Origin of the sequence: Paraburkholderia sp. MM5482-R2 (assembly GCF_050436125.1) — a bacterium.
In the GTDB taxonomy this organism is placed as follows: domain Bacteria; phylum Pseudomonadota; class Gammaproteobacteria; order Burkholderiales; family Burkholderiaceae; genus Paraburkholderia; species Paraburkholderia tuberum.
Map to the genome: position 1 here is coordinate 1033688 of NZ_JBNDLP010000003.1, position 57671 is coordinate 1091358.

The following is a 57671-nucleotide window of genomic DNA, read 5'->3' on the forward strand; positions in this document are numbered from 1 at the left end:
AAGCCAGGTGGCGTTCGCCGACACGTTCTTCGTCGCGACGACGCGTCTTCTCACGCGCAAGGACTCGGGCATCAAGGACTTTCCGGATCTCGCGGGCAAGACGGTCGTGACGAATCAGGGCACGACGTCCGAGCGCATCCTGCGCAAGATGAACGAGGACAAGAAGATGAACATGCAGATCATCAGCGCGAAAGATTACGGCGAAGGGCGTCTCACGCTCGAAAGCGGCCGCGCCGTCGCGTACATGATGGATGACGTGTTGCTTGCCGGCACGCGCACGCTGACCGCGAAGCCGTCGGACTGGATCATCACCGGTACGCCGCAATCGTCGGAAGCGTATGGCTTCATGTTGCGACGCGACGATCCGGAGTTCAGAAAGCTCGTCGACGACACGCTCGAACAGGTGATGAAAGGACCGGAAATCCACACGATGTACGACCGATGGTTCATCAAGCCGGTGCCGCCGAAGAACATCAGCTTCGACTTTCCGATGAGCGATTCGCTGAAACAGCTTTACGCGACGCCGAACGACAAGGCGCTCGAATAACGGCTTTGGCCGCTATTGCGCGTAGGAATGGTTTCTAGTGGCAGTCTTTTGCTCTTTCCTCTATACCTGGCTATAGGCGGCGCGTTTCGGTTGAACGTCGCCTATAGCGGGAACGGAGGGGCAAAGTGAAGAGGCCGATGGAATCTTCGCGGCGCGGACGGATTTTCCCCAGTGGAATTCTTCGTGCCGCGCTGGCGTTGGCAAGCGGCGTATTCATGGTGTCCGCAAACGCCGACGCACAAACGCGCGCGATTACGATCGTATCGGGCACCTATGGCGAGAATTGCGGCGCGCCGCGCGGCAACCTGACTCGTGAGCTCGAGCGTCATTGCAACGGACGGGAAACTTGCGATTACGCGCTGCCCGGCCTGCACAAAGGCGGCACGACGATGGCATGCCCACGCGACTTCCACGCCGAATGGCATTGCGACCACGCGGACTTCCACACGGCGGCGCTGGGTCCCGGCGCGAAATCGGGCGACACGCTCGTGCTGGGTTGCGTCGAGTCGCGTGGTGCGGGCAAATAGCTCCATGCGCGAATAAAAAGGCCGAGGCCCTAACGGGGCTCGGCCTTTGATTTTTGCTGCGGTCTTTTTAGCGGGCTTTCCGAACCGGCGCGAAGCGCCGCTTGCTGAACGACGGCCCGATACGACGGAAACGTTCCCGTTTGTGCTCTTCTTCGAAGTGCGCGAGCGACGGCTTGACCAGATCGCTGCGCGACACGATGCCTACCAGACGCATGCTGTTGCGATCGGCGACCACCGGCAGGCGTTCGAGCCCGAGCACGGCGAGCCGCGTCGCCACCAGCCGGCAGGTTTCGGATGACAAGGCAAACTCGGTGTTGTGTTGCGCGAACACGTCGGCGAGCGTCATCGCGCGCTTGCGTTCCGTGTCCTCGGCGCAGAAGCGTTCGAGCGACATGCGGTCGGCCACGCCGATCACCGCGCCGTCGCGCACCACCGGATACGCGCGGCGCAGCTGGTTCGCGCCGAACAGCGTCTGCAGCGTTGCGCCGACCGTCGTGGCGGCATCGACCGATTCGACCGAGGCGGTCATCACTTCGTCGACATAGTGGCGCTCGAGCGGATCGACGCCGTACTCGCGATAGATGTGATAGCCGCGTCGCGCGATTTTCTCGGTCATGATCGAGCGCCGCATCACGACCGTGGAGAAGCCGTGCGCGATCAGCGTTGCCGTCAGCAGCGGCAACAGCGCGTTGGCGTCGTGCGTGAGGCCGAACGCGAACACGATGGCCGTCAGCGGCGCGCCGAGCGTGGCACCAAGCGTCGCGGCCATGCAGACGAGCGGCCACAGCGCCGGTTCGCTGCCCGGGAGCCAATGCGCGAGCACCGTGCCGAGTCCGGCACCGAGCATCAGGAGCGGTGCGAGCACACCGCCCGACGTGCCCGAGCCGAGCGCGATGACCCACATCACCGCCTTCACGGCGAGCAGCAAAAGGGCGACCTGCACTGCAATGTGCTGATGCAGCAGATCGCCGATCACGTCGTAACCGACGCCGAGCGCGCGCGGTTCGAGCCAGCCGCCGATGCCGACGACGATGCCGCCGAGCGCTGGCCACCACATCCAGTGGATCGGCAGCTTGCCGAACAGGTCTTCCACCTTGTAGAGCGAGGCGGACAGGCCGGACGCCAGCGCGCCCGACAACCCGCCCGCGACCGCGCACGACAGCAGCGACCAGCCATCGGGCGCGGCAGTCTGTAGCGGAAACAGCGGACCTGTACCGAAGAAAATCACGCGGGCGAAGCCAGCGACCGCGCACGCCACCGCGACTGGCAGGAAGCTGCGCGGCCGCCATTCGAACAGCAGCAGTTCGACCGCGAGCAGCACGGCCGCGAGCGGCGTGCCGAACACCGCGGTCATGCCGGCCGCCGCGCCCGCCACGAGCAGCGTCTTACGTTCCGCCGCCGTGACCTTCACGCACTGCGCGATCAGCGAGCCGAGCGCGCCGCCGGTCATGATGATCGGGCCTTCCGCGCCGAACGGCCCGCCGCTGCCGATCACGATGCCTGACGACAACGGCTTGAGCACCGCCACTTTCGGCGACATCTTGCTCTTGCCGAACAGGATCGCCTCGATCGCCTCGGGAATGCCGTGGCCGCGAATCTTTTCGGAGCCGAAGCGCGCCATCAGCCCGACGATCAAACCACCGATCACCGGCACGCCGATCACCCAAATGCCAAGCGTATTGGCGGCGGGCGAGCGGTCGACGAACGACAGCGTGCCGAAGAAAAACAGATTGGTGAACAGGCGAATCAGGTTCAGCAGAACAAAGGCGGCAATCGTGCTGACGAAGCCGATGCCCGCGGCGAGCGCGAAGATACCGGGCAGCCGTGCATTCGCCGCGAAGTCGCGTTTGTGGGAGTCCATGCGCATAGTTAGTCGAGGTCGATCCGTGGAACCTGGAAGGAGCCTTCGAGCGATCTCAATTCGGCGCGATGCAGTTCCGCAAGCCGTTCGAGTACCCGTTCTCCCGCTCTTTCGATGTGTACTTCAACCTGGCGGCGATCGGTCTCGCTGACCTGGCGGCGCACGAGATTCAGTGCCTCGCAGCGCGATACCAGCGCGACGACGCCGTGATGTTGCGCCTGCAGACGCTCCGCGAGTTCGCCGACGGTCGCCCAGTCGCGCTCCGGATAGCCCTTGATGTGCAGCAACAACAGGTATTGCAACGGCGTGATGCCCTCGCTTTGCGCGGCCTGCTCCGAGAAGCGCTCGAAGCGCCGCATCTGATAGCGAAACTGCGACAACTGCTCGAAATCGCTCTTAACGAGCTTGCGAGTCCGTACTTTCATGGCAAATCCGCCAATGTGAAGAAAACCGAAAATATATCACGTCATGATGTACTTGAGCGAATTGCGGCCGTCGCAACGGCATCGCGCGGCAGGTCTCCTCGGTCTTTTAGTTGAAAATCAGGCCGCCTCGCGGGCTCGGGTGGCGGTTTGCCGATACAGGCCGGAGATCAGGTCCACCTGCGTGATCATGCCGACCACGCGGCCCGCGCGATCGAGCACCGGGATGTGGTGATGGCCGAAGTTCGCGAACATCGGCACCAGTTCCGTGATCGGATCGGTGGCGGCGACGGTGCAGACGTCGGTGGTCATCACGCTGCCGACGTTCGACGTGCGAAGCGCATCGCCGCGCAGCCAGCCGTCGAAGTAGTTCAGGATCGGACCGAGCGCACCGAAGCTTCTTCTGTCGACGAAATCGGCGCGCGTAACGATGCCTAGCAGTTTCTGCGCCGCGTCGACGACCGGCAGCGCCTTCACGTTGTGGCGCTTGAACAACTGCCATGCGGCGGCGGCGCGCGTGCCCGGCGATACCGACACGACGTGGCGCGACATCACGTCTTCGCAGCGCAGTTCGTTGAAGCTGCGCGAGAACGCCTGAAGCTGCGTTTCGCGCAGCAGCGAATAGAGATCGTCGGTGTCGATGTCGAGCAGTTCGTCACGGCGTCCGAGCACGGCTTTGACGTCTTCGCGCGTGAAGCCGACGCGCGCGGCTTCGTCGGCGGCCTGGCTCGGCGTCGCGCGGTCCTGGCGTCCCGCATGCGGATAACGGTGGCCGGTTGCCGCGTGATAGACGAGCGCCGCGAACAGCAGCGCGGCCGACTGGATCGCGATCGGTTCGAGCACGAAGCGGTAGCCGAGCGCATGAATGACCGGGCCGCCCAGCACCGCGGTCAACGCGACCGCGCCCGACGGCGGGTGCACGCAGCGCAGCGCGAACATGCCGGAGATCGACAGCGCCACCGCGAGGGCGGCCGCCAGCGTCGGATCGCCGATCAGCGTCGCGCAGGTTACGCCGACCGTCGCGGACACGAGGTTGCCGCCGATGATCGACCACGGCTGCGCCAGCGGGCTCGCGGGCACCGCGAACAGCAACACGGCGGAAGCGCCCATCGGCGCGACAAGCAGCGGAATATTTGCGACAGGGCCGAGCAGCAGATACATCAGACCGCCGGTGAACGCGATGCCGAGAAGCGCGCCGAGGCACGAACGCGCACGCTCGTGCCATTTCACGGTGACCGGTGCAGGGAGAAAGCTGGCAAGCCAGCCGAGAGCAGGAGAGCGGGACAAGATAGGAGCAGAAAGTAGTCGATGATGCCGGGCCCGACATTACCGGGGAAACCCTGGCAACGCGAATACAGTCTGGTCATGATTATATGTCAATATGATATAAAAGTTCTCCGCCCCCCGCGCGGCGCGCGGAATCTGTCGCATCTCGCAGACAGTCGAGACCACAGCCGACGTGCTTCAGCATGGCCCTTAAATCAACCCTCGGCGCGTTCTTTTTTGTCACATCGTGATATAAAATGAGAGCAGGCGGATTGGGAGGACTCGTTGGCCCGTTGCCTGATAGACCGATAAAGGAGCCATCATGATGATCACATTTCAATCGACGGCGTCACCGGATGTCGTCATGCTCAGGGATCTCGCACAATATCTGCTTGGTCTGATCGGCAAGCGGCTCGGCGCGCGGGGTGTTATCAGCCACGACGAGCTGCCCCGCGCGATCGATCGGCTCGAAACCGCCATCACCGAAGACGCGGCCGCGGAAACGACCCTCGAAGCATTGCACTGCTCAACCAGTAATCAACGCGAGTCGCGCAACCGGCTGTCGCAGCGCGCGTGGCCGTTTCTGGACATGATGCGTGCGGCGCGCGACTCGGACGCAGACATCATCTGGGGGCTGTAGTTCGTCGAGGGAATCGCGATGAAACGACTTGCGTCGTGTCGACGTTTCGCAATCGTCCTCATTTCGGTTTGCGCCGTTCCGCTTGCCTATGCGTTCTCACCCGCGCAGCAGACCGGCCGATACCCGCAGCCGGTGTGCGGCTCTTGCACCGCATCGTGCGGCACGGGGGTGCGAAGCAGTGTGATCGGCGTGTATGGCGGCACCGTTGTCGACCAGTTGTCCAGCGGAGCGGTGGTGCTCGTGAAATGGCCGAACGGTTCGCCGCACGAGGCATGGACCGCTCGGTCGCATGGCTATGGTTTGCCCGTCGATCCCGCGGCAAACGCTGCTCATGTTTTCTTTCTGTGGCCTGAGTCGTAGCGCGGTGTTCCTGATCGCCGCGCCGAGCAACCGCTATTTCAGGGCAGGGATTCGGTGGCCGCCGAAACTCGTGAATAGTGCCTGTTTGACCGCGTTTCTGTAGGTATTTGCATGCATCGGTGTCGCGCGGTATATATCACGAACTGACATATAATTAATTGATCACGTGCCGCACGGCGCAAGGAGATTCTCATGTCGAGCTTCAAGCGCATTCTTCTCTGCTACGACGGAACTCGCGAAGGACAACACGCGTTGAAGGACGGTGCCGCTCTCGCGCAAGACCTGAACGCAGAAGTGCACCTGCTTTCCGTGCTCAACAATACGGCGTGGATGCAGGGCGCGGACATCACGTCCGCGGTGCCGGTCGATTTCATCAACGAATCCGCCAAAACGCTGCTCGACGAGGGCTTACGGAAGCTCGCCGCACGCGGAATTCGCGCGACCGGTCATCTCGCGATCGGCGAACCACTCGATGAGATTCCGTTTTTCGCTAACGATCTGAAGGCCGATCTGGTCGTCGTCGGTCATCGTCGCAGTCACGGACTCGCGCGATGGTGGGGTGGCCGGCACGACGGGCTGCTGCTCGATCGCGTGACGTGCAGCGTGCTGGTGACGATGGGCGCGGCAACCGATGCGCCGGCCGCAGCCGCAGGCACGGGCGAGACCGCGCGGTCCGCCGAACATTCATGAGCGTTGTGTTGTGTGTTGACTTGTGTTGCGTTGGCACGGAGGCACACCATGAAAGACGTCGACGAACAGTTCAATCATCCTCAGCCCGTCAGGCACAGCGATAACGAAAAGAGCAAGCTGCCGCAGCGCGCCGCCGATGCGCAGCGGCCGAAGAAAAAACCCGAAGGCGAGCCGCCGGTCGAGTGACGAGGGGCGGCGCCACGCCGTTCAGTTCGCGCGGAAACACTAAAACGCTGCCAGCCCGAAAGCCTGGCAGCGTTTTAGTCATACATGCAAGCCGCTGGCACAGGCGACCGACATCACGTCAGACAATCAGAAGTCGGTGCTGACCGACAACAGGAACGTACGCGGTGCGCCCTGGGTCAGGTACGTCGTCGCGCCGTAGGCCGACACGGCTGACCAGTACGCCTTGTTCGTCACGTTCTGCACGGTGGCGCGCAACGTCGTCCTCTTGCCGTAGATGGACGTCTCGTAACGCGCCCCCAGGTCGAAGCGGTTCCACGACGGGATCGACAGCGTGTTGGCCGCGTTCGCTTCCTGCGCGCCGGTATGGATCCAGCGCGCGTTGACCGCGAGCCCCGGCACCATCGGAATGTCGTAATCGGCGCCCAGGTTGAACAGGAAAGTCGGCACGCCCACCGGACGGTTGCCGTCGTAGGTTCCGCCTTGTGTGTTCTCGAGCGTCGCGTCCATCAGCGAAGCGCCGGCCAGCAGACGCAGGCCCTTGAGCGGCTCGCCGTGCACTTCGGCTTCGAGACCGCGATGGCGTTCGTTGCCGTTCAGGCCATAAATATGCGTGGCCGCGTCGGTGAACGCCGACGGCTGTTCGATCTGGAAAGCGGCAAACGACGCACCGAACCTTTCGGTGTCGTACTTGACACCCACTTCCCACTGCTTCGTGCGGACCGGCGCCAGTTGTTGACCGTAGTTCAGCGTGCCCGCCGGCGCGATGCTGCCCGCTGCCAGCGCTTCGCTGCGGTTCGCGAAGATCGACACGTTCTGCGTCGGCCGCAGAACGAGGCCGAACAGCGGCGTCGTGATGCCGTCGCTGTAGTTGCCGCTGCCGATGCCCGTGTTGTCGTAGTTGGCCGTCGCGATCTGCTGGCGACGCGCGCCGACCGTGAACAGCACCCGGTCATGCAGGAAGCCGAGCGTATCGGACGCGGACACGCTGCGGATCACCGTGGTGGCCGTCATGCCCGGATCGGCCAGGTTGCCGCCTGACATCGTCGTGGCCGGGTAAGGCGTCTGCACCGTGTTGTAGAGCGAGACCGGGCCCATGAAGGCGTAGGTCCACGCGGAGTTGGTGTTCTCGCTCGTGATGGCGCCGCCCACCGCAACCCTATGCGACACCGGGCCAGTGTCGAAGCGGCCGCGCACGCCGACTTCGGCGGAGCTCGAATTCTGGTTGTACGGCACGCCGAGACGGGCACCGGTGACGCCGGTCGACGAATAGGTCGGCGAGTAGTACTCACCTTGCTCGACCGTGCGGCGCACACCACCGGTCGCATAAGCGGTCCAGCCCGGCAGGAAGTCGTATTCGGCCTTCAGGATGCCGACGGTGTCTTCGAGGTTCGTGTACGACCAGTTCTGCGCGTAGTTGTACGTTGCCGGCGGCACGGCGGGAATCGCGTCGGTGAAGTAGACGACCGGGCGGCCGTCGCTGACGTGCTCGCGCTGATACAGGAAGTCGCCGGACAGACGCAGCTTGTCGCCGCGCCAGTCGAGCGCGACGGCCGTAGTGTTGTCGCGGCGGTGTTCGCCGTCGATGCTCGTCTCGCCGTCACGATTCGCCTGGTTCACGCGGATCCCGAACTGGCCTTCGCTGCCGAAGCGTCGGCCGACGTCCACCTGCGCGCCGAACTCGCCGGAGCCGCTGGTTGCGAGTGTCACGTTGGTGGTCGGCGTGTCCTCCGCTCTCTTCAGCTGCACGTTCACGCCGCCGCCGATCGCCGAGCCCGTCGGCGAAGCACCGTTCAGGAACGCGTTGGCGCCCTTGAACACGTCGACCCGCTCGACCGCCGCGGTCGAGACCAGTTGGCGCGGCGTAACGCCGTACAGACCGTTGATCGAGATGTCGTCGGCATTGAGCTGGAAGCCGCGAATCACGAACACTTCCGAGAAGTTGCCGTAGCCGTACGCGGTTCGCACCGACGGGTCGTTTTCGACCACGTCGGCGAGCGTGCGCGCCTGCTGATCCTTGATCAGCTTGGCCGTGTAGGTCGTCATGCTGAACGGCATGTCGATGTTGCGCTGCTTGCCGAGCACGCCGTAGTCGGCGCCGCGCGCGACCTGGCCGCCCGCGTATGTCGGCGACAGGTCGCCGGGCAACTCTTCGACGGCGGCCGCCTGAACCTTGATGGCGGGCAGCGTGCCGTCGGCGGCGGGGGCGGAGTCGGTGGATTGAGCGAACGCGCTGGCCGGGACACTGAAAGCGACGGCGATGGCGGCAAGGATGGTGGCGCGATGCAGAGTGGCTTGAGCAGGCGTGGCCTGCGGGCGATTCCAGCGTGAAACGGACATGAATTGGAAAGTAGGCGTGGTCGTCGATCTTCCGTCCCGGGGCGCTAGTTGGAATCCGGGCGGCATTTTTCCTGGTTGCACGCGCGGATGATGCCGTTTATGTAAGCAGTCCGAGCGCAGAACGAAAGGTTCGGCGGAATTATAGTGCAAATAGGAATCATTCCTATTGTAGAGACGCAACGATTTACGGAACTGATGGCAAAAGTGGATGTTTTCGATGACGTCGAGCGGCCGCGACGCGCGGGTTTGACGCCGCCGCAGCCGCGGTACAGCGCTTGCTTCCCACCCAAAGGTTTACTCGCAGGCCGCCATACATGCCACGAAATCCGACTACTTGCCAGAGGTAGAGCGCCCGAGAGGTCCAGCTATTGCACGGCGTGCCGCGCGTGCTCGTCATCGACGACAACGAGAACGCCGCCGAAGCGCTTGCCACCTGGCTTTCCTACGAGGGTGTCGAGGCGCGCGCCGCGACAGGCTGCACCGCGGCGCTGCACTGCGTGCGCAACTGGGTGCCCGACGTCGTCGTGCTCGACATCATGATGCCGGAGCGCGACGGCTACGAAACGGCGAGCGCGCTGCGCCGCTATCTGCCGACGCACAGTCTCGGCATCGTCGCGTTTACGTCGCTGGACGAGGACCACGTGAGGCAAACCGGCCGCGAGCGCCACAACTTCGACGGTTATTGCCAGAAGGGCACGGCGCCGGCCACGCTGCTCGCCCTGCTGCGAGGGTTGTGGCGCGGCTAGCGACGGGGGCGCGCGTCGATAAAAAAACGCGGCGGCGTGGACATCGCTCCACACCGCCGCGCTTTTCAACCGCGCTCTTTAGTCGGACCCGCAACCCGCCGCGCTCAACCGCTCAGCTCTTTCGCGCGGTCTGCATCCAGCCGGCTTGCACGCCGAACTGCGCGATCTGTTTCGCGACTGCATCGGCGAGGCGCTTTGCATCGTCCGACACGCCCGCGCGCTTCGTTTCGGTCACGCCGTGCAGGCCCGCGCCGGCCGCTGCCGCGGTCGCGACGGTGCCGGCCGCCGCGCCGACCCCGGCGGTTTCGACCATGCCGGGCATCTTGCCGCTGTCCGCGTTGGCCGTGAAGCTCTGCACGACACGCGGCGTGCCGCCTGCGGGCTGGTAGACGATCCGCACCGCGCTGCTCACCTCGCTCTTGCCCGCGCCCAAGCCGATCAGCGTGCGGCGGCGGCGATTGCCGGCGTCGATCGTCTCGAAGCTGCCTTGCACGAGCAGCACGTTCTGGCCGGCGGGCACCGGCGCGTCGGTGCGCACCGCGTGCAGTCCCATCGCCTGCAGCTGATGGACGATCTCGTCGGCGACCTGCTCGCGCACCTGGGCGGCATCGGCAACCTGCTTCTGCGCGTCCGACGAGCCCGACATCTGCGTCTTCAGTTTTTGCAGCATGCCGCCGTTGTCGAGCTTGACCTGCTGCGGATCGGCATCGAACGTGTAGACGTAGATCGTGTCCGGATGCATCGTCGATTGCGTGCCTACGTCGGCCGTCGCGGACGTGCTCGTCGCGCTCAGATTCGTGACGCTGGCGCCGGCGCAGCCGCTCAGCAGCGCGCCGCCGCACACGAGTGCCATGCAGGTGAAACGGGCGGCGTTCTTTTTGATGAAGTTCACTGAAGTCAACATGATGATCCTGTGGTCGGCACGCGGTGCCAGTCTGTTCGAGTCCATCGCCGATGATCGGGCAACCGTGGGATCGTCGATCATCGGCGAAGGGATTCGCACGTGAAGCCTTTCGATCTCATGCGTCTGTGATTCGTCACGCACCGGCAGCGAACGAAGTATGAGTGAGCGGCTCGCCGAACTCCATTCAACAATTATTTCGAGCGATGTCACGGCGAGACGAAGAAGAGCGCGCGGACGTCGAGCCGCCGATCAGCTCAAAGCGAGCTTGACGATGCAGCACAGGACGAAAACTAGCAGGGCGGCGGCAATGGCCATGTCCATTGGATAGCGCATTCCTTCACCCTGCCCTGACGTTGCGGAGCTCCTATCGTAATCACCTGACGGAAGATGAAAAGCATCAGTGAAGCGCCAATGTGGGACAGGCAACGTAGTCCCGGAAAGCCGCGCGGGGCGGGGCTGCGGGAGCGCACGGACGAGATGCGGCGATGCAGCGGTCGCTCGATCGCGCTCGCATGCTCCGGCGCAAAGAAAAAGCGCCACGTGGCGCGGCGCTTTATTCGCAATTCGCGATGAGAATTTATTGCGGTTGTGCCGCTGGCTGACCCGGCGGCGTGCCATGCGGGGCCTTGTTCGCCGCCACGAGATCTTCGGCGAGACTCGTGCGTAGCGTCGCGATCGCCTGCTCGGGATTGGCGGGCTTCAGCTGCTCGCGCGCGAGCGAGTCGTACACGTAGTGACGCAGCATCGGATCCTGGGTCTTGTTCAGCACGTCGTGGTAGACGGCGACGATCTCGCCTTCATGACCGTTTAGCGCGTATAGACGGCGCAGTTGTTCGAGATCATTGATCACCGCGAAAGCTGGGCTCGGGTGACCCGTCATCGGACCATGCCCCGGCGGCCCGTCGCCGCGCGGGCCGCCGTCGCGCATAGCGGCGGGCGGGGGCGGCGGCGGCATGCCGTCGTCGGCGAGCGCGGCCGTCGCGATGATGCCAAGAACCGCGGCCACGGCCGCGCCGAAGAATGCGTTTCTCATGATGTCGCTCCCATCGAAAACAGCGCCGGCGCCACGATGGACCGGCTCCTCGCAACGATAGTCGACCCGCTGATTCGTCGGGTTACGAAAGCCATTCAGTAACTTTCCGAGCCTTTCGCGGCGCGCGGCCTAGCGGCGCGCGACGTAGCGGCGCGCGGTTCTGCGGCGCAGACCCCGAAGCGACGCACGTTGCCGTGAACCGGTTTTCGCCAGGGTGAGTCCGCTGGCGCAACCCAGCCGGATAGCGCATGATTGCTCCGATGTGCCGTGCGACCCCAAAAGCACCTTGCTGTGGCGGCACGCGCGGCACACGCAGCCGCCGGCATCGGCGTCGCGCCTGGTGCGGGCGACGCAGAGGCGATGAGTCTTCAACCGCAAGGAGGATTTCGCATGGACCGACCCGATGCAGCCAATCCGTTTGGCGATCTAACCAAAATGCTGGAGCAGTTCAAGCTCCCCGGCTTCGACGTGCCCGCCATCATGGAAGCGCGCCGAAAGGACATGGAAGCGCTGGTTCAGGCGAATCAGACAGCATTCCAGGGGATGCAGTCGCTCGCGCAGAAACAGGCCGACATGCTGCGCACCACGCTGGGCGAGCTACAGGCGCTGACTGCGCAGCTCACGGCGGCCGGCACCGCGCCGTCGAGCAAAACCGCGGAGCTGATCCAGCAGAGCCTGCACAAATCGCTCGCCGACATGCAACAGCTCGCACAAGCCGCGTATCAGACCCAGGCGGAGTCGTATGGGGTGATCGCGAAACGCGTCGAGGAGAACGTGCAGGAGTTGAAGTCGCTTCTTCAGCAACAGAAGAAGTAGCGCACGCCGCGAGTTCCGGACGATCTATGACGCGGAGGGCCGCCAGGCCCTCCGCTTTTTTTGCCCGTCGGGATTTGCGTTGCAAGCCTCATGTAGCCAGAGGAATGCGGACTCCGCCCGCTCGTTATTCGGCAGACGCTTACATCGATGAGCAAGCGCTGTTCACGTTCGCAACTTTTACGCGTGGCGGCCGCAATTTCCGCAGTCGGTCAGTTCTAAATGTCAGACGGAAACCGAATAAGCGTCAAAGCATTGTCGCCAAAAGGCTTTTGCCCACGCTGATCAAACCCGGTCGATCGATTCAACAACTCCGAACAGTTTCAATCGCGCCGCAAACGCTTGCCGCGCGCCATTCCCCTGACTAAAGTTTCGCCTCGTCTTTCCGTAGACGCATTCACGCAGCCAAACCGGCGTCAAGGCAACCGGCTTTGCCGGTCAGGTGTGCGCCCCTAGTCTCGCGTTTGTGATCGGCTACATGCAGGTCGCGGCGTTTCACCTCGAAGGAAATCTCTTGAAACCGATGCTTCTCACCCGCATTGCCTGCGCAATGCTCGGGGCAAGCTGCGCGTTGCCGTTCGGCGCGCACGCGACGCTCGGCCAGAACGCCAGCACCGTCGACGGCGATCGGACGCGCCTGCATGCGGTTGCTCGCGCGGCCAGCGCACAGGGCGCGTATTCGGTGTATGCGCTGACGCTGCCGTCCGGCACCGAGGTGCGCGAATACGTGGCGGCCAACGGCATCGTGTTCGGCGTCGCGTGGGATGGCCCGACGCTGCCCGATCTGAAGGCGATGCTCGGCGCGTCCTTCGATGCCTACGTCGCCGCCAGCGCGGCGCGGCGCGGCGCGCCGCTCGCGGTCTCGAACAGTGATCTCGTGGTGTTCTCGAGCGGCCATCTACGCGCGTTCACCGGCTACGCCTACCTGCCGCAGGCGGTGCCCGCGGGCGTCGACGTCAGCGTTATTCAATAACGGAGCGAATCATGCGATCCAGGTCTTCGTGGATGACTCTGCTGGGCGCGGCGCCCGTCGTGGTTCTGGCGCTGGTGTTGAGCGCGTGCGGCGGCGGCGGGGGCGGCAGCGCGAGCACCACGGCCAATTCGAGCACCTCCAGCAACTCGAACGGTTCGGGCAGCTCGACCAGCTCGTCGGGTTCGACCGTGACCAACACGTCGCCGTCGCCGCAGGTGCTGGCCGCCAACGCGGTGCGCGTGACGGTCGACTCGGGCCTCAGCAACGTGCCGAACATGCCGTTCGTCAGCATCACGATCTGCGCGCCCGGCACCAGCAACTGCCAGACGATCGATCACGTGCTCGTCGATACCGGCTCGTGGGGCGTGCGCGTGTTCGCGTCGCAATTGCCCGCGTCGATGAGCCTGCCGCAGCAGCAGGACGGCTCGGGCAACCTGGTTGCCGAATGCATGCAGTTCTTCGACGGCTACACGTGGGGCGCGGTGAAGCTCGCCGATGTGCAGATCGCCGGCGAGAAAGCCGCTGCGCTGCCGATCCAGGTGATCGATCCGGGCTACGCGTCGCTGCCGGGCGATTGCGCGGCCGTCGGCGCGGCGCGCAACACGCCGGCCGCCTTGCAGGCGAACGGCATTCTCGGCATCGGCGTGTTCAAGCACGACTGCGGCGCGAACTGCGTGCAGCAGGCGATCCCCGCGACCTACTATGGTTGCGGCGGCACCAGCTGCACGTCGATACCGCTCGCGCAGACGTACCAGGTCGCCAATCCGGTGCCGTACTTCGCGACCGACAACAACGGCTCGATGCTCAGTCTGCCGACCGTGTCGGGCGGCGCGCCATCGGTGTCGGGGCAACTCGTGTTCGGCATCGGCACGCAGAGCAACAATGGGCTCGGCGGGGCGCAGGTGGTCGGTGTGAGCCCGTCGAACGGCACGTTCACGACGGTGCAGAACGGCACCACGTATACGCGCAGCATTATGGACAGCGGCTCGACGGGACTCTTCTTCCAGACCACCTTGATGCCGGCCTGCGCGAGCCCAAACAGCGCTTATTACTGCCCGAGCTCGACGCAGCAGTTGAGCGCGATGATCGAAGGCGTGAATGGCACGACGAGCGCGGTGACGTTCAACGTCGGCAATGCGATGTCGATCACGCAGACTGATAGCGGCGACTCGGCATTGCCGCTGCTCGCGGGCCCGGCATTCGTCACGTCGACGGTGTTCGACTGGGGGCTGCCGTTCTTCTACGGTCGCAATGTCTATGCGGCGATCGAGCAGCAGTCGACGCCGGGTGGGACGGGGCCTTATGTGGCGTACTGAAGTGGCGTACCGAAGTCGCGTATTGCAGTGGCGAGCCGAGCGCGTGTAGCCGGTTGCTCGCGGCTCGATGATGAGCGTCATAAGCGCCCGCTGCCGGCTGGTCCGGCGGCGGGCTTTTTTATGCGCTTGTTGGCTCGCGGTCGCCCCGCTTGTCGCGCTTGTCACCCGCTGCCGCGATCACGCGATGCACGAAGCGCAGCTTGTCGACCACCGGCGCGGCGAGCGTGAACGGATAGCCGTCGGGCATGCCGAGACTGCGATTCAGACTGTTCAGCGCATACGTGAGCGGAAACCAGCGCTTCATCAGATTGCCGAAGCTCGCGTCCTCGACCGGCGTGCGGTCGGTCAGCGTCGGCTCGCTCGGATCGTCGGGCAGCAGCGCGAGGCCGTAAGACGTCGACGTGTCGAGCACGTCGACGATCAGCAGATAGTGCGCCCATGTCTCCGCCCAGTCTTCCCACGGATGCATCGTCGCGTAAGCGCTGATGTACGACGCCTGCCAGTCGGCCGGCGCGCCGTCGCGATAGTAGGCGTCCAGCGCTTCGCCGTAGTCGGCCTGCTCGTCGCCGAACAGCTTGCGAAACGGTTCGAGCCAGCGCGGCTCGGTTTCGATCAGGTGGCGGAAAAAGTAGTGGCCCGTCTCGTGGCGGAAGTGGCCGAGCAGCGTGCGGTACGGCTCGCCCATCGCGGTGCGCACTTTCTCGCGATGCGCGTCGTCGGCCTCGGCGATGTTCAGCGTGATCAGCCCGTTGTCGTGACCGGTCATCACGGGCTTGCCGGCGCCGCCGTCGGCGAGAAATTCGAAGGCGAGACCGCGCTCGGGGTCCGCGTCGCGCGATCGCACGTCGAGGCCAAGCTCGCCCAGCGTGTACAGCAGACGCCGCTTCGCGACTTCGAGCCGGTACCAGTAGAGCCGGTTCTCCGGTTCGCTCAGGTTCGGAATCGTGCTGGTCAACTGGCAGGCGTGGCACAGCGTGTCGGGCGAATCGGCTGGGATCATCCAGTTGCAGACGTTTTCGACCGCGTAGTTGTGGCATTGTCGGAACAGCGCGCCATTCGCCTCGGGATGCAGGCTGCGCCAGCGGCCGTCGCCGGCGTCCCCGAACGCGCTGATTTCCCGCAGTTCAGGCAGATAGCCGAGCAGCGACTCGCAGCGCTCGCAGCGGACGTTCTCGTAGAACACGAGGTGCGCGCAGCGATTGCAGTGGAAGGTTTTCATCGGGCGGGCCTCGTGATCGGTGCTATGTCGTTTGCGATGATGAGCCATGGTAAGCGGCATCATCAACGCGATAGCGGACGAAAGCCGGTCGCAATCTTCATGCCGCGATTGCCAGACGTCACCGCTTTAACGCACAGTACGGTCATGATCGTGCATCGGCGCTGCGCCGCTTTGGTGCACGGTCCGAGGCGAGCCCGCGGCAGCGCGCGAGGTACGCAACGCAAACGCAGTTCAGACAAGACCAAACGATTCATACGGGTTTGTCCAGCAACGGCATAGAGCTTGCTTTTTTGGCGGGCTGCCCCCCTTCGTCGAGGAGTCCGGAGTGTCCATACGCGTCGCGTTGCATCACGTTACTCATTACCGCTACGACAGGCTGGTCACGCTGTCACCCCAGGTCGTGCGGCTGCGGCCCGCGCCGCATTGTCGTACGCCGATCCTGTCGTACTCGATGCGCGTCGAACCCGCGAGGCACTTCATCAACTGGCAGCAGGACGCGTTCGCCAACTATCAGGCGCGGCTCGTGTTTCCCGAGCAGACCCGTGAGTTCAAGGTGAGCGTCGATCTGGTCGCCGAAATGGCCGTCTACAACCCGTTCGACTTCTTTCTCGAACCATCGGCCGAGCAAGTTCCATTCGACTACGCGCCGGAGCTGGCGGCCGAACTCGCGCCCTACCGCGTGAAGCGGCCGATGACGCCGCGCTTCGCCGGGTTCGTCGCGAGCATCGACCGCACGCCGGCCGGTACCGCGAACTTCCTGGTGGCGCTGAACCAGCGGCTGCAACGCGAGATCCGCTACCTGATCCGGATGGAGCCGGGCGTGCAGACGCCGGAGGAAACCTTGACCAATGCGGCGGGCTCGTGCCGCGATTCGGGCTGGCTGCTCGTCGAGACGCTGCGGCAGCTCGGCTTCGCGGCGCGCTTCGTGTCGGGCTATCTGCTGCAGCTCGCGCCCGACCTCAGATCGATCGACGGCCCGAGCGGCACCGAGGTCGACTTCACCGACCTCCACGCGTGGTGCGAGGTCTATCTGCCAGGGGCGGGCTGGATCGGGCTCGATCCGACCTCGGGGCTGCTCGCGGGGGAAGGGCACATACCGGTCGCGTGCACGCCGGAGCCGGGCAGCGCGGCGCCGATCTCGGGTGCGGTCGACGAAAGCGAGGTCGAGTTCGGACACACGATGTCGATCGAACGCGTGCTCGAGTCGCCGCGCGTCACGAAGCCGTATAGCGAAGCCGCGTGGCACGACGTGCTGAAGATGGGCGCGCGGGTCGACTACGAACTCGCCGACATGGACGTGCGACTGACGATGGGCGGCGAGCCGACCTTCGTATCGGTGCGCGATCGCGACGCCGCCGAATGGAACACCGACGCGCTGGGACCCACCAAGCGCGGCTACGCGGTCGCGCTGGTGGACCGGCTGCGCGACCGCTACGGCGCGAACGGCTTCCTGCATATCGGCCAGGGCAAGTGGTATCCGGGCGAGCAACTGCCGCGCTGGGCGATGTCGCTGTACTGGCGCGCCGACGGCGAGCCGTGCTGGCGCAACCCGGCCCTGTTCGCCGACGAACGCGAGCCGGGCCGCTACACGGCCGCCGACGCGCAACGCTTCATCGCGCATCTGGCCGCGAAGCTGTCGCTCGACCCCGACTGCATCCAGCCCGGCTACGAAGACACCTGGTACTACCTGTGGCGCGAGCGCCGCCTGCCGGTGAACGTCGATCCGTTCGACGCGCGTCTGGACGACGAGCTCGAACGCGTGCGACTGCGGCGCGTGTTCGACGCGGGGCTCGCGAGTCCGTCAGGCTACGTGCTGCCGCTCGGCCGCGAGCGCGGCGCGCCGGGCATCACGCCGACGTGGATCACGGGCCGCTGGTTCTTCCGTGACGACCGCATGTATCTGATTCCCGGCGATTCGCCGATGGGCTACCGGCTGCCGCTCGAATCGCTGCCGTGGGTGTCGAAGACCGACTATCCGTATCAGCACGCGCACGATCCGTTCGCACCGCCGCAGCCGCTGCGCACGGCCGCGCAGTTGCGCGTGCAGTACGAAGGCGGGCGCGCGGGCCGGCAGATCACCGAGGAACAGACGAGCGCGCGGCAGGCGGCCGCGCTGTCGCTGCCGGCGGCCGATCTGCTGAGCGGCATGCCGCACGGCGGCGTGCTCGCGTATGCGCCGCAGCGCCACGACGAATCGCTGCCCGCGCTTGGCGAATCGTCGAAGGACACGCTGCGCACCGCGGTGTGCGTCGAGGCGCGCGACCCGAAACGCGCGGCCGGCCCGGAAGCCGAAGCCGATTCGTTCGGCAGCGGCCGTACGCTGCTGCACGTATTCATGCCGCCGCTGACCGATCTCGACGACTATCTCGACCTGCTCGCCGCAGTCGAAGCGACCGCCGCGGAGCTGAAGATGCAGATCGTGCTCGAAGGCTATCCGCCGCCGCGCGATCCGCGTCTGAAAGTGCTGCAGGTGACACCGGACCCCGGCGTGATCGAAGTCAACATCCATCCGGCCGCGAACTGGGACGAGCTCGTCGATCACACCGAGTACCTTTATCAGTCGGCCGCGCACAGCTATCTGAGCAGCGAGAAGTTCATGCTCGACGGGCGCCACACTGGCACCGGCGGCGGCAATCACTTCGTGCTCGGCGGCGCTACGCCGGCCGACAGCCCGTTCCTGCGCCGGCCCGATCTGCTCGCGAGCCTGATCGCGTACTGGCACAACCATCCGTCGCTGTCGTATCTATTCTCGGGGCTGTTCATCGGACCGACGAGCCAGGCACCGCGCGTCGACGAAGCGCGCAACGATCAGGTCTACGAACTCGAGATCGCGTTCTCCGAACTGCAACGCCAGGTCGATCTGCTCGGCGGCCGCGACAGCGGCAACCTGCCGCCGTGGATGATCGACCGCGCGCTGCGCAACATCCTGATCGACGTGACCGGCAACACGCACCGCGCCGAGTTCTGCATCGACAAGCTGTATTCGCCCGACGGCCCGACCGGCCGCCTCGGCCTGCTGGAGCTGCGCGGCTTCGAGATGCCGCCGCACGCGCGCATGAGTCTCGTGCAGCAACTGCTGCTGCGCGCACTGGTCGCGCGATTCTGGCGCATGCCGTACACGCAGCGGCTCACCCGCTGGGGCACCGAGTTGCACGATCGCTTCCTGCTCGGCACCTTCGTGAAGATAGATTTCGACGACGTGCTCGCCGAGCTCGGCGAAGCCGGCTTCGCCTTCGATAGCGCGTGGTTCGCGCCGCACTTCGAATTCCGCTTCCCGCTCGTCGGCGAGATGACGCTGAGCGGCATCGACCTGACGATCCGCAATGCGCTCGAACCATGGCACGTGATGGGCGAGGAGGGCGCCAGCGGCGGCACGGTGCGCTATGTCGATTCGTCGGTCGAGCGGCTCGAGGTGCGCGCGCTCGGGTTGAACGGCGATCGTCACGTGCTGAGCGTCAACGGCGTGCCGGTGCCTTTGCAGCCGACCGGCCGCGTCAGCGAGTACGTGGCCGGCGTGCGTTTTCGCGCGTGGTCGCAGCCCTCGGCGCTGCATCCGACGATCGGCGTACACGCGCCGCTCACGTTCGACCTCGTCGACACATGGAGCGGCCGCTCGCTCGGCGGATGCCAGTATCATGTCGCTCATCCGGGCGGGCGCACCTATCAGACCTTCCCGGTCAACGCCTACGAGGCGGAAAGCCGGCGACGCTCGCGTTTCTTCGCGTCGGGTCATACGCCGGGGCCGCTCGCCGTGGGCACGCCGCAGCGCAGCCTCGAGTTTCCGTTCACACTCGATCTGCGCCACAGTTGAAAAACACGCATCACTGACATCACACGACCTTGGCCTTTCAATCGACTTTGCCCTTCGAGGCGTCCGCGCTGCCGGCGGACGCTTCGTCCCTGTTGCGATTGCTGCCGGGTCATGACGGACATTGGGACGAGCTGCGTGACGAGTCGGGCGCGCTGCGCGAGCCGTGGCGGCAGTTCTTCGCACTGCTCGACGAAGACGGCGTGGCGCGGCTCGCGGACCATCACGCGTCGATCGCGCAGCAGATCCGCGACAACGACATCAGCTACAACGTCTACGCGGACAACGGCAAGTCACGGCCATGGGCGCTCGACCTCCTGCCGTTCCTGATCAGCGAGGCCGAGTGGGCGCACCTCGAGCGCGGCGTCGCGCAGCGCGCGCATCTGCTCAACGCGATCGTTGCCGACATCTACGGACCGCGGACGCTGCTCGAAGATGGCCGACTGCCGCCCGCGCTGGTGTTCGGCCATCCGGGCTATCTGCGTTCGGTGAAGGGCTTCACGCCGCCCGGCGGTCAGTATCTGCAGGTCGTCGCGCTCGATCTCGCGCGTACGCCGGGCGGCGAGTGGAGCGTGATCGCGCATCGCACCGAGGCGCCGTCCGGCCTCGGCTACGCGCTCGAAAACCGCCTGATCGTCTCGACGCTCCTCGCGGAGCCGTTCCGCTCGCTGCGCGTGAGCCGGCTCGCGCCGCTCTATTCGCAACTGATCGCGACGCTCGTGCAGGCCGCGCAAGCGACGATGCGCAACGAGGAAAGCGCCGACGCGTCACCGCATATCGCGCTGCTCACGCCTGGGCCGTACAGCGAAACCTATTTCGAGCATGTGTTTCTGGCGCGCTATCTCGGCGTCACGCTGGTCGAAGGCAAGGATCTGACCGTGCGCGGCGACCGGCTCTATCTGAAGACCCTGGCCGGCCTCGAACGCGTGCACGTCGTGCTGCGCCGTCTCGACGACGCATTCTGCGACCCGATCGAACTGCGCGCCGATTCGACGATCGGCGTGCCGGGGCTGTTGCAGGTGATGCGCGCAGGCAATGTGATCGTGTCGAACGTGCCGGGCTCGGGGTTCGCCGAGTCGCCGGCGTTGCACGGTTTCATGCCGGGTATCGCCGAAGCGTTGCTCGGCGAAGAGCTGCTGCTGCCCGGCGTGCCGACCTGGTGGTGCGGCGAACGGGCCGCGCGCGAGCATGCGTTCGCGCATCTCGACGACGCGTTCATCGTGCCGACCTGGCCGCTCGCGGGACGCGACACGCCGCCCGGCATCGAAGGGGGCAGGCAGCCGCTCGCGACATGGCGCGAGCGCATCGACGCGTTGCCCGACGCGTTCACGATCCAGCAGGAGCAGCGCTTTTCCTGCACGCCGCGCTTCGAGGAGGGCACGATCGGCGGAAGGCCGTCGGTGCTGCGCGTCTATGCGATCGCCGACGTCAACGGCGGCTGGCACGTGATGCCGGGCGGTTTCACGCGCATGGCCGCGGAGCGTCAGACCACGGTATCGATGCAGCACGGCGGCAGCAGCGTCGATACCTGGGTGCTGTCGAGCCAGCCAAGCTCGACGTTCACGCTGCTGCCTTCGCCGATGCAGCCCGCCGATCTCACGCGCAAGCATCGTACGGTATCGAGCCGTGCCGCGGAGAACCTGTTCTGGGCGGGCCGCTACGGCGAGCGGGCGGAAAACAACGTGCGTCTGCTGCGGCTGATTCTCGGCTCGCTCGAAGGCAACGACGCCGATTCGATGTTCGCGACGCTGGTCGAACTCGCGACATGGTGCGGCCTCGTGCAGCCTGGCGACCTGGCGTCGCCGCACGGGCTGCCGTCGCCGCAGACGTTCGAGCGCGCGCTCGTCGCGAATCTCAGCGAGAGCGCGGGCAGCGTCAGCATCAGCCAGAACCTCAATTGCCAGGCGCGCGCGAACGGCGAGGTGCGCGGGCGTTTGTCGAATGATCATTGGCGCATGATCCTCGCGGCGCGCAACGACTTTCAGGACGCGTTGCAGGTGTTGTCGCCAGCCGTGGGCGCGGGCAACGGCGGCGCGGGTGCCACGAGCAGCGGCAATGCGTTCGATCGCTACGACCGCGTGACGCTCGCGAATGCGCTCGAGCATCTGTCGGTGCAGCTCTCGGCGATCAGCGGCGCGCAAGGCGACCGCATGACGCGTGATGAGGCGTGGCGGCTGCTGTTCGTCGGACGTCATATCGAGCGCGTCGCGACGATGGCCGCGTTCATGCGCGGCGTCGCCGTGAACGGCCAACTCGCGACGCCGGCCGGCTTCGATCTGCTGCTGCAAATGTTCGACAGCACGCTCACGTATCGCTCGCTGTATCCGGGACGTTTCGAAGTACCGGCGCTGCTCGATCTGCTCGTGATCGAACCGCATAATCCGCGCGGCATTTATGGCGTGTACGAGCGCCTGCGCAACAAACTCGACGAGATCGCCATCGCGGCGGGCAGCGTGCGGCATCGGCCGTTCGCGGAGCTGCTGCCGCCCGTCGAATCGCTGCCGACGCTCGAATCGCTGTGCGAGGTCGACGAACAGGGCTCGTATGGCAAGCTGATTGCGCTGTGCGATCAGATCGGCAGCTTCGCCAATGCGGCCGCGCATGAGATCAGCGCGCGCTATTTCAGTCACGCGACCACGGTTGCCTCGCAGGTGTGGGCATGAAGAACGCGTCGACGGTGCTGTCTGTTTCGCATCGCACTGTTTACCATTACTCGACGTATGTCGAAACCGCGCAGCATCTGGCGACGATCCGGCCGCTCGCGTGTCCGTGGCAGCGTGTGATCTCACGCAGCGAGCGGATCGAGCCGCAGCCGTCGTATCAGCATAGCCGCATCGACGCATTCGGCAACGACGTGCTGTACTTCGCGCTCGATACACCGCACGAGCGCCTGCAACTCGTCAGCGAAACCACGGTCGCGCTGACGCCGCGCTGGGCCAACCTCGACGCCGAGGCCACCCCGCCCTGGGAGACGGTGGCCGAGGCGCTGCGGTTTCGCGTGGGCGGCGCGTTCCGTGCCGAGGCGGAGTACTGCTTCGCTTCGCCGAATATTGCGCTGCGGCCGTCGCTGCGCGCGTATGCGTTGCCGAGCTTCACGCCCGGCCGGCCGCTCGTCGCGGGCGCGATCGATCTGATGCATCGGATTCACGAAGACTTCGCGTACAAGCCGTCGGCGACGCTGTTCGACACGCCGGCCGAACGCGCGTTTGAGCTGAAGAGCGGCGTGTGTCAGGATTTCGCGCAAGTGATGATCGGCTGTCTGCGCTCGCTTGGCTTGCCCGCCCGCTACGTCAGCGGCTATCTGCGCAACGATCCGCCGCCGGGACACCCGCGCCTGATTGGCGCGGATGCTTCGCACGCTTGGGTATCGGTGCATTGTCCGGCCAGCGGCTGGATCGATCTCGATCCGACCAATGACGTGCTCGCCGATCTGGATCATGTGACGCTCGCGATCGGGCGCGATTACAGCGACGTGTCACTGCTTCGCGGGACGATTCTTGGCGGCGGCGCGCATCGGATGGAAGTCGGGGTGACGGTGCTGGAGTTGTGATTGCGGGCGCGGTTCGGTGCCGGTATTGGACCGAGGTCGGCCAACTATTCGCCCCGCAACTCATTGTCGAGCAGAACGCGAATAAAGCCGAATCGCGTTGACTATCTGTGGCCCGGAACGCTGATCGACCAGCTACGACTATTGGCCTTCTCGCGCAATTCAGGCTCCGCTAGAAGTCCTGCTGTGACTGTCGAGGAAAGACACGAACGCCGCAACCTGCTGGAGTTCATGATCCAGATCGGCGAGAACTACCACGCGACCAATCGCACCGATCAGGAACTGTTCACCGTGCTTGCGCTCGACGCCAAGCGGCTTCCTAACCGCCAACTGACACCGGCGGACGCGGCAGCGCTTCTCGCTGACCCTGCGCAGGGCGCGAACGGGAAACTGGCGGCTATGGACGCTTCATGGGCAAAGCACTGACCGGCGTCGGTCACTTACGGTAAAAGCGGCTCAATGCCACTTTTTTTGTTGGACGGTGATATTGGAAAACTGCACCTGAAAATGAGATGGCCAGAGCAATTGTGAATATCTGTCAAAACCGGATTATATCGAATTAAAGTCATTGACGGTGACCCGTTTAAATGGTTTATTCGATAGATGTTTTTCTGGAAAACAGAAGAGGTCTAGTGGGAAAACTGAAACAGGATGGTGCCGTGGGCAAGGAAGAATGCCTGCTTTGCCGTATCACCTATTTAGTCTACTTAAACTTCACGCCAATACCGTCTGCAATGGGTCTGAATGTCGAATCCGGCGAATTTTTCCCGCGGGATAGGCTTCAGTTGTATTCGATCTGAACCATAACGCGGAGGGTAACTGATGGTGCTCTTACGCGTGCTCAATGGTCTGATGGTCTGAGAGCGCGAATTAACCTATGGGAGGGTCCAATGTATGAAAGGATGCGCTCCGCAGAGGCGATCATTGCAGAAATGAAGGCTCGCTTTGCGGATATGTTCGAGGGATCAGATAACCGGGAATGTCTTGATTGCCGTATTACATTCAAGATATACAAAGAGTGGCCTGATATGCCTCGTGCAATGACGACGAATCCTAAATCCGGGGAGCGGATTCCGTTTAATGCGATCAGGGCTCTCCCATCCGGTTACGACATGAGGCAGGCGTTAGGGCAAGGCGAGGGGTGCCTCTGTCGCAATCGACCTGCAGGCCCGTTCGATGAACGGTTCACGATCAGGGATTACAACGGCAACCCTGTACCAGATGTGCGATACCGGATTCTCGCCGAAGGCAAAGAAATCTGTAGCGGCAAGACAAACGCAGCCGGGCAGACTTCTCGCGTTACAACGCAGGGTTTCAAGTTTCTTACGATTGAAGTGGAGCGTTAGCAAAGTGAACGACAACACCGAATGGGTAACACTCGATGACACTGCTTTTACAAACACGACTCCTGGTTCAAATAGGGACGTCACGATCAACACGACCTCTATCTGCCCGAACATGACCAACAAGGAGTTTCGCAGACAGGCTATGCGGGCACGCGATATCGGCGTCGAGTTAATCAAAAAACGCATTGAGGGCCTTGCACGTTGGGACACGAAAGAGCAGGACCGGCTGACGAACTTCTTTGCAAGTGCGGACGTACATGCAAAGAGGGTACTTAGCGAAGGGCTTCCGAGATTGCTTGCAGCGATGCAGCAACTTGAGCCAGAAAGGATTGTGCGATGGGACAGTGAAACAAACAGGCACCTGTCGTGTGCGGTCACGCCGGATTCGGGCGTCAATCACGCCGCAGTCTGCAAACCAGATTCGGAAAAACGGGTTATCGCTATTTACTCGAAGTTTTGTGAAAGTCCATTTGCCCAGTTGTGGGGAATATGCAAGGTCAAGACGATAATCCACGAATGTACGCACTTCACAGACACTTTTAATTCGCAAGACCACATGTATCTCGACAGCGAAGCGGGGGCGATGATCTTCGCGAGAAATAAGCCTCATCAGGCGATTGGCAACGCGGACAGCATCGCTGGCTACATAGCGACATTCGATGGAGTAAATATCGCACCATGAGTAGACAACTGATTTTGCGCGGTGGCCTTCTCGCGGCATTGCTTGCCGTGTGGTTTTGCTTGGGACGCCCGGTTATTGCTTGTACTATCGGAGAGGTAGCGGCTATTGAGTTGCCATTCAACACGGTTGAACTTTCAAAGGAAAATCGGCGCGCAATCGCAGAGGCGGTGGAAGAGGCAAAGAAGTGGCCTGACGTGCAGATTCAGGCGATTGTGATGGCCGGAGCATATATTGGCGAGCACGATCTTGACGTTTTGCAGGAGCGCCGCGGGGCAAACGTGCAAGCGTATTTGAGGAAGCTCGGTATCAGAAGTGAGAATATCTATATCGTGCCGAAAACTCTTACGGATGGGTTCGTGGTGAAGCGGGCTGACGATGAACTAGCTGTCCGCCAGATCGAAGTTGAGTTGCATCCGATCTGTAAAGGTAGCTGCGCATGGATGTGCAACGATCCAAGAGTGACCCCACGCACCAAGGTTATCAACCCGTAAGCACACGAATAGGGCCCGGCCTCGGCGGGGCCTTTTCATTCCAGCGTGAAACAGAATCACAGATCGCGCGCCGAGGCATGCAGCGGCCGGGCACCACCACGACCGAGCATAGGCGATATCACCGATGAACTCGATGCCGGTCAGCACGAAGCCGTTAGGACCCATCCAGCTCAGTTCAACATCGTGCAGCGGCGGCAGCGGTTGCGCATCTGCCGAGCCGGATTGCTGGAAGCTCGCCACCTTGCTGGTGCGCTTGTATTGCGCGGGCTGTTCGTGATTGATGGTTACGTCGCCGATCACCGGCTCGGCAGCTTCGATATCGCGATAGCAGTTGTTGAACAGGACGTGTGTGCGCGCCGTGCGCCCCGCAATGTCCTCAATCGGTGGCGCGAGTTCGCGAAGCTCGTCGTCGCTATCGTCATGGTTGAACCGTTCCGCCGCCGACTCGGCGCCGCTCCATGTCGACGCGTCGCGGCCATGCAGCCGTACGATCGCGAGTTCGGGCGACGTCGCTTCCCAAACTGAGTGCGCGCGCTTCGTCATGCCTTCCGGCGCATCCAGAATCACGTGAACGATCCCGCGTTCACGCTCCATCGCAAGCGTTGACTCGCGGTGCTTCTCGCTGAACCAGCTCTCGTGCCGAAATTCGAACGCGGTCACAAACGGGTGCATGCGCTCGGCGCAGTGCTCGACGTGCCTCATCGCTTTCGGTACTGCGGTTATCCAGTGCGGAAACTGGAATAGCACCGCGCCGAGTTTGCCCCCCACGTGCAGTGGCTGCAGGGCCGCAAAGAAGCGCGCCCACAGTTCCTCGATAACTGGCGGCGGTACATCCTTGTAATAGAGATTCTTCTTGCCGGTGTTCGGCAATTCGGCCTGCAGATCCTTCGGGAAAAACATGGGCTCGGTCTGGTGGCCGGTGGAGAGCCGGAATTCGCAATCGATTCCCCTTCCCGAACACGCACGACTATGCATCCGTCGGCGTATCGGTCGCAGTACGTGTAACAGTCCCGCAGGGTTCGCACACAGAAATCGCACGTCCCATCACGATGATTCAGGGTCGCGCGACGCCGCATCGAAATCTCTCGTCGACACCCTTTGGGATAGGGGCTCTACGTGATCAAAGGCTCGCCCTTGCTGCTCAAGTGCAGACGTGCGACGATCACGCGGATTGTTTCGCCAACTGCCTGAGGGCCGGGCCCGCATGGTCGAAAAACCGGCGAATCCCTGAACAGAGATAGTTCAAGCCAGGTTCACCGTCCGGGCTCCGCACAAAGCGATTCTTCGGACACTCGCCCCAGCACAGATTCAGATACTTGCACTGTCGACAAAACGCAGGGAGAGCATTTCGTTTTGCATAGCCGAAGTTCTGCTGGTCCGCTGAAAAAGCCATCTCACCCAGGTGTCTCTCGCGGATGTTCCCCAGCGAGTAGGCAGGGTAGACGTAGTGGTCGCATGAGTAGACTTCACCGTCGTGCTCGATCGCCAGTGCCTTACCGCAAAACTGGGCGGTCACGCAGGTTTGCGCGGGCCTGCCCAAGGTCTGTACGACGGCCGTCTCGAACAGGTTCACCAGAACACGGCCCGCATCCTTTCTATACCACTCGTCGAAGGTTCGCGAAAGGAAGTAGCCCCAATCGTCGGGATCGACTGACCACTCGGTCACGACAGAGTCTGGTTGCCCCGGCTTTGCCGCTGCGCTTCCCAGCATCGGCATCGACTCTGCTGGCCAATGCTGTGGTGCGACGCTATGGAAATTGTTCGGTTCGACACAGGGAATAAACTGGATGTAGGTCGAATCGATTTCGTTACGCAAAAATCGGTAGACATCCACGGGCCGCTTCGCATTAAGACGGTTGACGACGGTGAGCGTATTGAATCTTAGCCCATGCTTTTTTAGCAGACCGATCCCATGCATCACATTATCGAAAGTCGGCTGTCCTTTCCGGTCCAATCGGAAAGCATCGTGCAATTCACGCGGCCCGTCGATACTCACGCCGACCAGGAAGTTATTCTCCTTGAGGAACTCGCACCATTCGTCGTTGAGCAAGGTCGCGTTGGTCTGAAGGTCATTCGAGATCCGGCGGTTCGCGGGGGTATGCCGCTTCTGAATCTCCACGATGTCGTGAAAGAACGCAATGCCGAGCATGGTCGGCTCACCGCCCTGCCATGAAAATATGATCTCGTCGCCGGTCTGCGCTTCGATGTACTGCCGGATATAGCGCTCCAGCATGGACGGTTCCATTCGACGACCACGATGCTGGTTAAGCAGGTGCTCCTTGTGCAGGTAGTAGCAATACGTGCAATCGATATTGCAGGTCGAGCCAATGGGCTTGGCCATCGCATGAAAGCGTCCTTTCTGCTCGGGTACGGCCGGCTCCGCTTCAGACGATCGCGCCGGGTAGAAGATCACTGGCTGTTCAGCGTTCGCGTCATGGCTGTTCTGCATGGGTTGGCTCCAGAGATCAACTTCGGGCAGTGTGTGCGCATCGTGGCCGCAGGCAGTCAGCGGTAAATACAACGCGAATCGGTAAGGTCGGTCATTGCGACGATCGCTGTCCTCGAAGCGGGGCGTACACCGTCTTCCAATCCCGCTTCATACTGACAATAACCCAGCCGCGCGCAACGGCCTGGTCCCACGCCTTGTCGAGCCGTGCCATTGAAGGTTGGCGGTCGTAGGCGAACTCGCGCTCGGGGTCGTCATGATGCACCAGCAGTGCAAGCGTTTCGCCGGGCCCGCTCGCTGTGTATTCGAGCATTTCCCGATCGCCATCGGAATTGCCGACTGCGAGGATCGGACGCTTGCCAATCGCGCGAAAAATGCCGACAGGTTTGCCCGGTCCGTCGTCGACAAAATCAAAGCCTGGTTGACGTATCAGCACGGGTTTGCCGTCATGGACTTCATACTTCAGCTTCTCTTCGGTGCCTACCACCTGTTCAGGCGGCACGCCGTACGCTTCGGTCACCCACACGCGCATGAACTCCGCCGTACCGCCCGAAACGATCCAGATCTTAAAGCCGTTCGTCCGCAGTAAATCGAGCAGTTCGAGTTGCGGCCCATAGACGAGTTCGGTATAGGAACGGTTCAGCGTCGGGTGTTTCGCACTGGCCAGCCATGTACGGATGGACTGGTCGTATTCGTCAGTCGTCATGCCGCTATTGGCCACACCGATAATCTTCAGGAGTGCCTTCCGGTTCTGCGCGAGCGCAGCCGTGTCGTGCACGACAAGTGCCTTGAATGCTGGATTGTTTTGCCACTCGGGGTGTCGTGGCGCGGCGGCCTTCACCTGCTCGATCATGAACGACAACTGGAAAGGCATAGGCTGCTCGCTCCAGAGCGTGCCGTCGTTATCAAAGACCGCGATTCGTGCTTCTGGCGCCACGTAGGTTGCCGAACCTTTGCGCGTCACGTCGGCGATGAACTTCAAAATGGCATCCCGAGCAGCGCCGTCCTGCCACGAAGGCAATGCTTTCGTCGATAGCTCTCTTGAAAGCGCCTGCTGCTGTGCGTGCGCCATCGCAGAATCCGCTGACGGCGCTTCGTGGCTGACACACGCGCTCATCGCCGCGCATGCGCATAAGATCAATCCCGCCAGATGACGCGACGCATGCCGTGACCACGTGCGATGTTCGATGATACGCATTGTTATCCTCAGCCAGCTGAAAGTATCACCTCGCGCATTGCCACCCCTGGACAAGCGGAGGGCGCTCCGATCGTCCGGCACATTCAGCTGATCAGTTTCCAGTTGGCAGCGGGATGTTGAAGCCATTCTCTTTCAGTTCGTCCCGAATGTATTTGAACCGTTCGTACTGTGTGAGAGTGATCGGCCCGGAATACCCTTCGCTTTGCAGCTTGCGCGGCGGATACTTGACGTAGGTCTGCATCAGACCTTTGACCGCGGCATTGAAGGTAGGAAGTGTCCAGGTGTGCTCCGTATAGTTGTTCATGAAGATGTCGTAACGCTCCTGAGGGTCCTGATACAGATCGAATACTTGCGGAACGGTGGCGACGTAGCTCTCCGGTCCCTTCCAGCCGAGATTGGTGTCCACCGCCAGACCGCCCGTATCCTTGCCTCCATCTCCGCGCAGGTTGAACACCGCCTTGAACTGTCCGACCCGCACGGCACCCGGCGTCAGTTCGTTTTCGGTGAAGTAGAACCACGCATTACGCTTGCTCTTGCCTGTGCCAAACAGCACGGGCGACATGTCGTAGCTGTCAAACACGATCGGTTTGCCTTCACGATCATTTTTGGGCAAATCTACGCCCGCCAATGCTGCAAAGGTCGCCATGCAGTCGAGACCACCCAGGATGTCGAAGTTTCTCGTGTGCGGTTTGATCTTTCCGGGCCACCACGCGATGGCAGGAACACGTGCCCCACCTTCGCGGTCGGTCCCCTTGGTGCCGCGGAAGGGGGTGTAGCCCGCATCTGGATAAACGTCCTGCCAGGCGCCGTTGTCCGTCGTGAAGAATACGAGCGTATTTTTGTCTAGTCCTTTCTCGCGAAGCTTGTCCATGATGTGACCGACACGCGCGTCCAGTTCAACCAGCGAGTCGGCGTATTTGGACTTCGACAAAGACTTGCCGATGTAGTCGGGGTCGGGCATGTTCGGCTGGTGGACCTTCATGAAGTTCACGTTGATGAAGAAAGGCTGTCCACGTTGGACGGCATCGTCGATATCGTCGAGTGCGGCTTTCTCGATGTATCGATCGACAAACGGAATTCCGACAATTCGTTTGTCTGGCTCATTTTGATACTGGCCGTTCAGCTTGAAGTCTTCGTGAGGCTTTTCACCCGCCTTGCCGGAGAGCATGCCCGTAGTCACCTTGATGAACAGGTCGCGGGTCTGCTGATCCATCTCAGGAAACCATTTGGGGTCGGAATATGTGTACGCATTCAGGTGATACAGGCCTACGTACTTCATGTCGTCGTAGCCCTGTGCATTCGGAAGGGCGTAGTCCGCTTCGCCGAGGTGCCACTTACCCGTGAAATACGTGCTGTAGTGCGCGAGTTTCAGCACGGAAGCCAGCGTCCATTCCGCATGAGGCAGGCCGCCGCCTTGCCCCTGGAACGCTACGGTCGTCATGCCACTACGATTCGGGTTGCGGCCAGTCTGAAGGGCCGCCCGGCCTGGCGTGCAGCTCGGCTGGCCATAGAAGTCGAAAAATGTCATGCCCTCATCAGCCAGTCTATCGAGGTTGGGAGTCGGGATACCGCGCCCCTCACCGCCGCCGTAGGCACCAAGATCACCCCACCCCACGTCGTCGCCTACAATCAGCACGATGTTAGGCCGCGTGGGCTGCTGCGAATCCGTTTGTGCCTGGCCGCTTATCGCAACGCTCAACAACGCGGCGGCCACCAAAGCGAAAGGCGCGCGTTTGACCGGCCTAGCTGGCGCCACGAAGCATGTTTCAGGTTTCATCATGTATCCCGGGTATCAATTGACAGGTATCGACATTCCCTCTGCGCGATAGCATGTTCGACACTGCGCATTTTTTGCCCGGAAGGCAGTGCGGTGCTATAGGTACTTGGGGCAAGCCGATTGCCCCTTCGGGCAATACGAGATTCGTGCCTTTTCTTTCACATAGATGGCCACTACATTGATCTGTGCAGTTGCCGGGCGATACGTCATCGGCGTCCCCGGCCGGGACGGTAACTGAAATTCACCTGTTATGACGACGCTCGTCCGCCGCTGGCGGGCTTCCCATCGATAGCCGCCTGTGGAAGAGAGGATCGGATCGTGAGCACGCTGCCCGGCAAAATCAAGCGCGAAATCATGAAGGCGATGCCGCCGACTCTGTTTTTTCTTTTTTATTCTCCATGTTGTGTCGCTGATTCGCAGCCTGATGGTAAAAGGCACCGGCTTATCGATTCTCACGACGACGTCCGTGCTGGTCGCCTCGCTAATACTAGGGAAATCGGTTCTCGTCGCCGATATGCTACCGTTTATCAACCGTATCCCCGATAAGCCGCTAATCTGGAATGTGTCGTGGAAGACCTTGATGTATGCGATCGTCGCGCTCATCGTCCACTATCTGGAACGACTATATGAGTACTGGAAGGAAGCCCCCAACCTGATCGTCGCAAATCGTGCGCTGATCGCCGACATAAGCTGGGCGCGTTTCTGGGCAATCCAGATTCTGCTTGTGACACTGATTCTTATGTACTGCGCGATCGGCGAACTGGCGCGAGTGATCGGCCACCAGAGGCTCAAGACCATTTTCTTTGGCCCCCTCCCTGCACCCCCTGAATAGCTGGTCGCTAGTGAGTGATGCCTAATAAAGTACCTACCGCAATCTCGCATCGTGGCTGTGACGCGCCGGGCGAGTGGATTCACCGGGAGCAATGCATGCAGCAACTCATCAGACATCCCCTCATTCTGCTGGTCGCTTCCTTCGCACTGATGGCGCTGGCCGCCCAGTTCGGAAACTCGGTCCTACGTAGGAGAATTACGCTCGACGAAGACTCGCTCGACGACTTCAGGATTGTGCAGTCCGCCACGCTGACGCTGCTAGCGCTGGTCGTCGGTTTCAGTCTGTCCATGGCGGTAGGCCGCTACGACCAGCGAAAGAATTACGAAGAGGAAGAAGCCAACGCCATCGGGACGGAATTTATCCGCGCGGATCTTTTGCCGCAGAGTGCAGCCGCAGCAATCCGCGCGGACCTCGCCCAGTATCTCGACTTGCGAATCGAGTACTACCAGACTCGCGACGCGCAGCGCGTCGCGCAGATCGACGCTGCCACTGCGGATCTGCAACGCCGGTTGTGGTCTTCGGCCAGAAGCGGCGCTGTGACGCAGCCCAGCCCGGTGGTTGCCCTCGCGGTGGCGGGCATGAACGACGTGATCAACACGCAAGGTTACACACAGGCGGCATGGCTCAACCGGATTCCCTTGGCCGCCTGGATCATGATGCTGCTGATTGGCGTGTTCGCCAATGTGCTGGTGGGTTACGGAGTGAAGAATTCGACCGGCAAAAACCGCTTCTTGCTGATCATGCCGCTGACCGTGTCGCTCTCGTTCATGCTGATTGCGGACATCGATAGCCCTCGCAACGGCATCATCCGTGTGATCCCGCAAAACCTGATTAGCAGCGCGCAATCTTTGCACAAGCCGTGATGACGTCGGCCACTTCGTCGGACTATATAGCCTATCGCGCGAATGCTGCACTGCGATGTCAACAGCGTATGTGGATTTATGCGGTCTGCGGATAGATGATCTGCTTTGCATATCAAAGAAACAGTAGTCCTTAGCGGACAATCAACTGATTAAAGCTGTTCGGATGGTAAAAGGCTCTGGCATAGTTAGCATGACGCACAAGTCCTGTCAGAGCCATGAAAGAGGAAAGCGCCCCGACGATCGTTGCGGCAGCCCGCGCGCGGCGAGCCTTCGCGCAGGCTCGCATTATGCGTTGGGTGTTTCTGGTCATGCTCGGTTTCTGCACGTGCGCTAATGCGGAACACACCTGGCGGGTGGTCATTCTGCCAGGCGCGGACCCCACCCAGCCGGCGGCCCAGGAGCAGATTCGCGCGATACGCCATTCGATTGCCGCTGCCGCTCCGGGCGGTGTGGAGTTTTACACAGACTCACTTGACGATTTTCGATTCGACAACGCCGAATTGATGCCGAGCTTTCTGGCGCTTCTGAAGAGGAAATACGAACATAAACAGGTCGACGTAGTGATCGGGTTAGCAGACTTTGCACTCGACTTTACGAAGCGCTACCACGACGAGATCTGGCCGGGCGTACCGGTCGTGATCTCCAGTGTCGCGGAAAGCCGGAAAAAAGACATTCCTGCGGCCTTCGCCTACGTGCCGACGGATTTCGATGTCGATGGGACTCTCGCGCTAGCGGAGACTCTTCAACCGGGCGCACGGCGTCTCGTCATAGTGTCCGGCTCGGCGAAACTGGACCTCCGGTTCGCGCAGCGCGCTGCCGATACGGCGCGTGCGCGCATGTCACGCCAGTGGACCGTCGATGTGTGGAGCGGCCTGGCCGTCCCCGAACTGCAGCAGCGCCTTGCCGCGCTCGACCGTAACGCGGCCGTCCTCTACACGACGATGTATCGCGATCGCACCGGTCGGACCTTTTTTCCCTACGAGGTCGTCGAGCCGATGGCAAAGGTCTCTGGCGCCCCGATATATGGCTGGTATCCCACCTATATCGGTCACGGGATGATGGCGGGTTCGGTAGTCAGCTTCGATGCCAACGGCCGTAATACCGGTGCGCTCGCCGCATCGATTCTGCTCGGCAAGGCGCCCCGCCAAGGTGCCGTCTCATCGGCCAGCATGTCTCACTGCATTGCGGACCTCGGGATGATCGAGAGATTCGGGCTACACGCGACCGGACTGCCCGATGGTTGTGAGTTGATCAACGTGCGCCCTTCGCTCTGGCGGGAGTACCGGGTAATCGTGCTCGGCGCGGCTGCAGTTGTTTTGCTGCAGGCGCTGACCATTGCGGCTTTGCTCTGGCAGCGCAAGCGCCGCCGCATCGCCGAGGATGAAGCAACGCTGCGATCCGACGAACTGGCTCGCGCGGCACGGCTCGCTTCAGCGGGTGAACTGAGCGCATCTGTCGCACATGAAATCGGCCAGCCGCTTGGCGCGATTCTCAGCAATGCGGACGCGGCCGGCATGATGCTCGAAGACGAGCCCGAGGAGGACGAACTTCACTCTATCCTTGCGGACATACGTCGGGACGCGCTTCGCGCAAACCAGGTGGTGCAGCGACTTCGGGCGCTCCTGCAAAAGCATACACTCGACCTGGTCCCACTCGACCTCAATTCGGCGTTCGACGAAGGGCTGGCCTTGCTCGGTCTCGAAGCGCGACGCAGACGCATCGCCGTCGAGTCGAATCTAGCGGCGCAAGACGCCTGCGTGCTAGGCGACCGCGTGCAACTTCAGCAGGTACTGGTCAATCTCGTCATTAATGCAATGGACGCGATGGAGGAGACGCCCGTCGCGGAGCGCATTGTCTCCATCTCGACCCGGGTGGCGGGAACAGGCTACGAGCTGATCGTCGCCGACCGTGGGCACGGCATTCCGGCAGATGCCACAGAACGGCTCTTTGACTCGCTGTTCACGACCAAACCGCAGGGCATGGGACTTGGACTTTCGATTGTGCGCACTATCGTCTCAACGCACGGTGGACGGGTCTGGGGCGCGCCTCGAGACGGCGGCGGTAGTGTTTTCACCGTGTGGCTGCCGTCCGTCGCGGGACACACGCTCTCGCCGGTTCGGGCAGAGTTCGATACATCCACTGAAAAGGCCGCCTTGAAGGCTCGGCCGATGCCGCAAGGGGGACAACCGTGATTGATCACGCCGCAACGGTCATCCATGTCGTTGACGATGATCCCGCCATGCGCACCGCTTTGACGCGACTGCTGACTCAGGCAGGATATACAGTAAAGGGCTATCCGAGCGCCGGGGAATTTCTCGTCGCAGACTTTGACCCGTCGCGAGGCTGCCTGCTGCTGGACCTGGAGCTGCCCGGCCCGGGCGGCCTCGACTTGCAGCACGCGCTGCAACGGCTGGGCAGGCAGATGCCCATCGTCTTCATCAGCGCGCACCGTGATATTCCCAGAACGGTGATGGCGATCAAGGCAGGTGCATGCGACTTCCTCGTCAAGCCAATCGAGGCGCAGACTCTCTTCGCCGCGATAGACAATGCGCTCGCGGCCGCAGTCGTTGTTCCTTCTCCGGCCGAGCCAGGCAAACTGGCCGACGCACACCATCTGAACGCGCGCGAGCTTGTGGTACTGCGCGGCATTGTCGCTGGTCGCCTTAACAAGCAGATCGCCGCGGAACTGGCTGTGAGCGAACGAACCATCAAATCGTGCCGGGCCGACCTCATGCGCAAGCTGCACGCCAATTCGTTCGCCGATCTGGTGATACTGGCTGAGCCAATTGTTCGCGCACACGCCTCGACCTGAACCCGGCTTGCCCCAAAGGGCAACCGGATTGCCCCATGCCCTGATAGCGCCGGACCTTGGCTCACACGAAACTTGAGGCACGAGACCTTGGCGGGCAATGAACCATACCAGACAGTTGATCGTGATCGTCGAAGACGACGCCGGCATGGGTCGGGCATTGCAGCGCCTGTTGCGCGTTTCGGGCTTCGACATCCTGTTGTTCGGCAGCGCCGAGGCATACTCCCACGCGAACTGCATGCGCGTACCATACTGCCTTGTGCTGGACGTTCAACTGCCCGGTATTTCAGGGCCCCGATTCTACGAGCAGCTCGGTTATCGTCGTCCTCCAGCCGTGTTCATCACCTCGCACGACAATCCGGAAACGCGCAGCGCCGTCGCGTGCGCTGGCGGCCAGGAATTGCTGATCAAGCCGTTTGTAGCCAAAGATCTTCTCGACGCGATTTCGCGGGTGGCACCAGGCGGCGGTCCGGCTCCGTGACATCGCACTCCGGATATGCCGGCTGACCAGCTTTGAGAAATTTGCGCGACGTGACGTTCGATGTGGTATCGCGTCGGGCCGTAGCAAACTTGCAAGCGGACATTCAGGGCTGCCGGGCGATCGACTCAAATTGGCCGGCCGGCGACATCCGCGTCAGTCTAGCGAATTCGCGCCGGCAATCCGGCCATCACGTTCCTTCGCCGTGGCTCTGCGGTCCAGATAAGCCCTGCGATTGCTGCTCCCACCGGGTGATTACATCAAGGCGGCGAAAACCATAACGCTGTTCGAGTGCGTGCTTCTGTTTTCTTCCGACCACCTGCGCGAGCCCTAGTCGCGCACTCAGGCGGTTCGGTCCATTGTGTAGCTCGTCCCGGGTACATCTGTTCGGCCACCAGCCCTGGGACGATCGTCGGCGGCGGGCGCACATCGGACGACACTGGGCGTAACGGTGTTGACTTTGCGATGGGGTTCAGTTCGTTGCCGGTATTCAAGTCAGTTCAGCCATAATGTAGAAAACGTCGCCGGAGTTCACCCGCTCATGAAGTCTCGTTGCTTGGCAGCAGTTCTCGTCGTTCTCGCTACCGGCTGCACATCGACTCCGGCGAACAATCAGCCGGCGGTCGATACGAACGCCTACATCCTGCATGTTCCAGACGGCGCACCGTCCGCTGACTCCACGTCAAGACCACCGAGACTCACTGTCGGCACCAGCTATTCCGACACGCAACTTATTCTGCCCTGGTTCCTCAATGACCTGATCGACTTCGTCAACTATCGCTAGTCTGGTGCGCGGGGGCACTCGGGTGCGTTCCTTCCTCTGCGAATCTACGGTTGAGCGTGCGTACAGATGTGTGCAATGCCTGCGCAAGATCCTGTATGGTTACCGGCTGCGCAATATTCTGTTCAAGATAGTCGCGCGTTTTAGCCACGATGGAACCGTGATGAAATGCGCTGAATGTCCAGTCTTCCAGCTCGTGAAAGACGGACTGCGAAGGGATATCGCTGTCCATCGGCTGACAAACTCGAACACGAGCGTGGCAGTGCCGGCGTTCGATCTTGGCTTTTCCGACGCCACCGGTTTCTGCCGCGCATTTAAACATTGGACCGGCAGTAGTCCTTTTGACTATCGCAAGAGCACCCGTCAGGGTGAGTGATGAGAAAGAGTCATGTCTGACTATGTTTTAAACGATTTTGAATGCCCGTGTCGAACGGCTGGAACTGGGGCCGAACTACGCCAATCATCGGGCGCGTGTGCCGGACGACGGTGCATCAGTTGGCCAACGAGGGTAAGGCTTACGAGTACGACGAGACGGTGGCCCATTTGGCACTGTCATCGGACTACCCCGAGTCGATCCCGACGTTGCCCATTGACTGGCAGTTGCCGTGTGATGCTTTCAAGCAAGGCGCCGGCCCGCAGTAAGGCTATGTGCAATGATTCCATCAACCTACGACTCCCGCCCGCGTCCTCACGTGGGCCAGCGGGCGTTTCTTCCTGTGCTTTTTTCGGTGTGGTTCGGAACGCGGAATTTTCCTCGGTAGGCCCGCTTGCGTGCACCGCCAGCGGCAACAAAAGGCGCGCGGGGCGATCCTGTGGTTAGCGTGGCTAGAAACAGCGGGCGGGCGTGACAGTAGTGCTGGCGTGACAGCGCGTATGACTCAAATCGGCCAGGTGAACTATCATGGTAGAAGCTGTATTCATCAGCGCAGGAGCACATCATGACCTCCAATCCATCCGCTGAGCCGACCGGCACCTCTCTCGACCCCGCGAAAACTTCCGCCGGCAAGACTCGCCAGCCCGATCCGAAGGGCCTGAAAAATCCGGCCCCAGACGACCTTCCTAACGCCGACGCGGCAGAGCCCGAGCCTCACGAGCACCTCCCGTCCAGAAGCGACGACAACTGATTCAACACCGCAGGTGCCGACGTCGTCCGCATGACAATCCACGCGGCGGGTTCGCGAGTGGTTCGCGCATGCTTTCGCGCCGACGCCGTGAAGTCGGGGAGCGCTCGCGGTTCACGCAAATGGCTCGATGCATTTCGTCCAACAAAGTCACGGCCCAGTTTGAATCGCACAGGAGCAGATCATGCAGAACGTGCTGGTAGGTTATGACGGGTCGGCGTCCGCGCAATATGCCGTTGCTTTCGCGGTCGATCTCGCGAAGCGTTTCGACGCGCGCTTGCATGTGCTCGTCGTCGCGCGCACGCCGGACTGGGGTGCGATAGAAGTTGAGCGAAAAAATCTGATCGATCTGGAAGTGCGCCATGCCACCGCGATCCTCGACGACATCAAGGCGAAGCTCGCCGCTTCGATCGGGGCCGTGGAGTTCGATCTCGTGGTCGGCCCGCCGGCAAAGGAGATCGTGCTGTACGCGGAGCGGCATGCTATCGACCATCTCGTGGTGGGGCATCGCGGACATACGCCGTTCGATCGCTGGCTGATCGGTTCGGTCGCCCGCCAGGTGCTCGCCTACGCGCCGTGCGCGGTCACCATCGTGCGCGATCCGGCGACGATGAAAAAATCGCGGCATGAGAGCGAAGCACCATCGGCATAAAATCCGCAAACTGCTGCAGATGATGGGCTCAGGACAAACGCGACCGATCTCGCAAGCTGGAAGCGGCTTGAGCGTAGAGACGCTGAGAACGCTTGCGTTGACGAACAAAAGCTCGCATGGCCGCGCCTATCAGCTCGCTGCCGAAACGCCGGAGCTCATGATTCGCATGCTGATCGTGGGTTACTGCTTCGGTGTCCGGTCCGAGCGACGGCTATGCGAAGACCCTTGAGCTTCCTCGACGACATCATCAACTTCGTCAACTGTCGCCAGGCATCGAGCGCGTCGCGCGGCTCTTCACATGATCGATGAACGCACGCAGCTTCGGCATGATCTGGCGGCGGCTCGGATAGTAGAGAAACACGCCCGGGACCATCGGCGCGTACGCCTTCAGAACGTGCACCAGCTTTCCCGTTCGCAACCCCTCGGCGACCATCGGCTCGGGTAGCTGGGCAAGGCCAACGCCTTCGATCGCCGCGCCCAGCACGCTCGCAAAATCGCTGGCGATGAAAGGACCGGAGACGGCGATCTCGATCGGCTGGCCGTTGTCGTTGAACGACCACAACGCGAGCGCGCCGCTGGAGCGCCGCCAGCGAATGCATGCATGCTCGCGCAGATCGTCCATTTGCTCGGGGCGGCCGCGCGCCGCGAAATAGGCAGGACTTCCCACGACGACAAAACGGAACGGTGCCGTGAGCGGCACCGCGACCATGTCGGCGGCGACGAACTGACCGAGCCGGATGCCGGCGTCGAAGCCTTCCGTCGCGAGATCGATCAGCTCCTTGCTGGCCGCTATTTCCACCTCGACCTCGGGATTGGCCTTGCAGAATGACGCGATCAGCGGCTCCAGCAGGATCGGCACGACTGCACGCGGCACGGAAAGACGCAACAGGCCGGACGGTCGCTCGCCGAGTCCGCGCGCCACCTCGCTGGCGGCGACGAGTTCCTCGAAGGCGGGCTTGGCCCGAGCGAGAAAGCGCTCGCCGGCTTCGGTCAAGCCGACGCTGCGCGTGGTGCGGATGAAGAGCGTCGCACCGAGGCGGGCTTCGAGCACACGCACCGCCTGACTGACGGCCGACGGCGTCACGCCCAGTTGCGCGGCGGCCCCGCGAAAACTGCGATGCTCGGCAACGCTGAGGAAGACTTCGACGCCGTCGAGCGCGCCCTGCCTGACTGTGAAGTTCTGCTTCATAGCCTGTCAACATTGTGAGGAATAGTCACCCGCGCGAGACGATGGTACACCTAACACCTGCGCGTACAACACTTGACAAGGAGGCACCATGTCATCGCGACTTCTGTTCCAGTTGCACCTCGTTTTGGGCTATCTCGCCTGGCTGCTGTGCTTCGGCACCTACGTCTGGCCGAAGCTCAAGTCGATGGCTCCATTCGACGCGCAACGCGCGATCGCCACGTTGCACAGCTTCCGCTTCTTCGGGCTCGCCTTTCTGTTGCCTGGTGTCGTCAGTCCGCAACTGTCCGCGAGCTTCGCCGTGTTCGCCGCCTATGGGGATTTCGCCACGGGGGTGCTGGCGATGCTGGCGTTGCTGACGGCCCGGATACGTCCGCTTTTCTGGTCGTTCGTCGTCGCTTTCAATCTTGTTGGTATGGCCGACCTGATCATCGACTACTACCACGCAACCGCGGCCGATCTGCCCGCGCATGCAGGCGAGCTGGGCGCCTTGTACGCGATTCCGATCATCTATGTGCCGACGCTGGCGATCACGCATGTTGCCGCCTTCTATCTGATGTTGCGCCCTCGGCTGAAGCGGCGTCACGCCCGTCCTTCCGTCGGCCGTGACATCTCCCAGGCGTAGCCTGCTGCACTGGGCGCAGTTCGGCCACGTAACGAGGAATCCGATCAGCATCGAGCGACGTTTTTACGTCTTCCACCTGCGTTATGCTGTCGGTCGTCGAGTCGATGCTCGCGGCCTGAACTAGGCAGGTGCGCAAACCCGGCCTGATGCGGCCGGGTGGTACCCTTCACTGGCACTTCCGGCTTTCGTGCATGCGACCTGATTCTCGCGCCCCTTGGCCCGACGACGCGAGCAAACGCCCGGAACGACCACTGAACTCAGCGAGGTGCCGACGTGAAATACCGCATGCTATTGCTGCCGCTCGTTCTCGCCGCCTGCGCACAGGCACCGGAAGTGACAGCGCCGGCGCCATCGGCAACCACGGCGGCCGCCAACCCGGCGTCGCCGACCGGCACCGATCTGTTGACCCGATACCACTGGCAACTGAACAACGCGATCGATCGCAATGGCACACACATCGATGTCCTGTTCGTCCGCCCAGACAGGCCAGTGCAGCTCGACTTCAGTCCGTACCGGATCACCGTCGTCAATAGCTGCAACAGCATGGGAGCGGGTTACACCGTCAGGAAAGGGTATTTGCAGATCGGCCCCATGGTCAGCACGATGATGGCCTGCCACGATGCCGCGCTTGCCGCACTCGACGATGCGATCTCGCAGCGTGTGCGCGGCAGCGTCAACGTGACCCTGCTCGCGCGGGACAACGCGCCGAGCCTGCAACTGGTCACCGATAGCGGCGACACGCTGAGCTTTACCGGTGTGCCCACGGCCGAGATGCGCTACGGCGGCCCCGGTCAAATAGCGTTCCTTGAAGTGGCGGCGCAGTCCGTGCCGTGCAACCATCCGTTGATGCCGAACGCGCAATGTCTGCTCGTGCGCGATCGCTTCTTCGACGAGCAGGGCCTGGCGACCGGCACGCCTGGTCCGTGGCACCCGTTGAATCAGGATATCGAAGGCTATACGCACACGCCGGGCATCCGTAACGTCGTGCGCGTGAAGCGTTTCACAGTCAGGAACCCGCCTGCCGATGGGCCGTCGGTCGCTTATGTGCTCGACCTGGTCGTCGAATCGGAGAAGGTCGGGCAGTAATGCTTCTTCAAACGTGCCGCCAGGCACATTGGCGGCACGGCTCCCCACCAGCGTGACTTCACCCCTTCTGAATCAGCCGCCCCAGCGGCGCGAGCGGTCCCACCGGCAGGTATTCATACTTCATCAGCCCGTCAGCCACGAGCGGCAACGCGTTGAGTATTGCCTTGGCCTCGTCGACCGACCCGACGTTCATCAGGAAAATCGGTCCGGCCTTGTCGCGGAACCAGAACTGCTCGACCTTGCCGTCGAGATAAAGCTGGAGCGTGGCCGGCACCTCGTGGGGCATGTGCTGCTGGAGCTTGTCCGGGGTGAGGGTCGGTTGTGCGGTTGCGATGGCGAAAACTTTCATCAGTGACCTCCTGGGTCGACGTTGGTTGCGATGTACAACGGGGCTCACTGTAGCCCTCGGCCGGGAAAAGCTGTATCGTCGCAAATGACAACTTTAGGGTCATTTACGCCATGCGCATCGCCGTGCTCGCCTTGCAGGGGCTGTTCGACACCGGTCTCACCGTCATGCTCGACGCGTTCTCGCTCGCCAACCGGTTCGCGGCCGCGAAGATGGGCGGGCGGCCGCACTTCGAACTGTCGGTCGTCGGCGTGCGCAAGAAGGTTCGCTCAGGGCAGGGGCTGACCATCCCCGTGCAAGCGATCACCGCGGACCTGAAGCCGGACTGGGTGATCATTCCCGCGCTCAGTACCGGTACGCCGGAGCAGCTGGTACCCGCGCTCGAGCGGCCCGGACGTGCGCGACGCCAGGGCGCAGATGCTGGCATGGCATGCACAGGGCGCGTTGATCGCCGCGTCGTGCATCGGCACGTTCCTCGTCGCGGAAACCGGACTCCTCGATCATCGCGAAGCGACCACGACCTGGTGGCTGGGTCCATTGTTCCGGCAACGCTATCCGGCCGTGTTGCTCGACGAGTCGCGCATGCTGGTGCCATCGGACGTCGGTGTGACTGCGGGCGCGGCGATGGGGCATCTCGATCTCGCGCTGTGGTTGATCCGCCGCGCGAGCCCCGAGCTGGCTACGCTCGTGTCGCGCTACCTGCTCGCCGACCTGCGCTCATCGCAGGCGCCGTACATCATCCCGAACCATCTGGCTCAGGCCGATCCGCTGATTCAGCGTTTCGAGCGATGGGCGCGCGATCATCTGAAGGAAGGGTTCTCGCTGCAGCATGCTGCGGCCGCACTGGCGACGAGCGCGCGTACGCTGCAGCGTCGTTGCCAGGACGTGCTCGGCAAATCGCCATTGGCTTACTTTCAGGATCTGCGTGTCGAGTATGCGCAGTCGCTGCTGCATGGCAGCGGCCTCGGCATCGACGCGATTGCGGCCGAGGTCGGCTATGTCGACGGTGCCACGTTGCGCACGCTGTTGCGCCAACGGCTCGGCAAAGGCGTGCGCGATCTTCGTGCGGATCTGCGTTGAAGGCTATCGCGAGCGTGGCAGCGAAGCCGATTGCAAAGTCGACTCTTACGCGCTTTCCGGATCGCAACCGACGCCTGGCTGCAATGCATGCGTGGCCCGCCGGCGGCTCGCGGCACGCCGCTTGCTATGCACCGCATTGCCGTATACCTTCGCGCCTCACATCCCCCAGCGCAGACACGGCGTGCGAGATCGAGCCGACTCGTGCGACCGCGTCTCTAAACCAAGATGGAGACAGTCATGCCCATGCAGCGCGCCGTTCCGTCATCCTTCTCTTTTGTTCCGGTCATTTCCGTCGCGTCATTGCTCGCGGTTCTATCGTTGAGCGGCTGTGGGGGCAGTGACAACATTCAGTCGACCGCCGCCGCGCCGCTTGGCTGCGCGCAGCTGACCGGCAAGAACGTGCCGGCGTCAGCAATCGGTTTGCCGACCACTGGCGCGACTGTGACTGCGGCGACCGTGATGCCCGCGTCCGGCTCGGGCGCGCAAGCGACCGGCGAGTATTGCCTCGTCAGCGGCGCGATCAGTCCCGTCGATCCCGCGGCGCCGCAAATCAAATTCCAGATCGCGATGCCGACCAACTGGAACAGCAAGATCATGATGTTCGGCGGCGGCGGCTACGACGGCACGATTCCCGCGCCGACAGGCAACGTGCCGGCCGGCCCGACCGCGCAACTGACTCCGCTTGGCCGCGGCTACGCGGTGTTCGCGAGTGACTCGGGACACGAGGCCAATGCGCTCGGCAGCGAGGACGCGTCGTTCGGCGTGAACGACGAAGCGATGCAGAACTTCAACGGCGACGCACTGAAGAAAACCCGCGACGCGGCCGTCTATCTGATCGACGCGCGCTACGCGGTGAAGGCGCCGAAGCGGGCGTATTTCGCGGGCGGCTCGTCGGGCGGACGCGAGGCGCTGGCGGTGGTGCAACGCTGGCCGCAGGATTGGGACGGCTCGATCGTGCTGTATCCGGCATGGGCGGCCGCGAGCCTCGATCTGCAGTTCGGCCGCATCACGCGCGCACTGGCGGCGCCCGGTGCCTATCTCGACCAGGCGAAGCGCAAGGTGCTGCTCGACACGGTGCTCGCGAGTTGCGACGCGCTCGACGGCGTTGCCGACGGTCTGATCAGCAACGTCGCCGCGTGCAACGCGACCTTCAATCCCGCGACGGCGACGCTGAACGGCGCGCCGCTGCGTTGCGCGGGCGGCGCCGATACCGGCGACACCTGTCTGTCCGACGCGCAGATCGCGGCGCTGAACGTGTACAACACGCCGATCACGTTCGGCTACACTCTCGCGAGCGGCGAGACGCAGTATCCGGGCTTCAACGTGTACGGCGCCGATCTCGGCATCGCGAATCCTTCGGCGTTGCAGCCGACAGTGACCACGCTCGCGCTCGGCATGTCACAGCCCGCATCGCCGATGCCCACGACCGCGCCGTATCTGAGCGTGTTCTGGGACCAGTGGATCCGCTACTTCGTCACGCGCGACCCGAACTACAACTCGCTCGCCGTCGATCCGCAGAATCCGGGCAGTCTGCAGGCGCGCATCAGTCAGCTGACGGGCCTGCAGGACGTCAACAAGACGGATCTGTCGGCCTTCAATGCGAAGGGCGGCAAGATCCTGATGGCGCACGGCATGGCCGACGCGCTCGTCAGCACGCGTTCGACCGAGCAGTACTATCAGCGTCTGCAAGCGACGATGGGCGTGTCCACCGTGGCGAACTTCGTGCGCTTCTACGAGATTCCCGGCTATGGCCATGCGCTCAGCACCGTGTTCAACGCCTCGTGGGATTCGCTGACGACGCTCGAAAACTGGGTCGAAAACGGCGTGGTGCCGCCCGCGCAGATCGTCGCCGATACGGCGGGCGTGCCCGGACGCACACGGCCGCTGTGCCAATATCCGACCTTTCCGCGCTATAACGGCTCGGGCGACGTGAACGTCGCGGCGAATTTCACCTGCGCAAGCCAGTAGGCGCTGTTCAACTGACGTTGAAATGCACGCGGATGTTTTGCGTGCTTTCGACGGGCCGGCCATCGCGCAGCGCGGGAAAAAAGCGCCAGCGCCGCAACGTGTCGAGCAGCAACTGATTGAGACGGGGGTTCGGCGTCGCGTGAATGAGCTCGACATCGACCGAGCCGTCGGCGTGGATCGTGAAGCGGGCTGTCGCGATCGTCTGATAGGCCTGCTCGCGCAAGTCGTCGGGCAGCGTCGGTAGCGGTTGCGAGATGGAGCGGGCGGCGGTGTTGGAGCTTGCCGAGGCGGCTGGAGCGGCGTCGTGCTGTGCGGACGATTGCTGCGATCCCGCGGCGGCCGTTTGTTCCGGCTGATCATCTTGCGACGGGCGTTTTGCCTGACTAGCAACCGGTGCCGACGGCGCTGCGGCAGCGGGCGTCGTCAGCGTCTGCGGCCTGGTTGGCACAGGCGGCACCGGGCGATGCGCTGAGGTACGCGATTGCGTCTGCGCGTGCCGTGGCGCCTGTTCCGCTGGAACCGCAACCGGAGTTTGCGACGGACGGGATTCAGGCGGCGCAGGCTCGTCGAGCACGACCACGCGCATATCCAGTGGAGCAGGCGGTGGGGCTGGCTGACTCGACTTCAGCAACCCGGACGACAGCGCAGCCAGCACCAGAAACCAGATACCCAGCGAGATCAGACAAGCGACGGCGGTACGCAGCGTTCCCACAACGTGCCCCCCGGACAGCTCGCGGCAAGCTTTAATCACGATGCACGGCGATCAGAAAGTGTTCGGCGCCCGCGCGTCGCGCCGCGAGCATGGCCTGCACGACCGCGCCGTGACCCGCGTGATCGTCGGCCGCGATGACGACGTTGCCGTCCGCGCGCAGCAGGCGCTTCACTTCAGGCTCGATCTGATCCGCGCGAACGACGTGGCGATTGACCGAGACCTCGTCGTTGCCGTTCACCGATATCGTCAGCGGCTCGCTCGTGCTGATCGGCTGCGCGCGTCCCGAAGGCAGATTGATCCGCACCGCGTCGAGACGTTGCATCGCCAGCGAGGCGAGCATGAAGGTCGCGAGCAGAAAGAACATCACGTCGATCATCGGAATGATTTCGATTCGGCCGCGCCGCGAGGCGCGCGAGCGTTTGAGTTTCATCAGCGCTCGCCTCGCGCCTCTTGTTGCAGGCGCAGCGCGCTGAGTCGCGCGTTGGCGAACAGTTCGAGTTCATCCATCAGACGCTCGAGCCGCCGTGAAAAATAGTTGAACGCGAACAGTGCGAAGACCGCGACGATGAGTCCGATCGCGGTCGCCACCAGCGACTGCGCCACCCCGCCCGTGACGCCGCCCGGATCGACGAGGCCATTGCCGCCGAACAGCTGGAATGACTTCATCATCCCGACGATCGTGCCGAGCAAGCCGAGCAGCGGCGCCGCCGTGACGATCGTCTCCAGTAGCCACAGACCGCGGCCCATGTCGCGCTCGATCTGTGACGCGATCGATTGCGCCGACGCCTCGCGCAGCCACAGCGGCGAGTCTGATTCCGACAGCCACGGCGCGGCCATGCGCCGAAACGCGTGGTGGGGGGCGAGGCGGTCGAGACGGTTGTCATCGGCTGACGACGTGGGTTGCAAAACACGCGCCGGTGCGCTTGCGAAGCGGGCAAACACATACGCCCGCTCGATGATGATGGTCAATGCGAGCACGCCGAGCACGCTGAGCGGATACATGATCCATCCGCCGGTGCGCATCGCCGCGATAAAGCCTGTCCATTCCTGCATGATGATTCTCCCTGCCGTCGATCAGAAGTACTTGGTCACGCCCGCATAAACCGCGAAATGCGGACCGTACTGCGGCGCGCCGACGCCGATGCCCGAGCCGTCACGCAACTCGTACACGCGGTTGAATGCGTTGATCACCACCAGACGCGCGTCGAACTTGCCGATCATCGGCTCGTTGAAGTGCTGGATTACGCCGAGGTTGAACTGCGCATAGACGGGCAGGCGGTCGGTGTTCGCAAAGCCGCTGCGCAGGCCGGAGCCGACGATTCCGTCGAACGTGAAGGTGGTTTGGTGGAAGTCGTATGCCGCGCCGAACGATGCGGTCACGCGCTGGTCGTGATCGAGGTACACCCAGTTGTTCGAGATGTACGCCAGTTCGTCCGCACCGAAATTGAACTGCGCGGAGTTGATGTTCTTGCCTTGCGCGCGGCTATACGCGAGGTTCAGATACGCGGAGAGATTGTCCTGTTTGTAGTTGGCGGTGAATTCGACGCCATACGTTCTGCCGTACTGGTAGTTGAACGGCGTGTAGATCAGCGCGGAGCCGAACTGTCCTTCGTCGAGCAGGTCGGTCGATTTCTTGTAGTACGCGTCGAGTCCGAGCGTGACCGCAGGGCCGAGTTTCTGCGTGATGCCGAGATCGAAATAGTGGCTGCGTTCCGGCTGTACGGGATCGTTCTGTGTTACCGAACTCTGATTCGTCGTGCCGTCGAACTTCGATATCGTCGAGCCGGACACGAGTTCGAACGGCGGCGGCGTGAAGTAGCGCGCGTAGCCGGCGTGCAGCGTCGTCGACGACGTGAGCGTGTAGACGAGGCCGACGCGCGGGCTCAACTGGCTCGCGCTCGTGTACTCGTCCATGCGGTCGTAGCGCAAGCCATAGTTCAGCGTGAGCCGGTCGGTCAGCTTCCATTCGTCCTGCGCGTACAGGCTGTACAGATAGCCGGTCTTGCTGCTGCTGTCCTGGATGTTGAAGGGCACGTCGGACAGCTGGTTGCCGTCCGCGTCGGCGGGGAACACAGACACGTTATTGTCGAATATCGCGTGTTCCTGCTGGAAGAAGACGCCCGCGCGAACCGTGTGACTGTCGTTGATGCGCCAGGTCGTATCGACCTGCACGCCGTTGGCTGTGTTGCTATGGAAGTCCTCCGATGCTACCCCGTTGAACATGAGGTCGCCGATCGGATCGGGATTGAACTTCGTGCGCGTATAGCGCGTAAAGAAGGCGACCTGGTAATCGAGCGCGCCGCCGTTGGTGCCTTGAAGCGCGAGCGCCGCGAAATTGTTCAGCTCCGATTGCGTTTCGTTCAGTTGCGACGAATCGAACGTGCTGTGGCCGTTGAGCGCGAAGTTCGGCGTGAGCCCCGGCGTGTTCGGAATCTCGAACTGGTTGCTGGTCGCGCCGAACAACAGACTCACACGAGTGAGCGGATTGAGCAGATACGACAGATAGCCGAATGCATTGCCCTGGCGCGTGTGATCGTGAATCGCACTGGCGCTCGCCGTCGGATTCTCGATGCCGAGATTGTTCATGCCGAGCGAGCCGCTCAGGTAGTAGCTGAACGGTCCCTCGCTGCCGAACACGTCGGCGCTCGTTTTGACGGTCTGATGGCTGCCGCCGAATACGTCGATCGAGCCGCCGCTGCCCATGTCGCCCGATTTGGTGCGGATGTCGACGATACCGGCCGTGCGGTAGCCGTACTGCGCGGGCAGGGCGCCAGTGAGCAGGTTCATTTGATCGATGATGCGCGTGTCGAGCGACTGGCCGAAGCCGCTGATCGGCTCCGGAATGATGATGCCGTTGATCCGGTATTGCAAATTGGCGTGCTCGCCGCGCACGTGCAGCTGGCCGTACGAGTCGTTGGCGACGCCGGGCGCTTGCAGCAGCACCTGATTGAGCGGCGTGTTCGCGCCCGCCGGCATCGTGGCGATATCCGCCTGAGTGAAGCGATAGACGCTGCTGCCCGTTTCGGGCAGCAAGCCGTTGCGGGCAGCGTTCAGACGTTGTGCGTTGACCTGTACATCGAGTGTGTCGCTCTTTTGCAGTTGTACGCTGACGCTCGCCGGGGCGCCGGACTGGGCGGTCGCGATGCTGCTGCCGCTTGCAAAACCGGCCGCGGTGACGACGACCGCATACGTGCCGGGCGCCACGCCGTCGATCGAGAAGTGGCCCGACGTGTCCGTGTTCGACGCGCCGATGGAGGCGCCGCTCGCGTCCTGTACTTCCACTTTCGCGTGAGCGACGGGATGGCCCGCGGGATCGGAGACCGTGCCCGTCAACATGGCGTTGCCTGGCGCACCCCATGCGTTCGAGATGGCGGTACAGAACACGATCGCCGCCTGTGCGGTCAGTGTGCGGTTTTTCATTGTTGTTGCTCGCGCTAAGGACGATGCGTTGATGAACAGAAGCGTTCGGCAAAAGCTCACCCACCTCGCCCCTGGCCGGCAGGGGAAGGACAGGCGAACTGGAGGTTGACGACGCGCGATAGCAGGCCCGTCGATCAGGCCTACTTTTCGATGAGAACGGTAATGGCGATGACGGTCATAAGTGGTCGTTGAGCATGGACTGTCCGCTCATAGGTCGGACGGATTTTGTTGGACGTCGCAGTGGGCCGGTGTGAAAAACGGCAGGGCTGGAGCGCCAATTTTTGGTCATGTTATAACATAACAATTACAGCTGGCAAGTCGCAAGATGAAGGCCTTCGTAGCGCAACGGGTGAGGCATTTGCCCGTTGCCATTCGAAAAACTTGACACAGTGCATATGCACACATAAACTTCGCTCCATGAACCGTCCTCTCTCCTACGACGAATGCAACTGCTTCGCGCTGCGCCAGGCGGCGCGGCACGTCACGCAGATGTACGAGCGCCATCTCGGCAGCGTCGGGCTGACCGCTGCGCAGTTCACGATCCTCGCGAAGCTCGCGCGCACACCGAACCTGCCTATGGCGGAGCTCGCTGACGCGATGGTGATGGAGCGCACCACGCTGGTCCGCGCGATGAAGCCCCTGCAGCGCGACGGGCTCGTGCTGGCCGAGGCGGCGGACCACGACAACCGCACGTTGCTGTTCAGCCTGACGGAAAAAGGCGAGACGACGTTCGATCAGGCCTCCGTCGCATGGCGCGCCGCGCAGGACGAATTCGAAAAGAAGTTCGGCCGCGCCCGCGCAAAGACGCTGCGTACCGAGCTGTTCAGCATCACCGGTTAGATCGCGCGTAGGAACCCGCTTCGGCGGGTTTTATGACGCCGCTTAATGTGCATATGCACTAACGAGCAAAGGAAGTGCAGCGAATGGAAGCGCTTTTCGACGACGACTGCTTTGCGATCCGCCAGGCCGCGCGTCACGTATCGCAGATCTACGACCGGCACCTGTCGAATGTCGGGCTGACCATCACGCAGTTTTCGCTGCTGGGGCGCCTGAAGCGCACCGGTCCGATGACGATGAAGCAGATTGCCGAGGCCATGCGCATGCAGCGCACCACGCTGGTCCGTACGATTCAACCGCTGCGACGCGACGGGCTGGTGTCGAGCGAGGCGATGGGCGCGGATGCGCGCGCGCTGCTGATCTCGCTGACCGCCGCGGGCGAAGAGCGGCAAGACGCAGGCCGCGCTCATTGGTATGCCGCACAGGCCGAGTTCGAGCACCGCTTCGGCGAGGAGCGCGCGGCTGCACTGCGCACCGAGCTGTTTGCGATCACCCGGGATACGCTTTGACATAAACGCTGAAGATAGCGGAGGCCGGCGCACTGCGCCGTTTTTTTCAATCTGAAGAGTGCATACGCACATATCGACACCATGTCCACAACTCCTTCGACCGTCGCGCCGCCAAGCGCGGTACAACCCGCCAGACAGGCGCGGCGTATCCCGTGGATGCTGCTCGCGATCCTCTCCGTTCTCGTCGTGTTGGCGCTGGCCACTTCGTACTGGTTTTTCGTCGGCCGCTTCGTCGAGAGCACCGACGATGCGTACGTCGGCGGCGACGTCACGGTGATGGCGCCGAAGGTCAACGGCTTCGTCACCGACGTGCTCGTGCACGACAACGAGTTCGTGCACGCCAACCAGGTGCTCGTGCGTCTCGATGCCCGCGACTACGACGCGCGCCTCGCCCAGGCCAGCGCTGAAGTGGAGAGCGCGCAGGCCGCCGTCACCGAACTCGAAGCGAAGAAATCACTGCAACTCGCGGCGATCAACGAGCAGGCCGCCGAGGTCCGCGCGTCGGGCGCCGAGCTCACACGCAGCGCCGCCGACCAGACGCGCTACCGCGAGCTCGTGAAAGACGACGCGGTGTCGAACCAGGTCGTCGAGAAGGCCGACGCCGATCTGGCCAAAGCGCGCGCCGCGGTCGATCGCAGCAGCGCGGCGCTGCTCGCGGCGCAACGCCAGATCGCGGTGCTCGACGCTCAGATCGGCGACGCGAAAGCGCGCATCGCGACCGCGCAGGCCGCGCAGCGCGTCGCCGCGTTGAACGTCGAGTACACGACGATCCGCTCGCCGATCGATGGCTATGTCGGCAATCGCACGGCTCGCGTTGGGCTGCTCGCCAACACGGGCGTGTCGCTGCTGACCGTCGTGCCGGCGAGCGGTTTATGGATCGACGCGAACTTCAAGGAAGATCAACTGCGCAAAATGCATTCGGGCGACAGCGTCGACGTCGAACTCGATGCGTCGAGCACAACGCTGCACGGCGTGGTCGACAGTCTTGCACCGGCGACCGGTGCGACCTTCAGCGTCTTGCCCGCGGAAAACGCGACCGGCAACTTCACGAAGATCGTGCAGCGCGTGCCGGTGCGCGTGCGCCTCGACGTGCCGAAGGACATGCAGGGCGTGCTGCGTCCGGGCCTGTCCGCGACCGTGAAAGTGCACCTCGACGCGGGCCATCCGGCCGCGCAGGGATGAACCGATCATGACTCACGCTTTTGACAACCCCGCCGACCAGCCGACCCGCACCAAGGTCTTCGCATTCGCGCTGATGTGCGTCGGCTTTTTCATGGCGACGCTCGATATCCAGATCGTCGCATCGTCGCTGCGCGATATCGGCGGCGGACTGTCCGCCAGTCAGGATGAACTCTCCTGGGTGCAGACCTCGTATCTGATCGCGGAGATCATCGTGATTCCGATGTCGGGGTGGCTCACGCGCGTGTTCTCGACGCGCTGGGTCTTCACCTTCTCCGCGTTCGGCTTCACGGTCACCAGCATGCTGTGCGGTCTCGCGTGGGACATCAACTCAATGATCCTGTTTCGCGGTCTGCAAGGCGCGCTCGGTGCCGCAATGATCCCGACCGTGTTCACGACCGCGTTCGTACTGTTTCCCGGCAAGCAGCGTTTGATCGCGTCGACGACGATCGGCGCGCTTGCGTCGCTTGCGCCGACGATCGGCCCGGTGATCGGCGGCTGGATCACGTCGCAATGGTCGTGGCACTGGCTGTTCTATCTGAACCTGGTACCGGGCGTCGCCGTCACGCTGTTGGTGCCGAAGTACGTGCATATCGACAAGGTCGATCTGTCCTTGCTGAAAAAGGGCGACTACTTCGGCATCCTGCTGATGTCGGGTTTTCTCGGTTGCCTCGAATACGTGCTCGAAGAGGGACCGCGCAAAAACTGGTTCGGCGACGACGTGATCGTGCTGTGCGCGTGGGTCGCGGCCATCTGCGGGTTTCTGTTCCTCGTGCATGCGTTCACCGCGAAGGAACCGATCGTCGATCTGCGCGCACTGGCGTTGCGCAATTTCGGTATCGGCAGTCTGCTGTCGTTCATTACCGGGATCGGCATCTTCTGCACCGTGTTTCTGACGCCGGTGTTTCTTGCGCGCGTGCGCGGCTTCGATTCGTTGCAGATTGGTCTCGCGTTGCTGTCCGTTGGCTGTTTTCAGCTGCTCGCGCTGGCCGCCTACTCGACGCTCGCGCGCTTCGTCGATATGCGCGTGCTGATGGTGTTCGGACTCGCGCTGTTTGGCATCGGCTGCTATCTGTACGTGCCGTTGACGAACCAATGGGGCTGGCAGCAGTTGCTGATTCCGCAAGCGTTGCGCGGAATTGGCCAGCAGTTCTGTATTCCGCCGATCGTGACGATGGCGCTGGGTGCGTTGCCGCCGTCGCGGCTGCGCTCCGCGAGCGGGCTGTTCAATCTGATGCGCAATCTCGGCGGTGCGATCGGCATCGCGGTCAGCAGCACGATGTTGAACGACCGTCTGAACCTGCACTACGAACGGCTCGACGAACATCTGAATGCGGGCCGTCCGGTCGTCGAATCGATCTTGCAGAAGCAGGCCGAGTATCTGTCGGCCGTTGGTGGTGATGTCTTGAACGCCGCGAGTGCGGGGCTCGCCGAATTGCACGCGGCATTGATGCGCGAAGCGCTGGTGCTCGCATTCTCGGACGCCTTTTTGGCGGTTGCGCTGTGCTTCGTGGTCGGCTTGCTGAGCGTGCTGTTTTCGCGCCCGTTCGGCAACAGCGCGCCCCCGCCCGATGCCCATTAGGAGACCAACATGAAACAAATCGTGATGAAGTTACTGGCGAGCGCGGCGTTCCTGACGCTCGCGGCCTGCGCGGTGCAACCCGCGATGCACGCGGATTTGCCGCATACGGTGCAGACGCTCGCGCCGGCCGCGTGGAGCGTCGACGCGCCGCAAGACAGCGTCAACACCGATGCCTGGTGGGCGCAATTCGGCGACCCGGTGATGCATCAGCTGATCGAATCGGTGTTGACCGGCAACCTCGACGTGCAGGCCGCGGCCGAACGCGTGAAGCAGTCGCAGGACCTGGTGACGCAGAATCGCGCGGCGCTGCTACCGGAGCTGAATGCGAACGCGGGCGCATCGACCGAGCGGCAGAACACGCCGCCGCCGCTCGGCTATGTGCGCCAGGCCGGCTTCGGCCTCGCCGCGAGCTGGACGCCGGACGTGTTCGGCGGCGAACGTCTCGCGGTGCTCGCCTCGCAGGCGCAGGTGTCGGGTAGCGTTGCGGCGCTGAACCAGTTGCGGCTCGCGCTCGCCGCGAACACGGCGGCTGCGTATATCGATCTACGCTGGGCGCAGGCGCAATTGCAGATCCTCGACGACAACGAGCAGATTCGCAGCCGCGCGCTGAAGCTCACGCAGGAGCGTCTGCATTACGGCCTGTCGACGCAGCTCGACGTCGCCCGCGCGCAGAATCAGTTGCAGGACTTGCAGGCGCAGATTCCGCGTATGCAATCGGCAGTGCAGCATCAACTGAGTCTGATCGCCGTGTATTCGGGGCGTACGCCGGAAAGCCTCGATACGCTGCTGCTTTCCAACGCGCGCGAGATTCCGGTGCCTGCGCAAAGCGCGCCGCAGGTGTTGCCGTCCGACGCGTTGCTGCATCGACCCGACGTGCGCACCGCCTATGCGCTCGTCGAACAGCGTGCGGCGGAAGTAGGGGTATCGAAGGCGCAGCGCTATCCGCAGTTCAAGATCAACCTGACGAATGGGCTGCTCGCATCGTCGTACCTTGGCTTGCCGACGCTGACCGACAATCTGTTCAGCGCTGCGTTGAATGCGACGAGCCCGATCTTCAACGCCGGGCGCATCACCGCGAACATCGACGCGAGCGAGAGCCGCATGCGCGAATCGCAGCTCGGCTTGCAACAGACGATGTTGCAGGCGCTGAAGGAAGTCGAGGACAATCGCAGCGATCTCGTCAGCGGCGCGGTGCAGGTGCAGCGCCTGGGCGGTGCGCTCGATGCGTCGAATCACGCGCTGCGTTTGTCGACCGAGCTGTATAAGGGCGGTGCGTCGAGCTTCCTCGATGTGCTCGACGCGCAGGAAGCGTATCTGCGCGACTCGGAGTCGCTGAATCAGGCCCGTCGCGAGCACGCGCTTTCGGCGATCGCGCTGTACCGGTCGCTGGGGGGCGGGTGGGAGCAGGGGGAAACGGTGGCGGCGCAGTGAAGGCAGCGACATGAAAGCGTATGGGAGGGTTGAAGTCCGATCAAGCGTTTCGCAATCGTGCCTCGCACGCACCATCTGGCCGACACCACCCGCCTGCCGGCAACGCTCCCCGGAACCGATCCTCCAATCTTTGCTACATTCCTGCACAAGCACCGAATACGCGGCACCATGAAGATGCGTCCGCCAGCGACGCGCATGATCGGCAAATCGAAATCTTTCAAGAGGCTCAAGATGCGAATTCTGGTAGTAGGAGCGGGCGCGGTAGGCGGTTATTTCGGCGGACGTCTGGCCGCGGCGGGGCAGGACGTGACCTTCCTCGTACGCGCCGGTCGCGCGGAAAAGCTACGGAGCGACGGCCTCGTCATCAACAGCCCGCGCGGCAATCTCCAGTTGCCCGACGTGAAGACGATACTGGCCGGTGTCGCCGCCGAGCCGTTCGACCTCGTGCTGCTGAGCTGCAAGGCCTACAGTCTCGACGACGCGATCGATTCGTTCACGCCGTTCGTCGGCGAAGACACGCTGATCCTACCGATGCTCAACGGCATGCGCCATATCGACGTGCTGACCGCGAGCTTCGGCAAGGAGCGCGTGCTCGGCGGTCAGTGCGTGATCGCCGCGACGCTCGATGCCGAGCAGCACATCGTGCATCTGAACGACATGCACGCGATCACGTTCGGCGAACTCGTGGGCGGCACCTCGGAGCGCACCGAGGCGCTTGCCGATGCAATGTCCGGCGCGAACTTCGACGTCGCAATCAGCGACAACATCCTGCTGCGCATGTGGGAAAAATGGGTGTTCCTCGCCACATTGGCCGCGAGTACGTGCTTGATGCGCGGTTCGGTCGGCGATATCCTGGCTGCGCCGGACGGCAAGCGCGTGATTGAGAATCTGCTCGGCGAATGCCGCGCGGCGGCCGAGCACAACGGCTTCACGATGGCCGCGGATTTCGAGGTACGCGCCACCCAGGTGCTGCTGACGCCGTCGCCGCTGACCGCGTCGATGCTGCGCGACGTCGAAAACCGCTCGCACACCGAGGCGGATCATATCCTCGGCGACCTGATCTCGCGCGGCGGCGACGCGCAAAAGGGCGAACACGGCGTGTCGCTGCTGCGCATCGCCTATAGTCATCTGAAGACGTACGAAGCTCGCCAGACCCGCACTTCCTGACGGCTCGCCGCGGCCGACGCGAACGCGGATCGGGCGGATGGCGCGACGCACGCGAGCGCCGCCGCAACCTGACGATCGGAGGTCAAGCATGCCGGCTCCAACTGGATCGGTGCCCGCGCTCAGCGCCGCTTCCGCGACCGTGTTCTCGATCGGCATCGTGTTTCTCGGCTACTGGGGTATGTATGAGCCGACTGCCTGGCACAAGGCCGACGTCGTGGTCTTTGTGCTCGCGCTGGCCGGCTTCGCGTGCCTGGGCCTCGTGCCATGGATGGCGACGAGTCCCGTCGAGCCGGAGAACAGCGACTCACGCGTGCGTATCGCGCGGCATCTGTTTCTCGCGGGCGTGACCGCGATCTGGCTCGCGGTGGCGGTTTCCGTGATCTTCTGAAGCTCCGCGAAGACGCGCCGCCGCTTACTCCGGCATCTTCCTGAACGAGACCGCAATGCGGTTGCAGCCGTTGATCGCAACGATCAGCAGCGTCAGGTCGCTGATTTCCTGCTCGCTGAAATGCGGCTTCACCGCGTCCCATACCGTATCCGCACGCGCGTTTGCGCGACCAGCGTCACCGCCTCCGTCCATTCGAGCGCCGCGCGTTCGCGCGTCGGGCGTCCGTGGCGGTAAGCTTACGTTCGCCATTGGTCGGTCGAATAACCATTTCGCCGCTATTTGAGGTAACCACCCGAATGGACATTCACATCGCGGTCGAAGGCCATCACGATCTGTCCGGACAGATTTATCGGCAGTTGCGCGCGGGCATTCTCGAAGGGCGCCTTGCCGGCGGCACGCGTCTGCCGTCCACGCGCGATCTCGCGACGCAGCTCGGTGTGTCGCGCAAGACCACGCTCGACGTATTCGAGCGGCTGCTGTCAGAAGGTTATCTGAGCGCCCGCGCCGGTTCGGGCACCTTCGTCGCCGACGGACTCGAACGGTTGCCGGTTGAGCGTTCCGCCCACGCGCGCGCGGCGGCTCGTTCGCGCGAGCGGGCCGCCGCGCAAGCGAAGGCCGCCCGCGCGCGCGCAGCCGCTGTGGGAGCAGATGCCCGACAGTCTGCCGTTGCCGCGGCCGTCGGTGCCGTCGCCGCTCGACTTTATCGGCGGCGCGACCGACAAGACGCTGTTTCCCTTCGACGTCTGGCGCCGCTGCGTGAATCATGCGCTACGCGGCCAGGCGCGCAGCCCCGGCACCTATCGCGACGCCGCAGGGGAGCAGCAACTGCGGCTCGCGATCTCGCGCTACCTCGCTTTCAACCGTGCGGTGTCGAGCAACTGGGAAGACGTGATCGTCACGCAGGGCGCGCAGCACGCGCTCGATCTGATGGCGCGCGTCACGCTGCGGCCCGGTGAAATCGCGGCCATCGAAGACCCCGGCTACCCGCCCGCTCATGCATGCTTCAAGGTGACCGGCGCGCGCGTGGTGCCGGTACCGGTCGATCGCGAAGGTCTGATCGTCGGCAAACTGCCGGACAAGGCACGGCTCGTCTACGTGACGCCTTCGCATCAGTTTCCGCTTGGTATGCCGATGAGCCTCGAGCGTCGCGTCGAACTGCTCGAATGGGCGCAAAAGCGCGGCGCGGTCATCATCGAGGACGACTACGACTGCGAGTACCGTTTCGAAGGCCGGCCGATGGAGCCGCTGAAGAGCCTCGATCGCGCCGGCCTCGTCGCCTACGTCGGCACGTTTTCGAAGACGATCTTCCCCGAGCTGCGCATCGGCTACCTGGTGCCGCCCGCGTCGTTGCACGGCCCGCTGCTGAAGGCGCGGCAGATCGCCGATTGTCACGGCTGCACGCTGACGCAAACGGCGCTCGCGTCGTTCATGCTCAATGGCGACTTCGCGCGCCATCTGCGGCGCATGCACAAGGCTTACGCGGC

General features: G+C 63.0%; 53 protein-coding genes and 5 pseudogenes (2 of these 58 running past the window's edge). 39 read left to right on the forward strand and 19 right to left on the reverse strand.

Features of this window, described 5'->3' with window-relative positions:
* Positions 1-547, forward strand: the 3' portion of a protein-coding gene (locus OKW37_RS26880; RefSeq protein ID WP_184063417.1) for a glutamate/aspartate ABC transporter substrate-binding protein. It extends 356 nt beyond the left edge of the window; only the last 547 of its 903 coding nucleotides appear in the window; its start codon lies beyond the left edge, outside the window; its stop codon occupies positions 545-547.
* A 215-nt stretch (positions 548-762) separates the two neighbouring features.
* The gene (locus OKW37_RS26885) at positions 763-1074 is read left to right on the forward strand and encodes a hypothetical protein (RefSeq protein WP_244145126.1); all 312 of its coding nucleotides are present in this window, start codon (positions 763-765) and stop codon (positions 1072-1074) included.
* A 67-nt stretch (positions 1075-1141) separates the two neighbouring features.
* Here the strand turns inward: OKW37_RS26885 and OKW37_RS26890 are convergent, their stop codons facing one another.
* From OKW37_RS26890 to OKW37_RS26900, 3 genes are all read right to left on the reverse strand, one after another.
* The gene (locus OKW37_RS26890; protein WP_429402732.1) at positions 1142-2941 is read right to left on the reverse strand and encodes a chloride channel protein; all 1800 of its coding nucleotides are present in this window, start codon (positions 2939-2941) and stop codon (positions 1142-1144) included.
* Between the two features lie 2 nt (positions 2942-2943).
* Positions 2944-3360, reverse strand: a complete 417-nt coding sequence (locus OKW37_RS26895) for a MarR family winged helix-turn-helix transcriptional regulator (RefSeq protein ID WP_184007094.1) — start codon at positions 3358-3360, stop codon at positions 2944-2946.
* 117 nt (positions 3361-3477) lie between these two features.
* Positions 3478-4644, reverse strand: coding sequence for an HPP family protein (locus OKW37_RS26900; protein WP_429402733.1), 1167 nt, complete (start codon positions 4642-4644; stop codon positions 3478-3480).
* A 301-nt stretch (positions 4645-4945) separates the two neighbouring features.
* Between OKW37_RS26900 and OKW37_RS26905 the strand changes: the two genes are divergently transcribed.
* The 3 genes from OKW37_RS26905 (at position 4946) to OKW37_RS26915 (ending at position 6499) form a co-directional block, all read left to right on the forward strand.
* Positions 4946-5263 (forward strand): DUF1840 domain-containing protein, encoded by a 318-nt coding sequence (locus tag OKW37_RS26905; RefSeq protein WP_018423542.1) that lies wholly within the window; start codon positions 4946-4948, stop codon positions 5261-5263.
* Positions 5264-5815: 552 nt separating this feature from the next.
* On the forward strand, positions 5816-6313 hold the full coding sequence (locus OKW37_RS26910; RefSeq protein WP_429353090.1) for a universal stress protein: 498 nt from the start codon (positions 5816-5818) through the stop codon (positions 6311-6313).
* 48 nt (positions 6314-6361) lie between these two features.
* Positions 6362-6499, forward strand: coding sequence for a hypothetical protein (locus OKW37_RS26915; protein WP_167368721.1), 138 nt, complete (start codon positions 6362-6364; stop codon positions 6497-6499).
* Between the two features lie 126 nt (positions 6500-6625).
* On the opposite strand, the gene OKW37_RS26920 is transcribed toward OKW37_RS26915, so the two are convergent.
* Positions 6626-8836: a TonB-dependent receptor gene (locus tag OKW37_RS26920; RefSeq protein ID WP_429402734.1), complete on the reverse strand. Its 2211-nt coding sequence runs from the start codon at positions 8834-8836 to the stop codon at positions 6626-6628.
* 368 nt (positions 8837-9204) lie between these two features.
* Here OKW37_RS26920 and OKW37_RS26925 point away from each other — a divergent pair, with 368 nt between their 5' ends.
* Positions 9205-9582, forward strand: coding sequence for a response regulator (locus tag OKW37_RS26925; RefSeq protein WP_429402735.1), 378 nt, complete (start codon positions 9205-9207; stop codon positions 9580-9582).
* Positions 9583-9694: 112 nt separating this feature from the next.
* On the opposite strand, the gene OKW37_RS26930 is transcribed toward OKW37_RS26925, so the two are convergent.
* Both OKW37_RS26930 and OKW37_RS26935 read right to left on the reverse strand, forming a co-directional pair.
* Entirely contained in the window at positions 9695-10486 is a 792-nt protein-coding gene (locus OKW37_RS26930) for a DUF4410 domain-containing protein (RefSeq protein WP_429402736.1), read from the reverse strand.
* 577 nt (positions 10487-11063) lie between these two features.
* Positions 11064-11519 (reverse strand): hypothetical protein, encoded by a 456-nt coding sequence (locus OKW37_RS26935; protein ID WP_429402737.1) that lies wholly within the window; start codon positions 11517-11519, stop codon positions 11064-11066.
* 390 nt (positions 11520-11909) lie between these two features.
* Between OKW37_RS26935 and OKW37_RS26940 the strand changes: the two genes are divergently transcribed.
* The 3 genes from OKW37_RS26940 to OKW37_RS26950 all read left to right on the forward strand — a co-directional run bounded on the left by OKW37_RS26940 (position 11910) and on the right by OKW37_RS26950 (position 14621).
* Positions 11910-12335: a phasin family protein gene (locus OKW37_RS26940; RefSeq protein ID WP_184063446.1), complete on the forward strand. Its 426-nt coding sequence runs from the start codon at positions 11910-11912 to the stop codon at positions 12333-12335.
* A gap of 520 nt (positions 12336-12855) precedes the next feature.
* Positions 12856-13305 (forward strand): DUF2844 domain-containing protein, encoded by a 450-nt coding sequence (locus tag OKW37_RS26945; RefSeq protein ID WP_184063567.1) that lies wholly within the window; start codon positions 12856-12858, stop codon positions 13303-13305.
* Positions 13306-13337: 32 nt separating this feature from the next.
* Positions 13338-14621 carry a DUF3443 domain-containing protein gene (locus OKW37_RS26950; RefSeq protein ID WP_429404296.1) on the forward strand — a complete coding sequence of 428 codons (1284 nt, stop codon included), beginning with the start codon at positions 13338-13340 and terminating at the stop codon, positions 14619-14621.
* A gap of 118 nt (positions 14622-14739) precedes the next feature.
* Here OKW37_RS26950 and OKW37_RS26955 read toward each other — a convergent pair whose 3' ends face one another.
* Entirely contained in the window at positions 14740-15840 is a 1101-nt protein-coding gene (locus OKW37_RS26955; protein WP_184046568.1) for a zinc-binding metallopeptidase family protein, read from the reverse strand.
* Between the two features lie 325 nt (positions 15841-16165).
* On the opposite strand from OKW37_RS26955, the gene OKW37_RS26960 reads away from it, so the two are divergent.
* The 7 genes from OKW37_RS26960 (at position 16166) to OKW37_RS26990 (ending at position 25714) form a co-directional block, all read left to right on the forward strand.
* Entirely contained in the window at positions 16166-19651 is a 3486-nt protein-coding gene (locus tag OKW37_RS26960; protein ID WP_429402738.1) for a DUF2126 domain-containing protein, read from the forward strand.
* 29 nt (positions 19652-19680) lie between these two features.
* Positions 19681-22311, forward strand: coding sequence for a circularly permuted type 2 ATP-grasp protein (locus OKW37_RS26965; protein WP_429402739.1), 2631 nt, complete (start codon positions 19681-19683; stop codon positions 22309-22311).
* Positions 22308-23198 (forward strand): transglutaminase family protein, encoded by an 891-nt coding sequence (locus OKW37_RS26970; protein ID WP_429402740.1) that lies wholly within the window; start codon positions 22308-22310, stop codon positions 23196-23198. Before OKW37_RS26965 ends, OKW37_RS26970 begins: the two co-directional genes overlap by 4 nt.
* A 183-nt stretch (positions 23199-23381) precedes the next feature.
* A complete protein-coding gene (locus OKW37_RS26975) occupies positions 23382-23621 on the forward strand; it encodes a hypothetical protein (protein ID WP_184063464.1) in 240 nt (79 codons plus the stop codon).
* 464 nt (positions 23622-24085) lie between these two features.
* Positions 24086-24541, forward strand: coding sequence for a hypothetical protein (locus tag OKW37_RS26980; RefSeq protein ID WP_429402741.1), 456 nt, complete (start codon positions 24086-24088; stop codon positions 24539-24541).
* 4 nt (positions 24542-24545) lie between these two features.
* Positions 24546-25223: a M35 family metallo-endopeptidase gene (locus OKW37_RS26985; protein WP_429353100.1), complete on the forward strand. Its 678-nt coding sequence runs from the start codon at positions 24546-24548 to the stop codon at positions 25221-25223.
* Positions 25220-25714 (forward strand): hypothetical protein, encoded by a 495-nt coding sequence (locus OKW37_RS26990; RefSeq protein WP_429402742.1) that lies wholly within the window; start codon positions 25220-25222, stop codon positions 25712-25714. The genes OKW37_RS26985 and OKW37_RS26990 overlap by 4 nt, the downstream gene beginning before the upstream one ends.
* Positions 25715-26029: 315 nt before the next feature.
* Here OKW37_RS26990 and OKW37_RS26995 read toward each other — a convergent pair.
* The 5 genes and pseudogenes from OKW37_RS26995 to OKW37_RS27015 form a co-directional block, all read right to left on the reverse strand.
* Positions 26030-26647, reverse strand: a pseudogene (locus OKW37_RS26995) (DUF72 domain-containing protein); the annotation flags it as partial.
* Positions 26648-26876: 229 nt separating this feature from the next.
* Positions 26877-28163, reverse strand: coding sequence for an anaerobic sulfatase maturase (locus OKW37_RS27000; RefSeq protein WP_429402743.1), 1287 nt, complete (start codon positions 28161-28163; stop codon positions 26877-26879).
* A gap of 91 nt (positions 28164-28254) precedes the next feature.
* Entirely contained in the window at positions 28255-29358 is a 1104-nt protein-coding gene (locus OKW37_RS27005) for an HAD family hydrolase (protein ID WP_429402744.1), read from the reverse strand.
* Positions 29359-29449: 91 nt separating this feature from the next.
* Positions 29450-31135, reverse strand: a complete 1686-nt coding sequence (locus OKW37_RS27010) for an arylsulfatase (protein ID WP_429353104.1) — start codon at positions 31133-31135, stop codon at positions 29450-29452.
* A 96-nt stretch (positions 31136-31231) separates the two neighbouring features.
* Entirely contained in the window at positions 31232-31591 is a 360-nt protein-coding gene (locus OKW37_RS27015; protein ID WP_429402746.1) for a hypothetical protein, read from the reverse strand.
* Positions 31592-31601: 10 nt separating this feature from the next.
* On the opposite strand from OKW37_RS27015, the gene OKW37_RS27020 reads away from it, so the two are divergent.
* The 11 genes and pseudogenes from OKW37_RS27020 to OKW37_RS27070 form a co-directional block, all read left to right on the forward strand.
* Complete coding sequence (locus OKW37_RS27020; RefSeq protein ID WP_429353105.1) at positions 31602-31967, forward strand: hypothetical protein; 366 nt, start codon at positions 31602-31604, stop codon at positions 31965-31967.
* A 95-nt stretch (positions 31968-32062) separates the two neighbouring features.
* Complete coding sequence (locus OKW37_RS27025; RefSeq protein WP_184046580.1) at positions 32063-32830, forward strand: hypothetical protein; 768 nt, start codon at positions 32063-32065, stop codon at positions 32828-32830.
* Positions 32831-33045: 215 nt separating this feature from the next.
* Positions 33046-35022 carry a sensor histidine kinase gene (locus tag OKW37_RS27030; RefSeq protein WP_429402747.1) on the forward strand — a complete coding sequence of 659 codons (1977 nt, stop codon included), beginning with the start codon at positions 33046-33048 and terminating at the stop codon, positions 35020-35022.
* The gene (locus tag OKW37_RS27035; protein WP_184063482.1) at positions 35019-35642 is read left to right on the forward strand and encodes a response regulator transcription factor; all 624 of its coding nucleotides are present in this window, start codon (positions 35019-35021) and stop codon (positions 35640-35642) included. The genes OKW37_RS27030 and OKW37_RS27035 overlap by 4 nt, the downstream gene beginning before the upstream one ends.
* 121 nt (positions 35643-35763) lie before the next feature.
* The gene (locus tag OKW37_RS27040) at positions 35764-36120 is read left to right on the forward strand and encodes a response regulator (protein WP_429354189.1); all 357 of its coding nucleotides are present in this window, start codon (positions 35764-35766) and stop codon (positions 36118-36120) included.
* Between the two features lie 553 nt (positions 36121-36673).
* Positions 36674-36901: a hypothetical protein gene (locus OKW37_RS27045; protein ID WP_262419850.1), complete on the forward strand. Its 228-nt coding sequence runs from the start codon at positions 36674-36676 to the stop codon at positions 36899-36901.
* Between the two features lie 22 nt (positions 36902-36923).
* Positions 36924-37274, forward strand: a complete 351-nt coding sequence (locus tag OKW37_RS27050; RefSeq protein ID WP_311734746.1) for a helix-turn-helix domain-containing protein — start codon at positions 36924-36926, stop codon at positions 37272-37274.
* 41 nt (positions 37275-37315) lie between these two features.
* Positions 37316-37540, forward strand: a complete 225-nt coding sequence (locus OKW37_RS27055; RefSeq protein WP_184063490.1) for a hypothetical protein — start codon at positions 37316-37318, stop codon at positions 37538-37540.
* Between the two features lie 296 nt (positions 37541-37836).
* Positions 37837-38022, forward strand: a complete 186-nt coding sequence (locus OKW37_RS27060; protein ID WP_090807171.1) for a hypothetical protein — start codon at positions 37837-37839, stop codon at positions 38020-38022.
* 181 nt (positions 38023-38203) lie between these two features.
* A complete protein-coding gene (locus OKW37_RS27065) occupies positions 38204-38671 on the forward strand; it encodes a universal stress protein (RefSeq protein ID WP_184063493.1) in 468 nt (155 codons plus the stop codon).
* 148 nt (positions 38672-38819) lie between these two features.
* A pseudogene (locus OKW37_RS27070) lies at positions 38820-38894 on the forward strand (transposase); the annotation flags it as partial.
* A 33-nt stretch (positions 38895-38927) separates the two neighbouring features.
* On the opposite strand, the gene OKW37_RS27075 reads toward OKW37_RS27070, so the two are convergent.
* Positions 38928-39860 (reverse strand): LysR family transcriptional regulator, encoded by a 933-nt coding sequence (locus OKW37_RS27075; RefSeq protein ID WP_429509977.1) that lies wholly within the window; start codon positions 39858-39860, stop codon positions 38928-38930.
* Positions 39861-39948: 88 nt separating this feature from the next.
* Between OKW37_RS27075 and OKW37_RS27080 the strand changes: the two genes are divergently transcribed.
* Positions 39949-40482: a hypothetical protein gene (locus OKW37_RS27080; protein WP_090807165.1), complete on the forward strand. Its 534-nt coding sequence runs from the start codon at positions 39949-39951 to the stop codon at positions 40480-40482.
* 273 nt (positions 40483-40755) lie between these two features.
* A complete protein-coding gene (locus tag OKW37_RS27085) occupies positions 40756-41568 on the forward strand; it encodes a DUF4377 domain-containing protein (protein WP_429402748.1) in 813 nt (270 codons plus the stop codon).
* Positions 41569-41626: 58 nt separating this feature from the next.
* On the opposite strand, the gene OKW37_RS27090 is transcribed toward OKW37_RS27085, so the two are convergent.
* On the reverse strand, positions 41627-41917 hold the full coding sequence (locus tag OKW37_RS27090) for a hypothetical protein (protein ID WP_184025141.1): 291 nt from the start codon (positions 41915-41917) through the stop codon (positions 41627-41629).
* A 110-nt stretch (positions 41918-42027) separates the two neighbouring features.
* Here OKW37_RS27090 and OKW37_RS27095 point away from each other — a divergent pair.
* Together OKW37_RS27095 and OKW37_RS27100 are read left to right on the forward strand one after the other, a co-directional pair.
* Positions 42028-42994 (forward strand): annotated as a pseudogene (locus OKW37_RS27095) (GlxA family transcriptional regulator).
* 243 nt (positions 42995-43237) lie between these two features.
* Positions 43238-44962 (forward strand): tannase/feruloyl esterase family alpha/beta hydrolase, encoded by a 1725-nt coding sequence (locus tag OKW37_RS27100; protein WP_429354190.1) that lies wholly within the window; start codon positions 43238-43240, stop codon positions 44960-44962.
* Between the two features lie 7 nt (positions 44963-44969).
* On the opposite strand, the gene OKW37_RS27105 is transcribed toward OKW37_RS27100, so the two are convergent.
* The 4 genes from OKW37_RS27105 to OKW37_RS27120 are packed head-to-tail and all read right to left on the reverse strand — an operon-like array spanning position 44970 to position 49094.
* Positions 44970-45674 (reverse strand): energy transducer TonB, encoded by a 705-nt coding sequence (locus OKW37_RS27105; RefSeq protein WP_429402750.1) that lies wholly within the window; start codon positions 45672-45674, stop codon positions 44970-44972.
* 31 nt (positions 45675-45705) lie between these two features.
* The gene (locus OKW37_RS27110; protein ID WP_184007118.1) at positions 45706-46104 is read right to left on the reverse strand and encodes an ExbD/TolR family protein; all 399 of its coding nucleotides are present in this window, start codon (positions 46102-46104) and stop codon (positions 45706-45708) included.
* A complete protein-coding gene (locus tag OKW37_RS27115; RefSeq protein ID WP_090807159.1) occupies positions 46104-46727 on the reverse strand; it encodes a MotA/TolQ/ExbB proton channel family protein in 624 nt (207 codons plus the stop codon). The genes OKW37_RS27110 and OKW37_RS27115 overlap by 1 nt, the downstream gene beginning before the upstream one ends.
* Before the next feature lie 21 nt (positions 46728-46748).
* Complete coding sequence (locus tag OKW37_RS27120; protein WP_429402751.1) at positions 46749-49094, reverse strand: TonB-dependent receptor; 2346 nt, start codon at positions 49092-49094, stop codon at positions 46749-46751.
* Between the two features lie 417 nt (positions 49095-49511).
* Between OKW37_RS27120 and OKW37_RS27125 the strand changes: the two genes are divergently transcribed.
* From OKW37_RS27125 to OKW37_RS27155, 7 genes are all read left to right on the forward strand, one after another.
* Positions 49512-49934, forward strand: a complete 423-nt coding sequence (locus tag OKW37_RS27125) for a MarR family winged helix-turn-helix transcriptional regulator (RefSeq protein WP_090807156.1) — start codon at positions 49512-49514, stop codon at positions 49932-49934.
* Positions 49935-50017: 83 nt separating this feature from the next.
* Positions 50018-50440: a MarR family winged helix-turn-helix transcriptional regulator gene (locus tag OKW37_RS27130; protein WP_184025155.1), complete on the forward strand. Its 423-nt coding sequence runs from the start codon at positions 50018-50020 to the stop codon at positions 50438-50440.
* Positions 50441-50521: 81 nt separating this feature from the next.
* Entirely contained in the window at positions 50522-51622 is a 1101-nt protein-coding gene (locus tag OKW37_RS27135) for an HlyD family secretion protein (RefSeq protein WP_429291601.1), read from the forward strand.
* A gap of 7 nt (positions 51623-51629) precedes the next feature.
* Positions 51630-53201, forward strand: coding sequence for a DHA2 family efflux MFS transporter permease subunit (locus OKW37_RS27140; protein WP_429402752.1), 1572 nt, complete (start codon positions 51630-51632; stop codon positions 53199-53201).
* Between the two features lie 9 nt (positions 53202-53210).
* Positions 53211-54632, forward strand: coding sequence for an efflux transporter outer membrane subunit (locus OKW37_RS27145; RefSeq protein WP_429402753.1), 1422 nt, complete (start codon positions 53211-53213; stop codon positions 54630-54632).
* A 231-nt stretch (positions 54633-54863) separates the two neighbouring features.
* Positions 54864-55799, forward strand: a complete 936-nt coding sequence (gene panE, locus OKW37_RS27150) for a 2-dehydropantoate 2-reductase (RefSeq protein ID WP_184063518.1) — start codon at positions 54864-54866, stop codon at positions 55797-55799.
* An 88-nt stretch (positions 55800-55887) separates the two neighbouring features.
* Positions 55888-56187: a hypothetical protein gene (locus tag OKW37_RS27155; RefSeq protein WP_184063128.1), complete on the forward strand. Its 300-nt coding sequence runs from the start codon at positions 55888-55890 to the stop codon at positions 56185-56187.
* Between the two features lie 24 nt (positions 56188-56211).
* Here the strand turns inward: OKW37_RS27155 and OKW37_RS27160 are convergent.
* Positions 56212-56399, reverse strand: a pseudogene (locus OKW37_RS27160) (carboxymuconolactone decarboxylase family protein); the annotation flags it as partial.
* Between the two features lie 84 nt (positions 56400-56483).
* Here OKW37_RS27160 and OKW37_RS27165 point away from each other — a divergent pair.
* Positions 56484-57671, forward strand: a pseudogene (locus OKW37_RS27165) (PLP-dependent aminotransferase family protein) (it continues 301 nt past the right edge of the window).

Bases quoted from the DNA above. Each gene is read 5' to 3' on its own strand.
- OKW37_RS26930 (WP_429402736.1), bottom strand. From the start codon at position 10,486: ATGTTGACTTCAGTGAACTTCATCAAAAAGAACGCCGCCCGTTTCACC.
- OKW37_RS27065 (WP_184063493.1), top strand. From the start codon at position 38,204: ATGCAGAACGTGCTGGTAGGTTATGACGGGTCGGCGTCCGCGCAATAT.
- OKW37_RS27130 (WP_184025155.1), top strand. From the start codon at position 50,018: ATGGAAGCGCTTTTCGACGACGACTGCTTTGCGATCCGCCAGGCCGCG.
- OKW37_RS27010 (WP_429353104.1), bottom strand. From the start codon at position 31,135: ATGAAACCTGAAACATGCTTCGTGGCGCCAGCTAGGCCGGTCAAACGC.
- OKW37_RS27075 (WP_429509977.1), bottom strand. From the start codon at position 39,860: ATGAAGCAGAACTTCACAGTCAGGCAGGGCGCGCTCGACGGCGTCGAA.
- OKW37_RS26920 (WP_429402734.1), bottom strand. From the start codon at position 8,836: ATGTCCGTTTCACGCTGGAATCGCCCGCAGGCCACGCCTGCTCAAGCC.
- OKW37_RS26885 (WP_244145126.1), top strand. From the start codon at position 763: ATGGTGTCCGCAAACGCCGACGCACAAACGCGCGCGATTACGATCGTA.
- OKW37_RS26935 (WP_429402737.1), bottom strand. From the start codon at position 11,519: ATGAGAAACGCATTCTTCGGCGCGGCCGTGGCCGCGGTTCTTGGCATC.
- OKW37_RS26990 (WP_429402742.1), top strand. From the start codon at position 25,220: ATGAGTAGACAACTGATTTTGCGCGGTGGCCTTCTCGCGGCATTGCTT.
- OKW37_RS27115 (WP_090807159.1), bottom strand. From the start codon at position 46,727: ATGCAGGAATGGACAGGCTTTATCGCGGCGATGCGCACCGGCGGATGG.
- OKW37_RS27100 (WP_429354190.1), top strand. From the start codon at position 43,238: ATGCAGCGCGCCGTTCCGTCATCCTTCTCTTTTGTTCCGGTCATTTCC.
- OKW37_RS27030 (WP_429402747.1), top strand. From the start codon at position 33,046: ATGAAAGAGGAAAGCGCCCCGACGATCGTTGCGGCAGCCCGCGCGCGG.
- OKW37_RS27025 (WP_184046580.1), top strand. From the start codon at position 32,063: ATGCAGCAACTCATCAGACATCCCCTCATTCTGCTGGTCGCTTCCTTC.
- OKW37_RS27145 (WP_429402753.1), top strand. From the start codon at position 53,211: ATGAAACAAATCGTGATGAAGTTACTGGCGAGCGCGGCGTTCCTGACG.
- OKW37_RS26915 (WP_167368721.1), top strand. From the start codon at position 6,362: ATGAAAGACGTCGACGAACAGTTCAATCATCCTCAGCCCGTCAGGCAC.
- OKW37_RS27155 (WP_184063128.1), top strand. From the start codon at position 55,888: ATGCCGGCTCCAACTGGATCGGTGCCCGCGCTCAGCGCCGCTTCCGCG.
- OKW37_RS27110 (WP_184007118.1), bottom strand. From the start codon at position 46,104: ATGAAACTCAAACGCTCGCGCGCCTCGCGGCGCGGCCGAATCGAAATC.
- OKW37_RS26945 (WP_184063567.1), top strand. From the start codon at position 12,856: ATGCTTCTCACCCGCATTGCCTGCGCAATGCTCGGGGCAAGCTGCGCG.
- OKW37_RS27120 (WP_429402751.1), bottom strand. From the start codon at position 49,094: ATGAAAAACCGCACACTGACCGCACAGGCGGCGATCGTGTTCTGTACC.
- OKW37_RS27125 (WP_090807156.1), top strand. From the start codon at position 49,512: ATGAACCGTCCTCTCTCCTACGACGAATGCAACTGCTTCGCGCTGCGC.
- OKW37_RS27060 (WP_090807171.1), top strand. From the start codon at position 37,837: ATGACCTCCAATCCATCCGCTGAGCCGACCGGCACCTCTCTCGACCCC.
- OKW37_RS26940 (WP_184063446.1), top strand. From the start codon at position 11,910: ATGGACCGACCCGATGCAGCCAATCCGTTTGGCGATCTAACCAAAATG.
- OKW37_RS27055 (WP_184063490.1), top strand. From the start codon at position 37,316: ATGCCCGTGTCGAACGGCTGGAACTGGGGCCGAACTACGCCAATCATC.
- OKW37_RS26950 (WP_429404296.1), top strand. From the start codon at position 13,338: ATGACTCTGCTGGGCGCGGCGCCCGTCGTGGTTCTGGCGCTGGTGTTG.
- OKW37_RS27140 (WP_429402752.1), top strand. From the start codon at position 51,630: ATGACTCACGCTTTTGACAACCCCGCCGACCAGCCGACCCGCACCAAG.
- OKW37_RS27000 (WP_429402743.1), bottom strand. From the start codon at position 28,163: ATGCAGAACAGCCATGACGCGAACGCTGAACAGCCAGTGATCTTCTAC.
- OKW37_RS27080 (WP_090807165.1), top strand. From the start codon at position 39,949: ATGTCATCGCGACTTCTGTTCCAGTTGCACCTCGTTTTGGGCTATCTC.
- OKW37_RS27090 (WP_184025141.1), bottom strand. From the start codon at position 41,917: ATGAAAGTTTTCGCCATCGCAACCGCACAACCGACCCTCACCCCGGAC.
- OKW37_RS27135 (WP_429291601.1), top strand. From the start codon at position 50,522: ATGTCCACAACTCCTTCGACCGTCGCGCCGCCAAGCGCGGTACAACCC.
- OKW37_RS26890 (WP_429402732.1), bottom strand. From the start codon at position 2,941: ATGCGCATGGACTCCCACAAACGCGACTTCGCGGCGAATGCACGGCTG.
- OKW37_RS26895 (WP_184007094.1), bottom strand. From the start codon at position 3,360: ATGAAAGTACGGACTCGCAAGCTCGTTAAGAGCGATTTCGAGCAGTTG.
- OKW37_RS27005 (WP_429402744.1), bottom strand. From the start codon at position 29,358: ATGCGTATCATCGAACATCGCACGTGGTCACGGCATGCGTCGCGTCAT.
- OKW37_RS26955 (WP_184046568.1), bottom strand. From the start codon at position 15,840: ATGAAAACCTTCCACTGCAATCGCTGCGCGCACCTCGTGTTCTACGAG.
- OKW37_RS26980 (WP_429402741.1), top strand. From the start codon at position 24,086: ATGTATGAAAGGATGCGCTCCGCAGAGGCGATCATTGCAGAAATGAAG.
- OKW37_RS26970 (WP_429402740.1), top strand. From the start codon at position 22,308: ATGAAGAACGCGTCGACGGTGCTGTCTGTTTCGCATCGCACTGTTTAC.
- panE (WP_184063518.1), top strand. From the start codon at position 54,864: ATGCGAATTCTGGTAGTAGGAGCGGGCGCGGTAGGCGGTTATTTCGGC.
- OKW37_RS26910 (WP_429353090.1), top strand. From the start codon at position 5,816: ATGTCGAGCTTCAAGCGCATTCTTCTCTGCTACGACGGAACTCGCGAA.
- OKW37_RS26905 (WP_018423542.1), top strand. From the start codon at position 4,946: ATGATGATCACATTTCAATCGACGGCGTCACCGGATGTCGTCATGCTC.